The 56,655-nt window shown below is 67.1% G+C and carries 52 protein-coding genes; 21 read left to right on the top strand and 31 right to left on the bottom strand.

Annotation, left to right across the window (positions count from 1 at the left end; all coding sequences use genetic code 11):
* Window positions 1-100: 100 nt before the first annotated feature.
* The 6 genes from EO174_RS03830 to EO174_RS03805 all read right to left on the bottom strand — a co-directional run bounded on the left by EO174_RS03830 (window position 101) and on the right by EO174_RS03805 (window position 4,449).
* Window positions 101-1,285, bottom strand: coding sequence for an ATP-binding protein (locus EO174_RS03830; protein ID WP_126942375.1), 1,185 nt, complete (start codon window positions 1,283-1,285; stop codon window positions 101-103).
* Window positions 1,282-1,947, bottom strand: a complete 666-nt coding sequence (locus EO174_RS03825; protein ID WP_126942372.1) for a response regulator transcription factor — start codon at window positions 1,945-1,947, stop codon at window positions 1,282-1,284. Before EO174_RS03825 ends, EO174_RS03830 begins: the two co-directional genes overlap by 4 nt.
* Before the next feature lie 148 nt (window positions 1,948-2,095).
* Window positions 2,096-2,983: a TIGR01777 family oxidoreductase gene (locus EO174_RS03820; protein ID WP_126942369.1), complete on the bottom strand. Its 888-nt coding sequence runs from the start codon at window positions 2,981-2,983 to the stop codon at window positions 2,096-2,098.
* A gap of 201 nt (window positions 2,984-3,184) precedes the next feature.
* On the bottom strand, window positions 3,185-3,778 hold the full coding sequence (locus EO174_RS03815; protein WP_126942366.1) for a DUF4142 domain-containing protein: 594 nt from the start codon (window positions 3,776-3,778) through the stop codon (window positions 3,185-3,187).
* A gap of 94 nt (window positions 3,779-3,872) precedes the next feature.
* Window positions 3,873-4,139 carry a hypothetical protein gene (locus EO174_RS03810; RefSeq protein WP_164739212.1) on the bottom strand — a complete coding sequence of 89 codons (267 nt, stop codon included), beginning with the start codon at window positions 4,137-4,139 and terminating at the stop codon, window positions 3,873-3,875.
* 28 nt (window positions 4,140-4,167) lie between these two features.
* On the bottom strand, window positions 4,168-4,449 hold the full coding sequence (locus EO174_RS03805; protein WP_104584871.1) for a hypothetical protein: 282 nt from the start codon (window positions 4,447-4,449) through the stop codon (window positions 4,168-4,170).
* Between the two features lie 388 nt (window positions 4,450-4,837).
* On the opposite strand from EO174_RS03805, the gene EO174_RS22865 reads away from it, so the two are divergent.
* The 3 genes from EO174_RS22865 (at window position 4,838) to EO174_RS03795 (ending at window position 7,092) form a co-directional block, all read left to right on the top strand.
* Entirely contained in the window at window positions 4,838-5,014 is a 177-nt protein-coding gene (locus tag EO174_RS22865; protein WP_164739817.1) for a hypothetical protein, read from the top strand.
* A gap of 108 nt (window positions 5,015-5,122) precedes the next feature.
* Window positions 5,123-6,223 carry a DUF3182 family protein gene (locus EO174_RS03800; protein ID WP_126942489.1) on the top strand — a complete coding sequence of 367 codons (1,101 nt, stop codon included), beginning with the start codon at window positions 5,123-5,125 and terminating at the stop codon, window positions 6,221-6,223.
* The gene (locus tag EO174_RS03795; RefSeq protein WP_126942363.1) at window positions 6,223-7,092 is read left to right on the top strand and encodes an alpha/beta fold hydrolase; all 870 of its coding nucleotides are present in this window, start codon (window positions 6,223-6,225) and stop codon (window positions 7,090-7,092) included. Before EO174_RS03800 ends, EO174_RS03795 begins: the two co-directional genes overlap by 1 nt.
* A 115-nt stretch (window positions 7,093-7,207) precedes the next feature.
* Here EO174_RS03795 and EO174_RS03790 read toward each other — a convergent pair whose 3' ends face one another.
* Together EO174_RS03790 and fabR are read right to left on the bottom strand one after the other, a co-directional pair.
* On the bottom strand, window positions 7,208-8,020 hold the full coding sequence (locus EO174_RS03790) for a hypothetical protein (protein WP_104584879.1): 813 nt from the start codon (window positions 8,018-8,020) through the stop codon (window positions 7,208-7,210).
* 479 nt (window positions 8,021-8,499) lie between these two features.
* Complete coding sequence (fabR, locus tag EO174_RS03785; RefSeq protein WP_104584881.1) at window positions 8,500-9,147, bottom strand: HTH-type transcriptional repressor FabR; 648 nt, start codon at window positions 9,145-9,147, stop codon at window positions 8,500-8,502.
* Between the two features lie 93 nt (window positions 9,148-9,240).
* Between fabR and EO174_RS03780 the strand changes: the two genes are divergently transcribed.
* Complete coding sequence (locus EO174_RS03780) at window positions 9,241-10,317, top strand: ferredoxin reductase (RefSeq protein ID WP_104649968.1); 1,077 nt, start codon at window positions 9,241-9,243, stop codon at window positions 10,315-10,317.
* 9 nt (window positions 10,318-10,326) lie between these two features.
* On the top strand, window positions 10,327-11,451 hold the full coding sequence (locus EO174_RS03775) for an acyl-CoA desaturase (RefSeq protein WP_126942360.1): 1,125 nt from the start codon (window positions 10,327-10,329) through the stop codon (window positions 11,449-11,451).
* Between the two features lie 246 nt (window positions 11,452-11,697).
* On the opposite strand, the gene EO174_RS03770 is transcribed toward EO174_RS03775, so the two are convergent.
* Window positions 11,698-13,257: an EAL domain-containing protein gene (locus EO174_RS03770; RefSeq protein ID WP_104584887.1), complete on the bottom strand. Its 1,560-nt coding sequence runs from the start codon at window positions 13,255-13,257 to the stop codon at window positions 11,698-11,700.
* Window positions 13,258-13,639: 382 nt separating this feature from the next.
* Between EO174_RS03770 and EO174_RS03765 the strand changes: the two genes are divergently transcribed.
* Window positions 13,640-13,816 (top strand): hypothetical protein, encoded by a 177-nt coding sequence (locus EO174_RS03765; protein WP_010374782.1) that lies wholly within the window; start codon window positions 13,640-13,642, stop codon window positions 13,814-13,816.
* Window positions 13,817-13,987: 171 nt separating this feature from the next.
* On the opposite strand, the gene EO174_RS03760 is transcribed toward EO174_RS03765, so the two are convergent.
* From EO174_RS03760 to EO174_RS03750, 3 genes are all read right to left on the bottom strand, one after another.
* Complete coding sequence (locus EO174_RS03760; RefSeq protein ID WP_164740074.1) at window positions 13,988-14,497, bottom strand: lipocalin family protein; 510 nt, start codon at window positions 14,495-14,497, stop codon at window positions 13,988-13,990.
* A 273-nt stretch (window positions 14,498-14,770) separates the two neighbouring features.
* Window positions 14,771-16,291, bottom strand: a complete 1,521-nt coding sequence (locus EO174_RS03755; protein WP_126942354.1) for a YifB family Mg chelatase-like AAA ATPase — start codon at window positions 16,289-16,291, stop codon at window positions 14,771-14,773.
* A gap of 15 nt (window positions 16,292-16,306) precedes the next feature.
* Window positions 16,307-16,573: an accessory factor UbiK family protein gene (locus tag EO174_RS03750; protein ID WP_126942351.1), complete on the bottom strand. Its 267-nt coding sequence runs from the start codon at window positions 16,571-16,573 to the stop codon at window positions 16,307-16,309.
* Between the two features lie 191 nt (window positions 16,574-16,764).
* Between EO174_RS03750 and EO174_RS03745 the strand changes: the two genes are divergently transcribed.
* Window positions 16,765-17,103 (top strand): P-II family nitrogen regulator, encoded by a 339-nt coding sequence (locus EO174_RS03745; RefSeq protein WP_016904463.1) that lies wholly within the window; start codon window positions 16,765-16,767, stop codon window positions 17,101-17,103.
* A gap of 202 nt (window positions 17,104-17,305) precedes the next feature.
* Entirely contained in the window at window positions 17,306-19,285 is a 1,980-nt protein-coding gene (locus tag EO174_RS03740; RefSeq protein ID WP_126942348.1) for a beta-N-acetylglucosaminidase domain-containing protein, read from the top strand.
* A gap of 157 nt (window positions 19,286-19,442) precedes the next feature.
* On the opposite strand, the gene EO174_RS03735 is transcribed toward EO174_RS03740, so the two are convergent.
* Window positions 19,443-20,099, bottom strand: a complete 657-nt coding sequence (locus tag EO174_RS03735) for an RIO1 family regulatory kinase/ATPase (protein ID WP_164739214.1) — start codon at window positions 20,097-20,099, stop codon at window positions 19,443-19,445.
* Between the two features lie 616 nt (window positions 20,100-20,715).
* Between EO174_RS03735 and EO174_RS03725 the strand changes: the two genes are divergently transcribed.
* Entirely contained in the window at window positions 20,716-21,327 is a 612-nt protein-coding gene (locus EO174_RS03725; protein WP_104584958.1) for a PH domain-containing protein, read from the top strand.
* A gap of 168 nt (window positions 21,328-21,495) precedes the next feature.
* On the opposite strand, the gene speE is transcribed toward EO174_RS03725, so the two are convergent.
* Window positions 21,496-22,353 carry a polyamine aminopropyltransferase gene (gene speE / locus EO174_RS03720; RefSeq protein ID WP_024939717.1) on the bottom strand — a complete coding sequence of 286 codons (858 nt, stop codon included), beginning with the start codon at window positions 22,351-22,353 and terminating at the stop codon, window positions 21,496-21,498.
* 233 nt (window positions 22,354-22,586) lie between these two features.
* Here speE and speA point away from each other — a divergent pair, with 233 nt between their 5' ends.
* From speA to EO174_RS03695, 5 genes are all read left to right on the top strand, one after another.
* A complete protein-coding gene (gene speA / locus EO174_RS03715; protein WP_104649974.1) occupies window positions 22,587-24,473 on the top strand; it encodes an arginine decarboxylase in 1,887 nt (628 codons plus the stop codon).
* A gap of 301 nt (window positions 24,474-24,774) precedes the next feature.
* A complete protein-coding gene (locus EO174_RS03710) occupies window positions 24,775-25,113 on the top strand; it encodes a hypothetical protein (protein ID WP_126942342.1) in 339 nt (112 codons plus the stop codon).
* A gap of 250 nt (window positions 25,114-25,363) precedes the next feature.
* On the top strand, window positions 25,364-29,347 hold the full coding sequence (locus tag EO174_RS03705) for a non-ribosomal peptide synthetase (RefSeq protein WP_126942339.1): 3,984 nt from the start codon (window positions 25,364-25,366) through the stop codon (window positions 29,345-29,347).
* A complete protein-coding gene (locus EO174_RS03700) occupies window positions 29,340-30,674 on the top strand; it encodes a glycosyltransferase (protein ID WP_126942336.1) in 1,335 nt (444 codons plus the stop codon). Before EO174_RS03705 ends, EO174_RS03700 begins: the two co-directional genes overlap by 8 nt.
* A 278-nt stretch (window positions 30,675-30,952) precedes the next feature.
* Complete coding sequence (locus tag EO174_RS03695) at window positions 30,953-32,080, top strand: acyltransferase (RefSeq protein WP_126942333.1); 1,128 nt, start codon at window positions 30,953-30,955, stop codon at window positions 32,078-32,080.
* A 131-nt stretch (window positions 32,081-32,211) separates the two neighbouring features.
* On the opposite strand, the gene EO174_RS03690 is transcribed toward EO174_RS03695, so the two are convergent.
* The 5 genes from EO174_RS03690 to radC all read right to left on the bottom strand — a co-directional run bounded on the left by EO174_RS03690 (window position 32,212) and on the right by radC (window position 36,941).
* Window positions 32,212-32,967, bottom strand: a complete 756-nt coding sequence (locus EO174_RS03690) for an SDR family NAD(P)-dependent oxidoreductase (RefSeq protein ID WP_104584909.1) — start codon at window positions 32,965-32,967, stop codon at window positions 32,212-32,214.
* 40 nt (window positions 32,968-33,007) lie between these two features.
* Window positions 33,008-33,556, bottom strand: a complete 549-nt coding sequence (locus EO174_RS03685) for a hypothetical protein (RefSeq protein ID WP_126942330.1) — start codon at window positions 33,554-33,556, stop codon at window positions 33,008-33,010.
* A 5-nt stretch (window positions 33,557-33,561) separates the two neighbouring features.
* Complete coding sequence (locus tag EO174_RS03680) at window positions 33,562-34,443, bottom strand: SPOR domain-containing protein (RefSeq protein WP_126942327.1); 882 nt, start codon at window positions 34,441-34,443, stop codon at window positions 33,562-33,564.
* Window positions 34,444-34,488: 45 nt separating this feature from the next.
* Window positions 34,489-36,177: an arginine--tRNA ligase gene (gene argS, locus EO174_RS03675; RefSeq protein WP_104584916.1), complete on the bottom strand. Its 1,689-nt coding sequence runs from the start codon at window positions 36,175-36,177 to the stop codon at window positions 34,489-34,491.
* 86 nt (window positions 36,178-36,263) lie between these two features.
* On the bottom strand, window positions 36,264-36,941 hold the full coding sequence (gene radC / locus EO174_RS03670; RefSeq protein ID WP_104584918.1) for a DNA repair protein RadC: 678 nt from the start codon (window positions 36,939-36,941) through the stop codon (window positions 36,264-36,266).
* Window positions 36,942-37,037: 96 nt separating this feature from the next.
* On the opposite strand from radC, the gene coaBC reads away from it, so the two are divergent.
* Genes coaBC through EO174_RS22860 form a run of 3 tightly spaced genes read left to right on the top strand, consistent with a single transcriptional unit; the run spans window position 37,038 to window position 41,135 of the window.
* Window positions 37,038-38,312 (top strand): bifunctional phosphopantothenoylcysteine decarboxylase/phosphopantothenate--cysteine ligase CoaBC, encoded by a 1,275-nt coding sequence (gene coaBC / locus EO174_RS03665; RefSeq protein ID WP_126942324.1) that lies wholly within the window; start codon window positions 37,038-37,040, stop codon window positions 38,310-38,312.
* The gene (dut, locus tag EO174_RS03660; RefSeq protein ID WP_104535010.1) at window positions 38,309-38,776 is read left to right on the top strand and encodes a dUTP diphosphatase; all 468 of its coding nucleotides are present in this window, start codon (window positions 38,309-38,311) and stop codon (window positions 38,774-38,776) included. The genes coaBC and dut overlap by 4 nt, the downstream gene beginning before the upstream one ends.
* Before the next feature lie 13 nt (window positions 38,777-38,789).
* Window positions 38,790-41,135, top strand: a complete 2,346-nt coding sequence (locus EO174_RS22860; protein ID WP_164740073.1) for a phosphomannomutase/phosphoglucomutase — start codon at window positions 38,790-38,792, stop codon at window positions 41,133-41,135.
* Window positions 41,136-41,434: 299 nt separating this feature from the next.
* On the opposite strand, the gene EO174_RS03650 is transcribed toward EO174_RS22860, so the two are convergent.
* The 10 genes from EO174_RS03650 to pyrE form a co-directional block, all read right to left on the bottom strand.
* Window positions 41,435-41,968, bottom strand: a complete 534-nt coding sequence (locus EO174_RS03650; RefSeq protein WP_126942321.1) for a hypothetical protein — start codon at window positions 41,966-41,968, stop codon at window positions 41,435-41,437.
* Between the two features lie 282 nt (window positions 41,969-42,250).
* Complete coding sequence (locus tag EO174_RS03645) at window positions 42,251-42,592, bottom strand: lipid-A-disaccharide synthase N-terminal domain-containing protein (RefSeq protein ID WP_039816706.1); 342 nt, start codon at window positions 42,590-42,592, stop codon at window positions 42,251-42,253.
* Window positions 42,592-43,314, bottom strand: coding sequence for a glycosyltransferase family 2 protein (locus EO174_RS03640; RefSeq protein WP_104649984.1), 723 nt, complete (start codon window positions 43,312-43,314; stop codon window positions 42,592-42,594). Before EO174_RS03640 ends, EO174_RS03645 begins: the two co-directional genes overlap by 1 nt.
* Window positions 43,315-43,649: 335 nt before the next feature.
* Window positions 43,650-44,615, bottom strand: a complete 966-nt coding sequence (locus tag EO174_RS03635; protein ID WP_104584928.1) for an SDR family NAD(P)-dependent oxidoreductase — start codon at window positions 44,613-44,615, stop codon at window positions 43,650-43,652.
* Window positions 44,616-44,661: 46 nt separating this feature from the next.
* Window positions 44,662-45,387, bottom strand: coding sequence for a suppressor of fused domain protein (locus EO174_RS03630; RefSeq protein WP_126942318.1), 726 nt, complete (start codon window positions 45,385-45,387; stop codon window positions 44,662-44,664).
* 43 nt (window positions 45,388-45,430) lie between these two features.
* Window positions 45,431-45,739 (bottom strand): helix-hairpin-helix domain-containing protein, encoded by a 309-nt coding sequence (locus EO174_RS03625; protein ID WP_126942315.1) that lies wholly within the window; start codon window positions 45,737-45,739, stop codon window positions 45,431-45,433.
* A 34-nt stretch (window positions 45,740-45,773) separates the two neighbouring features.
* The gene (locus tag EO174_RS03620) at window positions 45,774-46,703 is read right to left on the bottom strand and encodes a ParB/RepB/Spo0J family partition protein (protein WP_126942312.1); all 930 of its coding nucleotides are present in this window, start codon (window positions 46,701-46,703) and stop codon (window positions 45,774-45,776) included.
* Window positions 46,703-47,500 (bottom strand): AAA family ATPase, encoded by a 798-nt coding sequence (locus EO174_RS03615; protein WP_104584936.1) that lies wholly within the window; start codon window positions 47,498-47,500, stop codon window positions 46,703-46,705. The genes EO174_RS03620 and EO174_RS03615 overlap by 1 nt, the downstream gene beginning before the upstream one ends.
* A 114-nt stretch (window positions 47,501-47,614) precedes the next feature.
* Window positions 47,615-48,259, bottom strand: coding sequence for a hypothetical protein (locus EO174_RS03610; RefSeq protein ID WP_164739216.1), 645 nt, complete (start codon window positions 48,257-48,259; stop codon window positions 47,615-47,617).
* Window positions 48,260-48,302: 43 nt separating this feature from the next.
* On the bottom strand, window positions 48,303-48,962 hold the full coding sequence (gene pyrE / locus EO174_RS03605; protein WP_104584940.1) for an orotate phosphoribosyltransferase: 660 nt from the start codon (window positions 48,960-48,962) through the stop codon (window positions 48,303-48,305).
* Window positions 48,963-49,089: 127 nt separating this feature from the next.
* On the opposite strand from pyrE, the gene EO174_RS03600 reads away from it, so the two are divergent.
* The 3 genes from EO174_RS03600 to EO174_RS03590 all read left to right on the top strand — a co-directional run bounded on the left by EO174_RS03600 (window position 49,090) and on the right by EO174_RS03590 (window position 51,713).
* Window positions 49,090-49,890: an exodeoxyribonuclease III gene (locus EO174_RS03600; RefSeq protein ID WP_119131662.1), complete on the top strand. Its 801-nt coding sequence runs from the start codon at window positions 49,090-49,092 to the stop codon at window positions 49,888-49,890.
* A 241-nt stretch (window positions 49,891-50,131) separates the two neighbouring features.
* Entirely contained in the window at window positions 50,132-51,427 is a 1,296-nt protein-coding gene (locus tag EO174_RS03595) for an MFS transporter (protein ID WP_164739889.1), read from the top strand.
* Between the two features lie 58 nt (window positions 51,428-51,485).
* Window positions 51,486-51,713 (top strand): hypothetical protein, encoded by a 228-nt coding sequence (locus EO174_RS03590; protein ID WP_126942306.1) that lies wholly within the window; start codon window positions 51,486-51,488, stop codon window positions 51,711-51,713.
* A gap of 332 nt (window positions 51,714-52,045) precedes the next feature.
* Here the strand turns inward: EO174_RS03590 and EO174_RS03585 are convergent, their stop codons facing one another.
* Window positions 52,046-53,188, bottom strand: a complete 1,143-nt coding sequence (locus EO174_RS03585) for an anhydro-N-acetylmuramic acid kinase (protein ID WP_119129763.1) — start codon at window positions 53,186-53,188, stop codon at window positions 52,046-52,048.
* A 278-nt stretch (window positions 53,189-53,466) separates the two neighbouring features.
* Window positions 53,467-54,885, bottom strand: a complete 1,419-nt coding sequence (locus EO174_RS03580) for a M23 family metallopeptidase (RefSeq protein WP_104649990.1) — start codon at window positions 54,883-54,885, stop codon at window positions 53,467-53,469.
* 171 nt (window positions 54,886-55,056) lie between these two features.
* Here EO174_RS03580 and tyrS point away from each other — a divergent pair, with 171 nt between their 5' ends.
* A complete protein-coding gene (gene tyrS, locus EO174_RS03575) occupies window positions 55,057-56,268 on the top strand; it encodes a tyrosine--tRNA ligase (protein ID WP_119129762.1) in 1,212 nt (403 codons plus the stop codon).
* The last annotated feature ends 387 nt before the right edge of the window (window positions 56,269-56,655 follow it).

Below are 56,655 nucleotides of genomic sequence, written 5' to 3'. Positions count from 1 at the left end.
GGATGCATGCGGTGAATGCACTGTAGGCAGCGGGTGTTGGAAACTTATTGGCTTGGGCGACAACGACAGACGATAGGCGAGCGCCGCGCGCCGCCTGCGTTCAGCCAGTGTGGCGCACGCCTTCGCCGGCGAACACCACGCGCACGCACAGGCCGCGGCCCTGGTGGCCTTCGCAGGTTTCGATGGTGGCCGCGTGAAGGCGCGCGATACCGGCCACCAGCGACAGCCCGATCCCGCTGCCTTGCACCTGGCTGCCGGCGACCCGGTAGAAGCGTTCGAAGATGGACGCGTGGGCGCTTTCCGGCACGCCCGGACCGTCATCGCTGACCTGCACGAACGGATGCAGCGCATCGGCGCGCAGGCAATAGCCGCAACTCACTTCCACCGTGCCATGGAGGCGCCCATAGCGGATGGCGTTGTCGACCAGATTGCGGATCAGGATGCCCACCGCATCCACGTCGCAACGCAGCAGGCACGGCGATGCCTCCACCTGCAGAGTGATGTGGCGGGCGTCGGCCTGCACGCTGAATTCGTCCAGCACATGCGAGATCAACTCGCCCATGTCCACCTGCCGGTACGCCGCCGAACTGATGCCTGCATCCAGCCGGGCCAGATCCAGCAATTGCGCAGCCAGCCGATTGCTGCGCCGTGCGGTTTCCAGCAGCTGCTGCAGCGCCGCGTCCTTGGCCGCCAGCGTGGGCGCACGCAGCGCGACCTCGGCATAGGCATGCAGCGCAGACAGCGGCGTGCGCAGTTCGTGCGCCGCATCGGCCACGAAATCGCGCTCGGCCTGCACGGTCTTTTCCACGCGGGCCAGCAGGGAGTTGAAGGAGCCGATCAGCGGGCGAATCTCCTCCGGCACCTGCGCCAGCGGCACCGGTTCGGTGTCCAGCCCGGTGCGCTGCGCAATGGCGCTGGAAATGGCGCGCAGCGGCGCGAGCGCGGTGCGTACCGCCCACCACACCAGCAGGCCCAGCACGCCCAGTTGCACGGTGTTGAGCACCATCGCAATCAGGGTCTGCTTGAAACTCATCCGCGAGGACACATTGCCGCTCGACGCGTGCGCGTCGAGCGCAGCCTGCGGCTCGGCTTGCGTATCGAAGCGGTGCTCCAGCGCGTCGGGCAGGGCGCCGATCAGCTGGTCGCCGAAGATGTTGAGTTCCTGCTCGAACACACTGTGATGGCCCTGGGTGACCAGGGCGACCAGGATCCACAGGGAGGTGCACCAGCTCAGCAACACGATTGCGGCCAGCGCCGCCAGCATGCGCGCCTGCAGCGATTTCATTCCGGTGCCTTGCCGACCATGTAGCCCTGGCCATACACCGTGGAGATCAGCGCATCACCCAGCTTGCGGCGCAGCTGGTGAACGTACACCGCAATCATGTTGCTGCCGCCTTCGCACGGGCCGCCATAGACGCCTTCTTCCAGCTGGTCCCTGGTGACCACGCGCCCGGCGCGTTCCATCAGCGCCAGCAGCAGCCGGTATTCGTGCGCGCTCAGCGCCACCCACTTGCCGTCGCGGGTGACCTTGCGGCTGCTCGGGTCCACGCAGACATCGCCCTGCGTGAGCAGCGGTACCACCCGGCCCTGGCTGCGCCGGGTGATTGCACGCATCCGCGCCATCAGCTCGTCGAACTGGAACGGCTTGACCAGGTAGTCGTCGGCGCCGGCATCCAGGCCGCGGATGCGGTCGGTGAGCTGCCCGCGCGCGGTCAGTGCGATCACCGGCGTGGCGTCGTAATGGCCGCGCATGAAGCGGATCACCGTCAGCCCGGATTCGCCCGGCAGGCCGATATCCAGCAGCACCGCGGTGTAGCGGTGGTCCACCAGCACGGTCTTGGCGGCGTTGGCGCTGCCGACGTGGTCGATGGTCCAGGACTGCTGGCGCACGCCATCGCAGATCGCGTTGGCCAGCATGGTGTCGTCTTCGACAAGGAGCAGGTGCATAGGTGTTCCGCCGGGCCCGGGGCCAGTCCGAGATCGGCAGCACTGTCGGGGATGGTCGTTAGGCAAATATTAGTGCATGGCCGCCGGCCGTCGCAGGGCGGCCGGCGGCCCGCCCTGTGTGCAAGGCCCCGCCCGGGCAACGCGCGGGTCAGTGCTGCAGGATGGCGCGCAACGCCTCGTCCAGGCGCACATAGCGGAAGCGGAAGCCGGCCTCCAGGGCGCGTTGTGGCAGCACGCGCTGGCTGATCAGCAGCAGCTCGGCCATCTCGCCAAAGCCCAGTCGCAGCAGGCCGGCCGGCAACGCCAGCAGCGCCGGGCGATGCAGCACGTGGGCCAGGGTGCGCGCGAATTCGGCATTGGTAACCGGGGTCGGTGCGGTGGCGTTGTAGGCACCGCCCTGGCCGTGCTCCAGCAACCACAGCAGCAAGGCCACCATGTCGGCGCGGTGGATCCAGCTCATCCAGTGCCTGCCATCGCCGAACGGGCCGCCGCCACCGAAACGGAACGCCGGCAGCATGCGGGCCAGGGCGCCGCCGTCGCGGTCGAGCACGATGCCGGTGCGCACCCAGCTCACGCGCGGGCCGAGTGCGGCGATGCTGGCCGCCTCGGCTTCCCAGTCGCGGCACAGCTGCGCGGAGAAATCGTCGCCGGCAGGGTCTGCCTCGGTCAGGACGCTGTCACCACGCTCGCCGTAATAGCCCACCGCCGAGCCGGAAATCAGTACCGACGGGCGCTGTTCGGCCGGCTGCTGCGCGATCCAGGCATGCAGCTGGCCGGTGATGCCCAGGCGCGATGCCCGGAAGCGCTGCTTGCGCGCGTCAGTCCAGCGACCGGCAGCCAGCGGTTCGCCCGCCAGGTTGATGACCGCATCGGCCCGCATCCCGTCCAGCGTGTCCACCGCGGTCATGCCGGGCAGGCTGCGCCCGGCGCGGCGCGGGTCGCGGGTCAGCACGCTGACCTGATGCCCGGCCTGCAGGAGTGCCGGACACAAGGCCTGGCCGATGAAGCCGGTGCCGCCGGTGATGAGCAACTGCATGGGGACACTCCTGCGCCGAATCGATGCGGCACGATAGGCCAGCGCTGCCTGCTGCAGGGTGAAGTCGCTGCCGCATGCGTGGCGGTCGCCGCGTGGCGCCAGGACGGCGGCCGGGTGGACAGCGCGCTCGATCGGCGAGGCCCAAACGCCAACGCGCCGGACAGGCCGGCGCGTTGGATACTTGCAGACGCTGCGCCAGGCTCAGCGCGAGGAGGACACCGCGTGGGCCCGCTCGAAGTGCGCCGACACCACGCGCCGGCTTTCTTCCAGGTGCTGCTTGACCGGCGCGCTTTCGGCGGCGGGCAGCAGTTCGGAGTCGATGATCTTGATGGTGTCGCCGTGGTCGCTGACCATCGTGCGCATGAAGGCATTGCGGTAGGCGTCCTTGCCATCGGGCAGGGTCGCGGTCTTTGCCAGTGCGTCCACTGCGGCCTTGCCCTTGGCGCGCATGGCATCGGCACGGGGGCTGTCGATGGCACCCAGCGCCTTGCTCTTTTCCAGGTTGGCTTCGTGGTCGTGCAGCAGCTGCTTGGCGAACGTATCGGTCGCACCGCCCAGATCCTGGGCAATGGCCTGCTTGGCCAGCGCGATCTCGTTTTCATCCAGCGCCACCAACACGCCGAGCACGGCGGCATCGCCCTTGGCCAGTTCGGTGGCGCCAGTCCCGGAGACCGGTGCAGCAGTCGGTTCGGGGGACACGGCCGGCGCAGTCCGCGACGCATCGCCGCCGGGGCGATCGCAGGCGGTAAGGGAAAGCATGGCGAGGAGCGATGTCGCGACAAGAAGGGATTTCATGGAGGTCCTGGAAAGAGGCGGCCAACACTGCCGACGGTGAAATGCAAAGGAGCCGCTACGCGGCTCCGGTGATGCGTGGATCGGTGCCTGCCGATCAGGCCAGCTGCGGTTGGGCGACTGCGCCAAGGCCCAGCGATCTGGCCGGCGTGCGCACCGTATCCTGTGCGGTGCGGCACACGCGCGCCATGCGTGCGGTGCGTTCGCGAATCAACGCGTGTTCGCTGGCCGGGGCACTGCCCAGCAAGCTGGCGACATGGAAGCCTAGGATGTCCTCCGCGCGGTCGCCCTGGTCGCTGACGATGTGCGGAACCAACCGCTCCAATCGCTCCAGCTCCTGCTGCACTTGATACGGGGTTTTCATGATGCTCTCCAATGAGGAACGGTCTTGCTCAACTATTGCGGTTGCCTAACCGCTGCCAGCAATCGGTCGCCAACTGCTCGTAATTGGACTGCGTGCTGGATGAAATGAAGTGATGCTCCAGGCGGTCGCGAAACAGGCGCAGACGTTCCTGATCGCTCGAACGCGGTGCCTGCAGATAGATATCGCAGGCCATTTTCACCACCGGGGACAATTCGCTGAACTTGCCTGCGCCCAGGTTGCCCTGCGCGTGACGCGCCTGCCAATGCGCGATTTCGGCCTGTACATCGATGACGGATGGGTCTCTGCTCATGACTTCGCGTGGTCCGGGTTAAACAAACTTGACACGCAGGGTAACCGTGGCTGTGTCAACGGATGATCATCGAACCCGACTATTGGCCCAATCGCAGCAGCGCGTGCTTAACTGGTCAGCTTCGTTTGCGCCGTGACATGCAGGTCATGCAGTCTGCAGCGTGCATCGGCGATTCAAGTCATAGCGCAGCGGTGAACACCCGTCAGCAATCGATTGCATTGTTTTGAAAGTCCACGTTCGGCAAGGTCCCATTGCCACCGTGCATCGGGCGATCGTTGCGATGATGTCGGGGCAAACATGCACGCAATGCCGCAATTTACGGAAGATTCTGAATCGTTCCACACTTGTGTAACGTCTGATGCTTAGGATGTGGGATGACATGATGGAGATGAGAGTACTCAGGATGCAGGACAGCGAAAGCAGTCGTAAGCCGCAAGCCGCCAGCGGCACCTCGGAAGCACGTGTGTGGTGGCATGCCTTGGTGGAGTTGCGTGGGGGACGTGTCGCCATCAGCTTGATCGTCGTCCTTGTGATCGTGTTTGCGTTCTATCTGACCTTGAAGTAAGCCGGGTTCTTCCGGCGCCGGCGTAGCGCTGCATCACCGACTGCGCGGGTCTCAACTGCTTGAAAAGCCAGCAACGGCACGCGGTTCGACGCTGCGAGGGGAGACATGATGGCGCACAAGCAGTACTGCCAGGTCCTGGGGCATGTCACTCGGCCGGTGCCCGAGGATGGTCATGAGCGTGCCACGCATGCGTGGGTCTGTCGCGAAATTGCACGGCTGCTGGACGTGCGCGGCGCAGGGCATCGTGCCGCCTCCGGACCCATGGTCGCCGAGACCGTGTTTCATGTGCCCGATGAAACCCTGACGTCGGAACAGGCGCATGGACTCGGCATCGATGACGCTGCGGACTTGCTGGGCGGCATCGTGCCGCATGCCTTCCTCGCAACCAAGGTGATCGGCCACCCGCTGATTGCCGAGCAGGCAGCCAGCGTCCCCGGATGGAACCAGGCACTGGCCACCGCGCTGATTCCGGCCACGTTGGCGGGCTATACGGTGTTTTCGCGCACCGATGCCCTGCGTGCGCTGCAGACCCTGCTGCCGGATGGCGGTGTGCGACTCAAGCTGCCGACCGGCGTGGGTGGCAACGGCCAGTGGCGTATTGCCGATGCAGCGCAATTGACGCAGGTGCTGGACAGCTTGCCGGAGGACTATCTGGGCACGCATGGCGCGGTCCTGGAGCGCAATATCCTGCAGCCGGTGACACATAGCGTGGGCGAGCTATGCGTTGCCGGCGTCCAGATCGCCTATTACGGCACCCAATGCAGCGTGCGCAATGCGCAGGACGAGGACGTCTATGGCGGCTCATCGCTGCATGTGTATCGCGGATCGCTCGAAGCGCTGGCCGTGACGGCGCTACCGCCGCTGCAACAGCGTGTGGTCGCGCAAGCCTGCAGATACGATCGATTCATCACCGCCGCCTATCCTGGGTTGCACATCTCGCGGCGCAACTACGATGTGGTCAGCGGCGACGATGGAAGGAACGGTGCGGTCTGCGGCGTGCTGGAGCAATCCTGGCGCGTCGGCGGCGCCACACCGGCCGAGCTCGCCGCAATTGGCAGCTTTCAGGACGATGCCAACCTGCGCTGGGTGCATGCATCCACGCACGAGATCTATCAGGGCGAACCGCCCGCAGATGCGCAGATCTACTACCGCGCCGAACGCTCTGGGCCGGGTCCGCGCTTCAAATACAGGAGGGTATCCACCACGTAATGGAAGCCAAACTTTCCAGCATCCAGATCCCGGTCGACCAGGACGAACTCAGTGGCACCTTGCTCACGCCCACCGGCATTCCCGCCGTGCTGTTCGTGCATGGCTGGGGCGGTAGCCAGCATCACAGCCTGGTGCGCGCGCGCGAAGCGGTCGGCCTTGGCTGCATCTGCATGACCTTCGACCTGCGTGGCCACGAAGGCTATGCGTCCATGCGCCAGAGCGTGACACGCGCGCAGAACCTGGACGACATCAAGGCGGCCTACGATCAGCTTGCCGGCCTGCCGTATGTCGACCCGCAATCGATCGCCGTGGTCGGGCTCAGCTACGGTGGCTACCTGTCCACCTTGCTGACGCGCGAACGCCCGGTGGAATGGCTGGCGTTACGCTCGCCTGCGCTGTACAAGGACGAGCATTGGGATCGCCCCAAGGTCAGCCTCAATGCCGATCCGGAATTGATGGAATACCGGCAGCGCGTGCTGACCCCGGACGACAATATCGCCTTGGCGGCCTGTGCCGACTACAAGGGCGATGTGCTGTTGGTGGAGGCGCAACACGACGTGATCGTGCCGCATCCGGTGTTGCGCAATTATGCCAATGCCTTCGTCAATGCGCGCTCGCTGAGCGCGCGGGTGATTGCCGGTGCCGATCACGCATTGAGCATCAAGGAACACCAGCAGGAATACACGCGGACCCTGATCGACTGGCTGACCGAAATGGTGGTCGGCCGGCGCATCGCCCTGGCCAAGGAAGTGGTGGCCGCACGCAAGCAGATGCTCAAGCAGCAACAGGGCGATGCAGTGTCATCGCCCGGGCAGGGCGCGCGCGAATTTCGTGGCGACATCCGTGCCGTGGAAAATAGCTCCAGCTGAGTCGTCCACGCAATGGGGTCGGCGTCCCCGTTGATGTTTTCGACAATGAAGAACGGGCCCATCGGGCCCGCTCTTTTTCACACATCAGCGTGGCCTGCTGCCAGGCCGCGACACCTCAGACGCGCGGGTCGGTCGGGTTGCGACGTGCAGCCTGATCGTGATTCTCCGAATCGAAGGCTTCGCGCACGGCATGCTTGGCCTTTTCCCAGCTCAGGCGCGAGTTGGACTTGAAACGGTCCCAGCCATCGCCCAGGTCGCGTTCCAGATGGTCGTCCCACTGGCGGCCGACATATTGCTGACGTGCCTGCATGCCGTAACGATAGGCAGGGCGATAATCGTCGTAGGAATATTCGGCGTCGCGATAGCTCGCGCTGTCGAAACGGCCTTGGTAATGCGTATCGCCCTCGCGATAGACGCTATGCGTGCGATCGGCACGCTCCCAGGCATCGCGCGCGGCAAGGCGTGCCTCTTCCCATTCCAGGCGCGATTCGCCGCGATTGCGCGGCCATTCGCCAGCCAGCGTGGCCTCGGTTTCTTCCCAGGTGCTGGTCGGACGTGTTTCGCGCGCCTGCAGGCCAAAGCCATAGACGGTGGCGTAATCGCGGTCGTAATCAGTGCCTTCCTTGTAGTAAGGACGGTTCTGGTGCTCCTGACGCCAGTATTCGGTTTCCACCGTCGGGTCCAGGCGCTCGGCTACGCCCTTGCCGGCTGCGGCACCGGCCACCACGCCAACCGCCGCGCCGATCAGCGTGCCCAGCGGACCGAACACGGTGCCGGCCAGCGCACCGGCGGCAGCGCCGCCTGCGATACCGCCCACACCCACACCGACGGGATGCGAACCGGGTGTACCGGAGATCGGATCACGGTTCAGATCCTGCGCTTCGGCCTTGCGTTCCTGCTTGTCGAGAGGGGTGTCGTGGTTGCTCATGTCGTCTCCGTGTGCCTGTAGGTGCGTCTGTCGAGCAGATCGCGAACGTGGCCCACCTTGGCCAGCCTGGAGTGAAACGCGTGTGCTTGGATGTGAGCACCACCGCGACAAGACTGAACTGTGCATTCGCCGCAATGGATGAGGCTGGTCGATAGGAGATAGACGTACGACCGTATCGCCTTGCAGGTGTTGGATGCCTTTATAGACAAACAGGCACTGCCGATGTTTCAGCGATCGCCATGTTCGCTTGTCTGCGCAAAACGCGGCATGTGCCGATCTCCATGCACAAGCGCTTGCACGCACTTGGCGTGGCTATGCACCCGGACTGCGCCACCTTATTGCGCGCAGGTCATTGACGCACCGACAGCGCATGCGTGCGACTTGATGCGTAGGCAACCAGCCAGGCGTATCGCTCGAAGCGAGCATGCGTCACCGGTCAACGCGAGACAGACCGGTGGCTTTCCAGCGTCAGGCTACGCTCACCCGCCGTGCGTGCCCAAGGTGCGTGCACCGGTGAGTATCATGCGCAGCATCTGCGAGATCTGCTCGATCAGTTCGGGGTCTTTTTCCGGCGGCGAGTCCATCGCCACCGCGCCCATCGCAAACACCAGCCGGGTGATCGCCTTGGACACCAGCGCCGGCGCATGCAGCTTGGCATTGTCGGCGGCGGCCAGGCGGATCAGGTCCACCCGCAACTCGTCTTCGAAATAGCTGAGCTCACGCTCCACCGCCTGCTTGAACGCATCCGAGCCCACCGCACCTTCGCGCAGCAGCACGTGCAGCAACTTGTCGTCGGCGCGCAGCTGTTCCATGAAGGCTTCGACCGATACCCGGATGACGCTGCGGTCGGTGGAGGTGGCGCGCTGACGGGCCTGGCCGATGATGGTGCGCAACGAACGCCCGGCCAGATCGATCAGGGCCACCGCCAGTTCGTCCATGTCGCGGAACTGGCGATAGAAGCTGTTGGGCGCGATGCCGGCTTCGCGGGCCACTTCGCGCAGGCTCAGCGTGGACAGGCTGCGGTGTGGTCCGATCAGCGACAGTGCCGCGGCGATCAGATCCTCACGTGAAATCGCCGGCTTGCGTGACGGCGGCGCGTCGTTGGAAGGCAGGGCGATGGAGGTCATGAGGCGGTAGCCGGGCGTGGGCCTGAATCATAGCTCCTCTGATCGATATACAACTGTATACACGGCTGTGCATGCATGCGTATAGTGCAATCCATGAACCTGGCATCCGACCCCAAGTCCAAGTCCCCGTTGCCGACGCGCCTGGCGCGTCGGCTGGTGTCGCCGCAGTTGTTCGATTTCTGGGCAACCCGGCTCAACCCCTTGTGGACCCTGGAACGGCCAATGGCCCGCCTGGTCGCGCGCACGCCGGCCAGCCGCGACGCGGTGACCCTGGTGCTGCGGCCCAACGGCCACTGGCAGGGGCTGCAGGCCGGCCAGCACGTGAGCCTGGGCGTGGAGATCGACGGCCGCCGCCTGCTGCGCAGCTACAGCCCGACCGTGCTAGCCGATGGCCGCCTGGCGATCACCGTCAAGGCGATCGAGGGCGGGCTGGTCAGCCGCTACCTGGCCGGCGATGCGCCGATCGGGACGGTGGTGTCGCTGGATCCGGCCTTCGGCGACATGCTGCTGCCGGCCGCCCCGACGCCGCTGTTGCTGCTGGCGGCCGGCTCGGGCATCACCCCGATGCGCGCGCTGCTGCAGGCCGCCGCGCAGGCCGGCATGCCGATGGACGTGGACCTGCTGTACTGGGTGCGCCAGCGCGACGAAGCCTGCTTCGTCGAGGAATTCGAGGCGATGGCCGCCGCACATCCGCGCCTGCGCGTGCGCCTGCTGACCACCCGCGAAGGCGCCACGCCGGCTGCGCGCATCGATGGCTACCCGCTGGAGCAGGTCGCCGATCTTTCCAGCCGCCACGTCATGGTCTGCGGCCCGGGCGGCTTCGTGCAGGCAGCGCGCGCGCGCCTGCAGGGCCGCGTGGCCGCGTTCCAGGCCGAAGCCTTCAGCGTGCCGGTGCTGGACGACGGCGAAGCCGGTGAGGTGCAGGTCCAGCTGTCACGCAGCGGCCGTACGCTGACCCTGCCGCGCGGCCAGTCGCTGCTGGAGGGGCTGGAAGCGCAAGGCCTGCGGCCGAAGCACGGTTGCCGCATGGGCATCTGCAACAGCTGCGCCTGCGCGCGCCAGGCCGGCACCACGCGTCACCTGTTGACCGGTGAGCGCAGCAACGAACCCACCGCACAGGTCCGCCTGTGCATCAGTGCCCCGAGCACTGACCTGATCCTGGATCTGTAAGGAATCCTCATGAGCCGAGTCCACAACCGCGCCCTGTCCGCTGCCGAACTGCAGTCCTTCGGCGACGAGCTCGATGCCATCCGCGCCCGCGTGCAGGCCCAGGTCGGTGCCGCCGATGCGCGTTACATCCGCCGCATCGTGGCCGCGGTGCGCTGGACCGGCGTGGCCGGACGCGCGCTGCTGTTCCTGGGTGCGTTCGTGCACAGCGTGCTGATCCCGGCGTGGATCGCCGGTGTGGTGCTGCTGACGCTGTCCAAGATCCTGGAGAACATGGAGCTGGGCCACAACGTCATGCACGGCCAGTACGACTGGATGGGTGACCCGCAGCTCAACGGCAACACCTACGAGTGGGACATCGTTGCCACCGGCGACAACTGGCGCAAGACGCACAACTTCAAGCACCACACCTACACCAATGTGCGCGGCATGGACGACGACATCGGCTACGGGCTGCTGCGCATCTTCCCCGAGCAGCGCTGGCGCCCGTTCTACCTGCTGCAGCCGTTCATTGCGGTGGTGTTCGCGTTGCTGTTCGAATGGGGCGTGGCGATCCAGGACCTGCGCCTGGGCCGCTGGTTCGCCGGCAAGATGAAGGCGGCCGAGTTGCGCGCCTCGTTCCTGCCCGTCGGCCGCAAGATCGGCCGCCAGATGCTCAAGGACTACATCGTGTTCCCGGCGCTGGCCGGCCCGTTCTTCCTGACCGTGCTGCTGGGCAACCTGGCCGCCAACGTGCTGCGCAGCATCTGGACCTTCGTGATCATCTTCTGCGGTCACTTCACCGCCGATGCGGAAGTGTTCCCGAAGGAGTCGATCCGTAACGAGTCGCGCGGTCACTGGTATCTGCGTCAGCTGCGGGGATCTTCGAACCTCACCGGCGGCAAGCTGATGAACGTGCTGTCGGGCAATCTGAGCCACCAGATCGAGCACCACTTCTACCCGGACCTGCCGGCCAACCGTTACGCGCAGATTGCGGTCGAGGTGAAGCAGATCTGTGCGCGCTACGGCCAGCACTACAACACCGGCTCGCTGCCGCGTCAGTTCGGCCAGGTGATGTGGCGGATCGTGCGGCATGCGTTCCCGAGCCGGCCCAGGCCGGTACGTCGCCAACGCGAAGACGCCCTGCAAGGCGCCTGATCGAAAGGGCCGCCATTGGCGGCCCTTTTTCTTGTCGGGCCAGTCAGTCCGGCCTGGCGGCCACACGAGCGTGCGCCTGGTCGGCGTGCGACCTCGTTGCTTTCGGCACAGGCGAACCGTCTTGGCCGCGAATCGAGCAGGCCGTGCGTGCCTCCCGCTGATTGCCGTGCCTTGATCGCCGTGCCCGGTTGGTCGACGACTCGCCGTCACCGCTCCACGTCGGTGTTGACGCCGTAGCGGCGCTGGTCAGTGCGCGCCGCCGCGCATCAGCGCGTGGTAGGCGATGAAGCCGGTGGCCGGCAGCGCGCGCGAGAACAGCCAGCCCTGCGCCAGGTCCACGCCGTGCGCACGCAGATAGTCCAGCTGCTCCTGCCGTTCCACGCCTTCGGCGATGGTGCGCAGCTGCAGCGTCTTGGCCATGTCGATGATGTGCGAGGTCACCGCGCTGGTGGCCGAGTGGGTGCCGATGGTGTCCACGAAGGACTTGTCGATCTTCAGCGCATCCAGCGGCAAGCCTTGCAGGTACTGCAGGCTCGAATAACCGGTGCCGAAGTCGTCGATCGACACCGTGTGGCCGGCACCGCGCAGGTGGGTGATGGTGGTGCGCGCCGCTTCGATGTCCATCAGGCTGCGTTCGGTCGCCTCCACCCACAACTGTCCGCTGTCCACGTTGGTGCCATGCAGCGCCCGGGCCAGCACGGTCTGCACACGGCCGCTCTTGATGTCGTCGGCGGAGACATTGATGGCCACGTGCAGGGAAGGGTCGGTCGCCAGGGTCGGGCCGAGGTCGCGGATGACTTCGGCCACCACCAGATCGGTGATCGGCAGGATCAGGCCGCTCTCTTCGGCCAGCGGGATGAAGGCATCGGGCGGGATCAACACGCCATCGGGTTGCTGCCAGCGCACCAGCGCCTCGGCACCGACGCAGGCGCCGGTGTCGAGCGCGATGATCGGCTGGTAGTGCACGACGAACTCGTTGCGCTGCACGGCGATTTCCAGCCGCGCCAGCGGCGACAACCGCCGCCGCGAGACCCAGATCACCAGGCTGACCAACAGCAGCGCCAGCGCGATGCCGACCGGTACCACCTGCAGCCGTGCGGCCGCCAGTGGCCCGCGCAGATACGCCACCGGCTCGGTGACGACCGCGGCCCAGTCGCCGCGGCGGTCGCGGCCGGACAATGCCTGGGCGTCCGGCCCGGTGCCGGATGCAGCGGTCGGCAGCGCGATCAGCAGCTGCTCGGCGGCGGTGCCGGTGCTGCTCAGTATCTGGCCGTCCGGCGTGCCAATCGCCAATTGCAGGCCGGGCGGCAGATTGATGTCGGTCAGCGTGGTCGGATTGATCAGCACGTTGTAGTCCCGCAACTGCAAGGCCATCAGCGGGTGGTGCGGATTGGCCAGCGGGCGCAACCGCGTGGTGACTGCGATGCCGCGCTTGACCACGAAGTCGGCAGCGGTGTGCGCCACGACCTCCGGCGATGGGCCCCACGAGGTGCATCGCAGCCGGCCCTGCTGGAGGTAGCCCAGTTCGACGATGTAATGACTGGCCAGCACCAGCGCGCGCATCTGCGCCAGATGCGGTTGGGAACACGGCTGCAGCGGCGATGCGCCCATGCTCAAGAGCGCACCATGTGCCTCGTCAAAGGCGGTTTCGGTGCGCCGGATCGACAATGCCGCGAGTTGCGCGAGCTTGCCTTCCTCGCGGTCCAGCGCCAGCCGCCATGCCAGGTAGTAGGACAGGCTGATCGGAAGCGTTGCGCACAGCAGCACCAGCAACACGGTCACACTGATGATGCGTTGACGCTTCACCTCACCACCCACATCTGCGGGGAGGCGTGCTCACGCACGACAGCCCGCGCAGGGCAGCGCTGACATGCATCGCCCCACGAACGGCGCGGCGTAGTTGCGCCGCACGCGGGCATGCCGCGGCAAGACGGTGGAGAGAGTGACGGTGGACTGATGAGGCTGCACGTCGCGAATGTACGACAGACGCGTGGGTTGCGCGCGTCCGCGGGGCGAAGCGGATGTGATTTTCTGCAAATGATGGTGCCGGGCGCTGTGGCAATCGGCCTCGTCAATGGATTCACGCGCCTGCACCAGACGGCGCGCTAGGGTCGGGTCGTCTGTGCTCCCGCGTGGGAGCCGCGGCGCCATCCGGCTCCGTGCAGGCACTCTCCCTGGAGGAATCACCATGACAACGCAGAAAGAACGCGTCGGCGGCACCGATGCAGTGCCGATCTTCAAGATGCAGGAAACCACCCGCGATGGCGAGCTGACCAAGTACGTGGTCGGCGACACCGGTGTTGCCTTCGACAGCCTGGAAGGCGCGCAGGCTGCGGCCAAGGATCTGGGCACGCTCAACGGTTGAGTCGGGCTGCAGTCCAGTCTGCGCAGTCGTTCAACGCCGGAGCGTCGGAGGCGGGCATAGGTCCGAGGGCGCGTGCCCTCACTGCTTGCAGGACAGGTCGTCCATCCTTAGGGGGCCTTGGCGGCACGTTCTGGCGACCGGGCAGACTGCGATGTCAGCTGTGCGCAGCACTCAGGGAAGTGGCTGCTCGGTCAGTCGCCCGGTATGCGGGGTGTGGATCAACGGGGCCAGGTCGAAGCCCTGCTCGCGCGCATGCGCCAGATAGGCCTGGGTGATGTTTTCGTCCAGCTGCGGCAGCCTTGCCAGCAGCCACAGGTACTTGCGGTCGGGACCGCCGACCAGCGCGGCGGTGTAGTCCGCATCGATGCGCATCACCCAGTAATCGCCTTTGGTGAACGGAATCCAGCGCAGGCCTTCGGGCAGGAAGGTGACTTCCAGCCGCGCGTTGCTGTCGTCGATGGCGCGCGCCTCGCCGACGGCCTCTTCCAGCTCGCCTTCGGCGGTCAGGCAGCGGTTCTGCACCCGCACCGTGCCATCGTCCTGCAGCGAGTAGTGCGCCGATACATCGGTGCAATCGGAATCCTCGAAGCGAATCGGTAGCCGTGCGATCTCGTACCAGGTGCCCAGATAGCGATTCAGATCCAGGGACGGGACGGTGACTAGGTCGGGATGTCGGCTCATGGCGGCCTCTGCGCAGTGGTGTGGCGGACGTTGTACGTGCATTGCCATGAAATGGATGTTGCGACGCCGGAGAGAGCGGGTGGACGTATGGGGCCAATGCCGTGCCGCCAGAGAAAGGCGCGTGCACGCTCATTGCAGGCGCACAGGCAGCAAGCGACGGCGCGATGAAGCGGTCGACCGTCCTGCCCTGCTGAAGTGCTTAGCGCCCTAACCAACGGCGTGGAATGGGGTGCGGTGGGCGGTCGGTCGCCTCGACGCACCCGGGTCGGCGCACTACGCCGCGCTCGCCGTCTCCACCGCACGATCCAGTTTGCGGTAGCCGATGGCCTCGGTCAGATGCCGGGTGGCAATGGCTGCACTGTCGTCGAGATCGGCGATGGTGCGAGCCACGCGCAGGATGCGATGCATCGAGCGCGCGGAGAGCTGCAGGTGTTCGATGGCGCGTTCCAGCAGCACCTGATCGTCGCCCTGCAGGCGGCAGTGATGATCGGTCTGTGCCTGATCCAGTTGTGCGTTGGGTGCGCCGGCACGGGCGAGTTGCCGTTCGCGTGCGACGACCACGCGTGTACGCACGCTGGCGCTGTCTTCGCCGGGATTGCCGCTGCGCAAGGCATGCGGTGGCAGTCGCGGCACGTCGACATGCAGATCGATCCGGTCCAGCAAGGGACCGGAGATGCGGCTGCGGTAGCGGCGGATGCTGTCGCTGCTGCAGCGGCACCGCCCGCTGCCGTCGCCGGCCCATCCGCACGGACACGGGTTCATGGCAGCAACCAGTTGGAACCGCGCCGGGAAATCCACGCTGCGCGCTGCGCGCGAAATCGTCACCAGCCCCGACTCCAGGGGCTCGCGCAACACTTCCAGCGTCTGCCGCTGCCACTCCGGGAGCTCGTCCAGAAACAGCACGCCGTGGTGGGCCAGCGAGATCTCGCCGGGACGCGGATGGGTGCCACCACCGACCAACGCGACCGCGCTGGCGGTGTGGTGCGGGGCCCGGTAAGGCCGCTGCCGCCAGCGCGCAAGATCCAGCCCGCGGCCGCTGACCGAGGTGATGGCAGCGGTTTCCAGTGCCTCGGCTTCGCTGGATTCGGGCAACAGGCTGGGCAGGCGCGAGGCGAGCAGGGTCTTGCCGCAGCCGGGGCTGCCGACCAGCAGCAGATGATGGCCGCCGGCGGCGGCGATCTCCAGCGCGCGACGCGCATGCGGCTGGCCGCGCACATCGGCCATGTCGGGCAGGGCACGCGCGCCGAGCGCCGGCACCGCCACCTCGGCGGCCGGTGCCCGTTGGCTGCCGTTGAGCGCGGCGCAGACTTCCAGCAGCGTGCGCGCGGTGAAGGCTTCGACGTGCCCGGCGATGGCCGCTTCGGCGCCGTTGGCCAGCGGCACGATCAGCCGTCTGCCGACCTGCGCGGCAGCCAGGGCGGCCGGCAGTACGCCATCGACGCCACGTAATTCGCCGGTCAGCGCGAGCTCGCCGAGAAATTCGTAATCGGCCAGGGTTTGGCGATCGATCTGGCCGCTGGCGGCCAGGATGCCGAGGGCGATCGGCAGGTCGAAGCGGCCGCCTTCCTTCGGCAAGTCGGCCGGGGCCAGGTTGATGGTGATGCGCCGGGCGGGAAATTCGAATTGTGCGCACAGCAGCGCCGCACGCACGCGTTCGCGCGATTCGCGTACCGCAGCCTCGGGCAGGCCCACGATCTGGGTGGAGGGAAGCCCGCCGGACAGATGCACTTCCACCCGAACCTCAGGTGCATGCACCCCCACGCGGGCGCGGCTGTGCACCAGCGCCAGACTCATGGTGGAAGGCCCTGGTCAGGGAGCGCTGGGTGGCGTTGCGGGCGCGCGGGCTTCCAGCGCGGCCACGGCCTGTTCCAGCGCGTCGAGTTTCTCGCGCGTGCGCAGCAGCACCGCGCGCTGCACGTCGAACTCTTCGCGGGTGACCAGGTCCAGCTTGCCCAGGCCGGCCTGCAGTGCGCCCTTGAAGGTGCCTTGCAGTTCTTCGCGCGATTGGCGCAGACCCGGCGGCACCAGGTCGCTGAGGCGGCGGGCGAGCTCGTCGAGCTGGTTGAAATCGATCATGGGTGTTCTCCGCAGGTCCGTAGGAAGCCTAGTGCAGGCCGGGACACGCGGAACATCGGCAAGGCAGTCGGCAGGCGGTAAGGATAGTCCCATTCGGCTGTCGGCCGCGGTGACGGCGGTACGCCATGGGGTGAGTGTTATGGCCGTCCACGGTATGCTGCGCGCCCCGTCATGCCCTTGGTACTGCACCGATGAAAATGATCATGGCCATCGTCAAACCGTTCAAGCTCGACGATGTGCGCGAAGCGCTCGCCGGCTGCGGGGTGGCGGGCATCACGGTGACCGAGGTCAAGGGGTTCGGGCGCCAGAAGGGGCACACCGAGCTGTATCGCGGCGCCGAGTACGTGGTCGATTTCCTGCCCAAGGTGAAGATCGAAGTGGCGGTGACCGACGACCAGGCCGAGCGCGTGGTTGAGGCCATCGTGACCGCGGCCGGGACCGGCAAGATCGGCGACGGCAAGGTGTTCGTCTACGACCTGGGCAGCGTGGTGCGGATCCGCACCGGCGAGCTGGATAGCGACGCGCTGTAAGCGCGTCGGCAGGCATTCATACCATTTCAATACCGAAGGCCGGGCCAGGCACCCGAGGCCGGCATCGGCAGCAGGCGCATGCGTGTGACCTGGCGTCAGGCTCGTTGAAGGTGACGACCGTCCCGAGATCGGCCCCGCTTGTCGCCACGCGAGGACTTGCCTACTCTAGGGCCTAATACCATTTCAATACCGGAGTTCGGGGATGAAGCGACGCGCTGGAACGTCGGGCTTGCGCCCGCTCTCGCTGTGGCTGGCAGCAGGCCTGGCAGCGGCGGCAGTCCCCGCACTGGCGCAGCCGGTCACCCAGCCGGCGATCTTCCCCACGCCGGTCGCGATCACGCTGGACGGCGGCACGGTCACGCTGGGTCGGTCGGTGGTGCTGGTGGTGGCACCGGGCGCAGATCCGGAGGCGGTCGCGTTGGTGCGCCGCATCCTCGGCACGGCCGGCGTCACCAAGATCGCCACTGCGGCGCGTCTGCCGGCCACGCTCGACCGCCCGCATATCGTGCTCGGCACCGGTGAGGCGGCAGTGGTGCGCGATGCGCTGACGCGCAGCAAGGCGGTGCAGGACACCCACACGGAGGGCTATACGCTGGCCAGTGTCACGCTCGGCACCGGCAGCCTGATCACGCTGGCCGGCCACGACAACGATGGCCTGTTCCATGCGGCGCAGACGCTGCGCCAGCTGGTCGAGCGCCCGGCCATTGCGGCCCTGGCGATCCAGGATCATCCTGCGATGCCGATCCGCGGCACCATCGAAGGCTTCTACGGCGCGCCATGGTCGATGGCCGACCGCAGCAAGCACATCGAATTTCTCGCCCGCAGCAAGGCCAATACCTTCATCTACAGCCCCAAGGACGACCCGTATGCGCGCGACCGCTGGCGCGAGGCGTATCCGGCCGCGACGCTAAAGGCGCTCGGCAAGCTGGCGGCCACCGCCAAGCGCAATCACGTCGACTTCGTCTATGCGATCTCGCCGGGGCCGACGGTGTGCTTCTCCGATCCGGCCGATGCCAAGGCACTGCTGCGCAAGTTCGATGCCTTCCGCGCGCTGGGCGTGCGTAGCTTCTACGTGGCGCTGGACGATATCGAATACACCAAGTGGAACTGCGAGCGCGACAAGACCACCTTCGGCGCGTCTGGCGCGCAGGCGGCCGGCATCGCGCAGTCGTACCTGCTCAATCTGGTGCAGGCCGACCTGGTGGCCCGCCACGATGCGTCTTCGGAACTGATCATGGTGCCGACCGAGTATTACGACGCCAAGGAAAGCCCGTACAAGGAAGCGCTGCGCAAGCACCTGGACCCGAAGATCGTGGTGCAGTGGACCGGCACCGACGTGGTGCCGCCGGCCATTTCCATTCCCGATGCACGCGCGGCCACCAAGGCATTCGGCCGCAAGACGCTGCTGTGGGACAACTACCCGGTAAACGATTTCGAAACCTCGGCCGGGCGCCTGCTGATGGCCCCGTATGCGCGGCGCGAAGCCGGCCTGTCGGCGGAGTTGTCCGGCATCGTCTCCAACCCGATGAATCAGGAAGTGCCCAGCCGGGTCGCGGTGATGGGGCTGACCGCGTTCGCATGGAACGACACCGGCTACGACGCCCAGCGCACCTGGCACGCGGCCGCGCGCGACCTGGCCGGTGGCGACGCGCACGTGACCGCCGCGCTGCTGACCTTCTTCGATACCCAGCATCTGGCGCCAACCTTCGGCAGCCAGCCGTGGCAGGAACAGGCACCGCGCCTGAAGGCCGTGCTCGACCATGTACGCGAGACGATTGCGCTCGGCGATGCGGCGGCGCGCAGCCAGGCCATCGCCGAACTGGCGCGCACGGCGGACGCGTTCGCGGCTGCGCCGCAGATCATCCGTGCGGGCGTGGCCGACAAGGGCTTTGCGGAACAGTCGCGTCCCTGGCTGGAGGCGATGGACGGCTGGGGCCGCGCGCTGCAGCAGACCGCGGCCGGGCTGGATGCCGCCAATCGTGGTGACGCGCAGGCGTCCGTTGCGTTTGCCGATGCCAAGCGGATCGCGGCCGAAGCCGCAGCAATCGTCTCGATTCCCGGCGCCACGCGCTTCGGGGGCCCGGTCAAGATTGCCGATGGCGTGCTGGACCGCTTCATCGCCGACGCGCCGCGCTTGATCGCCTACAAGGCACCCGCCGGGTCGGCGGCAGTGGAGCACTGACGGTGCTGTTGGTGGCTGAGAGCCGCTGACACAGCGACTGTGCTCACCGGCAGGCGGTGCAGCCGCTGCCAGGTGCGGCGTGGACCACTCCTACACGCCGGTTCCCCGCGCGGTCCGCACCTCTCTGACGGATGCTCGTCAGGCGGCTCCGAGCTGTTTAAGCGCCGCGCTTGAGGCGGCGATAGAGCCGCTTCCAGCCGCCGCGAAGGGTGCCCACCCAGCGCGGTTCGGCGCTGCGTGCGGCCTCGTCGGCGGTCGGTGCGATCCCGGCCAGGCGCTGGCGCATCTTCTGGAAATTGGCCACGTCGCTGCGCTGCAGCTGGCGTGCCAGCGTGCCGCGCCGCAACCAGCGCGGGAAGCGCCAGGCCGAGGTGAAATCGATCAACACCGGCACCCCGGCACTGACCACCACGTTGGTGCCGTGCAGATCGTTATGGGTGATGCCGAACGCATGCAGGCGACGCAGTGCCTGCTGCAATTGTTGAAAGACTTCCTGGCCGACCACCGCACTGGCACTGAGAGTGTCGCCGGGGATGAACTCCATGCCCAGCGCCAGACCACCCAACGTGCCGAGCAGGGCCGGCGCATGCCGCCAACCGTGCAGGCGGGCCAGCATCTTCGCCTCGTGGCGCACCATCAGCCGCGCGACCGGCGCCAGCAGCGTGCGGCGGTAGCGGCTGTAGTCCTTGACCACCGCCAGCTGTCCATCCAGATGCGTGCGATAGACGTTGGGCTCGAGCAGCCGGGTGCCCTGCTTGAGCAACACCGGCGTGACGATTTGCAGGCTGGAGGTGTCCAGCGGCTGGTAATGCATGGCAAGTCTCCGGACCTTGTCGGCGCGGAGGAATCACGCGTCTGGCAGGTTCACGATGATCGCAAGGGATCGGTCCGGTGAATTTTAGAACTTGGAAGTATGGTAATTACATTTGTTTAACAAATGAAATGTTCCGGGAGTGGAACGGTCTGAAGAATCAACAGCTTGCCGCGTCATCTATGACTCATCCTGTCGCTATCCGGGCGCGCGCTGCATGCAGCAGGTGACTTGGCCCGCAGGGCGTGCCGTGGCCATCGGCATGGCGGGCTCCAACGTCGGTGACAGCTCTGGGTGCGGGCTGCGGTGTGGTTATCGGCCAGCGGGTCAGTGTGAGCGCTCCCAACACGAACGACCCGCATGCCGACGACATCACGATCAATCGTGCCGAAGTGCTGAGCTTCGGCGCCGGAGTCCGTTTTCGCGCCGGCGATAAAACCAGCGTGGTGCCCACAGCAAGGCGATGGCGACATCCGCCTTGTTGCCGTTGGGGCTGTCTGAAGCACTCAGCGATCCGGCGCCGTGCATTGCTGGCCGGATTTCTGATCGGCACCACGAAGGCACGGATGTGGTGTCATAAAGGACACGCTGCGGCGCAGGCGATCATGACGAGGAAGGTATGGAGGTCTTTACGCAATTCCTGGCCGACGAGCAGGACCCGGTGGCCGTGGGCAAGATCCTGCCCAAGGTAAACGAGTTGCTGACGCGGGACGAGCAGGTCGAGTACATCGCGGTGCAGAAGAAGATGGTGGTGAACCTGTCGCCGGCCGCGGTGGTGCTGACCACTCGCAGATTCATCGTGGTGCACCCCACGCTGTTCGGGATGACGTTTCGCGATGTCCCCTGGCGCGAGGTGCTCGACGTGCACATGAGCGAGCAGATGCTGGGAGCGACGATCATGTGCCGCACCACGCAGGGCGGCTACCTGTCCATCGACAGCCTGCCCAAGAAACAGGCCCGGCGGGTCTACGCCTATGCGCAGCAGGTGGAAGAATCGGCCTACGAAAAGCGCCAGCAGCTGGAGTTCGACAAGTTGCGCGCCTCGGCCGGTGGCGTGGTGGTGCATGCACCCGGCGCGCAGGGCGGCATGCCGTCTGCATCGCCGAGCACGGCAGCTGCCGCGGACGATCCGATACAGGTGCTGAGCAAGCTCAGGCAATTGCTGGATGCGGGGCTGGTTACCCAGGAGGAGTTCGACGCCAAGAAAACCGAGGTGCTGGCGCGGTTGTAGGCGCTCGGCACGGTACCTGGCCGCGGCCACGGCCAGGACCCACAAAAACGCCTGCGTCGATCGCCAGGCGGGCGCGGCCGTTGCCCGGAACCGGCAGGAACCACGCCTACCGTGGTTCCTGCTGCGCCGCGCGTACCTGCCGGCAGCGCGACGGGCTGACAGTTACGCTTACTCGCCCAGCGCCTTGGCCACGAACGGCGGTGCGACCAGCACGCCGGTATGCAGGTGCGCGGTGTAGTACAGCGTCTCGAAGCCCTTGGCCTGTGCGGCGTCCTGGCGGAAGGCGAAATCGGCGTTGGCCTGCTTGCTGGCCATGGTCACGCTCCACCAGCCGGTGGGGTAGCACGGCTGCGGGAACGGCAGCGTCTTGAACGACTGGAAGCCGGCCTTGCCCATTTCGGTGCGCATTTCCTTGATCAGCTCCAGCAGCGCCAGCGGCGATTCGGACTGCTGCACCAGGATGCCGTCGTCCTTCAGTGCCTTGAAGCAGCTCTCGTAGAAGGCCTTGTTGAACAGGCCTTCGGCCGGGCCGACCGGATCGGTGGAGTCGACGATCACGATGTCCACGCTGCCGGCCGGGCAGTTGGCCATGTAGGCCACGCCGTCGTCGAACAACAGCTCGGCGCGCGCGTCGTGGTTGGAGTCGCACAGCTCGGGGAAATACTTCTCCGACATGCGGGTGACCTGCTCGTCGATATCGCACTGGGTGGCGCTTTCCACGCCCGGGTGCTTGAGCACCTCGCGCAGTGTGCCGCAGTCGCCGCCGCCGATGATCACCACGCGCTTGGGCGCGGCGTGGGTGAACAGCGCCGGGTGGCTGATCATCTCGTGGTAGAAGAAATTATCGCGGCTGGTCAGCATCACCGCGCCGTCGATCAGCATCAGCTTGCCCCAGTCGGTGGTCTGGTAGATCTCGATCTTCTGGAACGGGGACTGCACCTCGTCCAGCTTGCCGCTGATGCGGAAGCCGATGGCCGAGCCGGTCGGCTGGAAGTGTTCGATGTACCAGTTGTCGTTGGCGCTCATGCAAAGTCCTAAAGATGGGGGCTGTTGCTTCTCCCGCCGGGAGAAGGTGGCGCGAAGCGCCGGATGAGGGGCGGGCGCCGCCGCGTGCAAGCAAGCTGCTGGCGGCCGTCCCGACCCCCTGCCAACCCCGCTCCGACCAGGAGCAGGGCGTGAAGTCGGCGCGGATTGTAACGGACCCTGCGCGTGCCAGGCGTTACACTTCACGCCCTTTTTGCCCCAGCCGAGTCAGCGAAATGAGCGATTGGTCCCTCGACCAAGCCCGCAAGACCTATTCGATCCCGCATTGGGCCGACGGGTATTTCGACGTGAACGATGCCGGACATGTAGTGGTCACGCCGACCAGCGACGGTCCGTCGGTGTCGTTGCCCGAGGTGGTGGACGCCGCGCGCGCGGCCGGCGCCAAGCTGCCGCTGCTGGTGCGTTTCCCCGACATCCTGGGCCAGCGCCTGGGCAAGCTGCAGGCGGCGTTCGCGCAGGCGCAGTCCGAATGGGATTACGCCGGCGGCTACACCGCGGTGTACCCGATCAAGGTCAACCAGCATCGCGGCGTGGCCGGCACCCTGGCCAGCCACCATGGTGACGGCTTCGGCCTGGAAGCGGGCAGCAAGCCGGAGCTGATGGCGGTGCTGGCGCTGTCGCGTCCGGGCGGGCTGATCGTCTGCAACGGCTACAAGGACCGCGAATACATCCGCCTGGCGCTGATCGGCCGCAAGCTCGGCCTGCAGACCTTCATCGTCATCGAAAAGCCCTCCGAGCTGAAGCTGGTGCTGGAAGAGGCGCGCGCGCTGGACGTCAAGCCGGGCCTGGGCGTGCGCATGCGCCTGGCCTCGCTGGGCGCGGGCAAGTGGCAGAACAGCGGCGGCGACAAGGCCAAGTTCGGGCTGTCGCCGCGTCAGGTGCTGGACCTGTGGAAGACGCTGCGCGACACCGAGTACGCCGACAGCCTGAACCTGCTGCATTTCCACATGGGCTCGCAGATCTCCAACGTGCGCGACATCGCCAACGGCATGCGCGAGGCCACGCGCTACTTCGTGGAGCTGTCGCGCCTGGGCGCCAGGATCAGCCACGTGGACGTCGGCGGTGGTCTGGGTATCGACTACGAAGGCACGCGCTCGCGCAGCTATTGCTCGATCAACTACGGCCTGCATTCCTACGCCAGCAACATCGTGCAGCCGTTGGCCAGCGCCTGCGAAGAGCACGGCCTGGCCCCGCCGCGCATCGTCACCGAATGCGGCCGCGCCATGACCGCCCACCACGCGGTGCTGATCGCCAACGTGTCCGAAGTGGAGCAGGCGCCGGAAGGCCGCGTGCCCGACGCGCACGACGACGAACCGGCGGCGATCCGCCACCTGCGCGAGATCCACGACGAGCTCGATGTGCGCCCGGCGGTGGAACTGTTCCAGGAGGCGCAGCATTTCCACGCCGAAGGCTTGAGTGCGTATGCACTGGGCCAGATCGACCTGACCCACCGCGCGCGCATCGACGACCTGTTCTATGCGATCGCGCACGGCGTGCGTGCACGCCTGAGCTTCGACGAAAAGAGCCATCGCCCGGTGCTGGACGAACTCAACGAGCGGCTGGTGGACAAGTACTTCGTCAACTTCAGCGTGTTCGAGTCGATCCCGGATGTGTGGGCGATCGATCAGGTGTTTCCGATCGTGCCGATCGAGCGCCTGAACGAAGCACCGCAGCGGCGCGGCATCATTGCCGACATGACCTGCGATTCCGACGGGATGGTCAAGACCTATGTCGAGAACGAAAGCCTGGACAGCTCGATGCCGCTGCACACGTTGAATGCAGGCGAGAGCTATCGCATCGGCTTTTTCCTGGTGGGCGCCTACCAGGAAATCCTCGGCGACATCCATAACCTGTTCGGCGATACCGATGCGGTGGAAGTGGCCGTGGATGGCGACGGCTATCGCATCGCGCAGCAGCGCCGTGGCGATACCACCGATGTGATGCTGGACTACGTGGGGTATCAGCTGGACACGCTGCGTGCGACCTATGCCGAGCGCATCGCCGCCGCGCAGCTATCGCCCGAGCGCGCGCAGGAACTGAGCGATGCACTGGAAGCAGGGTTGACCGGTTACACCTATCTGTCCGACGAACCGTTGGGCTGATGCACTGCGCGCTGCGGCCGATGCCGTGGCGCGCCGTTTTGTTGTCACTCCGCGCGCAATGCATGGGAGAGGTGGTCCGCAGCGCAGCGATGCGGCCGGCATGTGACGTGCCTCAGATGTTGACCTGCGCCATCGCCGGACGCCGTGGTTTCTGCGCGCCTTGGCGATGCCGGTGACGTGCCGTCCATCGACGGCCTGCGAGACCCCATGCCATCTGCTCTAGCCAGGAGCTGGCCACGCATCCCACGGCTGTGCATGCGTGGCCGACGCGGCGTGGCAATGACAGTCAGATAACCCTCGCGTGACGCTGCGGTTGCAATCGGCATTCAAAAAAGTGCGGTGCCTTGCGCAGTGGTTGTGCCCGCAGTGCACTGATGTCAATGCCGTTGCATGCAGTGGTCTTGGTGCGCGCGGTTCCGGGCATGTTGCGAAACAGGCCAAATTCCCGGCAAAGAACGCCTTGGCCACCTTGCCGGGTGATGCATGGCAGTCTGGTCCGCAGCGCGCGGCGTGTGGGAAACGCCATCTGTGGACGTACGCATCTGGAACACTAATTGAAATCACACTTCAGCACATGATTTTTGCAGGCGACGCGGATTTCGTGATTTTTGCACGGTTTATCGCGTTGGCTAATTGTTAGTGTTTGTTTAACTTGTCGGGAAACAAGTGCTTTAAAGAAAGCCGGTGCACGTCGTTGTCTCGACGCTGCACGTCGCTTCGTGGTGCGTTCCCATTGTGCGTTTCCATCGTGTATCGCCGGCCTGCGCCGGCGGTCGTCGGTGTCTCTTACCTCACGTTTTCAAGGCCATGTGCTGATCCGGCGTCCCAGTGACCGCGTTGCGGGCATGGCGCACCGGGCGACTGCGCGCCATACAAGAAGGATGCACGCCATGCACGCTGACGCCTCTCCCGTGTTTCCCCTGACCAAAGCGCAACGCGGCCTGTGGGTCGCCAACAAGTTGCACACCGACAACACCTTGATGTTGTCCGAAGCCCTGGAAATGGTCGGTCCGCTCGATCCGCAGCTGCTGATCCGCGCCAGCATGCAGCTGACGCGCGAATTCGACACGCTGCGGCTCTGCATCGTCGAGCACGACGGCGTGCCGCATCAGGTGGTCCTGCCCGACTACACCGCCGCGATTCCGTACTTCGACGTCAGCGAAGATCCGTCCCCGCGCACTGCGGCCGAGCACTGGGTCGATGAAGAAATCCGCAAGCCGGAAGACCTGCAGAACGGGCCGTTATGGCATTGCGCAGTATTCCGCCTGGGCGAGGATCACCACATGTGGGTGCAATGCGTCAGTCATCTGGTGATGGATGGCTATTGCGCCTCGATCATGATGCAGCGCATGGCGGTGCTGTATAACGCCTACGCAGAAGGCATCGAGCCGGCGCCTGCGCAATACGGCAGCGCGCTGTCGCTGATCGAACTCGAGCAGCAGTATCGCGACTCCGATCGCTTTCAGCGCGACCGCAGCTACTGGATGCAGCAGCTGGCCGATCTGCCGCCGCCGGCAACCCTGGCACGTCCGGGCAGCCAGCTGTCGACCGGGCTGTTGCGTGGCACCGGGCAGTTCTCGCCGCAGCAGGTGGCGCGGCTGCGTGCGCTGGGCAAGGACTATGGCGCCAGCCTGCCGCAGATGCTGATTTCGCTGATCGCCGCCTATTACTACCGCTGCACCGGCACCGAGGATCTGGTGCTGGCCATGCCGGTGACCGGCCGCATCAATGCGCGTTACCGGCAGACCGCAGGCCTGGTAGCCAATGTGATTTCGCTGCGCCTGAAAATGGATCCGCAGCAGCCGGTGCATGCCCTGTTCGCGCAGGTGTCCTCGGTGGTCAGGCATGCGCTGCGCCACCAGCAATACCGCTTCGAGGATGTGCGCCGCGATCTGGGCATGTTCGGGATCGACCAGAAGTTCGCACGCCTGGCGGTGAACATCGAAGCCTTCGACTACGCACTGCGCTTTGGCCAGGCCCATGCGATGCCGCATAACCTCTCCAACGGCCCGGCCGATGATCTGACCATCTTCTGCTACGAGCGCGGCGACGGTGCCGCGTTGCGCTTCGATCTGGATGCCAATCCGGCGTTGTACGACAGCGACGAACTGGCCGACCATTGCCGCCGCCTGACCCATCTGGCCGATGCGGTATTGGCCGACCCGGAGTGCGCGCTGGGCCAGATCGATGTGCTGGGCGATGCGGAACGCCACCGCCTGTTGCACACCTGGAACGCCACCGCCGCGGCGTTGCCGGAACCTGCCACGTTGCTGCACGGCATGCTGCAGCGCGCCGAGCTGATGCCGGCAGCGGTGGTGGTGGAATACGACAACCGCACCCTGGATTACGCCACGCTGTGCGAACTGGCCTCGCGCATCGCCGCGCAATGGGTGGCCGATGGCGTCCGCCCCGGCGATGTGGTCGCCATCGCGTTGCCGCGCAGCGAGCACTTGCTGGTGGCCCTGCTGGCGGTGATGTGGAGCGGGGCGGCGTATCTGCCGCTGGACCCGGAAAGCCCGGCCGCGCGCAACCGGCAGATGCTCAACGATTCCGGCGCCATCGCGCTGGTCTGCGAGCCGGCGTTGTGCGAGCGCTATCTGCTCGGTGGCATGGTCTGGCTGGATCCGCGCCCGGCGGTGTTGCCGGCGGCGATCGCGCCGCTGGCCACGCCGGACGGGACTGCCTACCTGCTGTACACCTCCGGCTCGACCGGCGCGCCCAAGGGTGTGGAAATCAGCCATCGCAATCTGTTCAATTTCCTGCACGCGATGGAGCATGAGCTGGCATTGCGCCCACGCGACCGCGTGCTGGCAGTCACCACCATCACCTTCGATATCGCCGGGCTGGAGCTGTATCTGCCGTTGCTGGTGGGCGCGCGCGTGGTCATCGCACCGGCCGGCATCACCCATGATCCGCGCAGCCTGTCGCGGCTGATCGCGCACGCGCAGATCAGCGTGGTGCAGGCGACCCCATCGCTGTGGCGCATCCTGCTGGCCAACCAGGATCTGGCGCTGGACCGTATCCACGCTCTGGTCGGTGGTGAAGCCCTGGTGCCGGAACTGGCGACCCAGCTGCTGAGCCGGGTCGGGCGCCTGACCCAGCTGTACGGGCCGACCGAAACCACGATCTGGTCGACCATCATGCCGTTGCAGCTGACCGACGCCGCCGCTCCGCCGATCGGCCGGCCGCTGCTCAATACGCGTGTCTATGTGCTCGATGCGCAGCGGCAACCGCTGCCGACCGGTGCGATTGGCGAGTTGTACATCGGCGGTGCGGGCGTGGCCAAGGGCTATCGCGGCAAGCGCCAGCTGACCAGCGAGCGGTTCGTGCGCGACCCGTTCGCCAACGACGGCAGCAACATGTACCGCACCGGCGACCGCGTGCGTCAGCGCCGCGACGGCATGCTGGAATTCATCGGCCGCGCCGACGCGCAACTGAAGATCCGCGGCCATCGCGTGGAGCCGGCCGAGATCGAAAACGCCTTGCTGCTGCATTCGCAGGTGGCGCAGGCGGTGGTGGTCGGTCATCGCGATGGCGACCACGATGCGCTGCAGTTGCTGGCGTATGTGGTGGGCAAGCAGGGCGCAACGCCATCGCCCGAGCTGCTGCGTGCGCATCTGCAGCAGCGCCTGCCGGCGTCGATGATTCCCACCTTGTGGATGCCGTTGCAGACATTGCCGCTGACACCCAATGGCAAGCTGGATCGCCGCGCCTTGCCGTCGCCGGGTGCGCTGCCGCAGCGCGCGCATGTGGCGCCGCGCGATGCGCTCGAACACCAGCTGGCGGCGATGCTGCAGGACGTGCTGGGGATCGAGGCGGTGGGTGTGGAAGACAACTTCTTCGAGCTCGGCGGCGACTCGCTGCGCGCGGCGGAAATGGCCGCACGCTTCCCGCAGGCGTTCGGTGTCGAACTGCCGTTGGGCAGCCTGTTCCATGCACCGACCATCGCCGGCCTGGCCGAGGTGATCAAGCGCAACGTGCAGACCCCGAACGACCCGCTCGGCGTGCTGTTGCCGCTGCGTGCCGGCACCCCGGGCACGACGCCGCTGTTCTGCATTCATCCGGTGGTCGGCCTGGGCTGGTCGTATCTCACCTTGCTCGGCCAGCTCGATCCGCAGTGGCCGGTATATGCCCTGCAGTCGCCGGGCTTGAGCGACCCGCAGCATCGCCCGGAAAGCATCGAGGCGATTGCACGCGACTATCTGGCGCGGCTGCGCACGGTGCAGCCGCAGGGGCCGTACCGGTTGATTGGCTGGTCGCTGGGCGGCTTGATCGCCCATGCCATCACCGCCGAACTGCATGCGCTGGGCGAAGAAGTCGAACTGCTGGCGATGCTCGACAGCTACCCGCACCTGGAGCAGGCCGCGTCGCTGCCGGAATCGGAAAACGTGCGTGCATCGGTGCATGCGCTGGGCCTGCATCTGGCCCATGGTCAGCCGATGCCGACCACGGTGGCCGAACTGGCCAGCCTGCTGTGCGATCACTACGGGTTGAACGACCTGCCCGCGGTGCGCCAGCTGCTCGAACAACGTCCCACATTGCTGGACGACATGGGCGGCATGACCCAGCACCACCTGCAGCTGGCGCGGCGCCATCGCCCCAAGCCGCTGGACCAGGATGTGGTGTTCGTCGAAGCCAGCGTGCGCATGAGCTCCGGCGGCGACGATACGGTGTGGGTGGATTACCGGCCGCAGGCCTGGCGCCCGTACGTACGCAACCTGCACCTGCATGCGCTCGACAGCGACCACCATTCGATGCTGTCGCCCACGCATTCGGCCACGCTCAGTGCATTGCTGCACGCGGCCACTGCGAAAGCCGTACAACGCGATGGCCGCATCGCCACCGCCAGCGACGGGGTGGCCGAATATGCCTGAGTCTTCCTTCAACGCGGGACGCCGCCCGGTGCTGATCGCCACCCTGGGCACGCATGGCGATGTGCGCCCGATCATCGCGCTGGGGCGTGGCTTGCAGGAGCGCGGTTACCCGGTGCGGGTGCTGACCAGCGCCAACTTTGAATCGCTGATCCGTGCCAACGGGCTGGAGTTCTTCCCGCTCAGCGGCGACCACCAGAAGCTGTTGCAGGGCCATCCGGATGTCGCCGAGATGCGCGGTGGCTGGCGCGGCATCTGGGGCACCTTGCGCGCCCAGCTGCTGGAGTGGGCACGCGACTGGGCCGCGCAGGGCCGCGCGGCCTGTGCCGATGCCGGCCTGATTCTCGGCGTCGGCAGCGCGAGCCTGCTGGCGCACAGCCTGGGCCAGGCCTACGGGCTGCCGGTGGTGCTCACGCAATTGCAGCCGCTGACCGCCTCGCGCCACGTGCCGTTGATGGTGATGCCCACCGTGCGTCTGCCCGGGCTGGTGAGTGTGGCGCTGCATCATGCGGTGCGCTTTGCCGGCTGGCAGCTGATGCGCCCGGCGCTCAACGGCATCGTGCGCCCGGCATTGGGGTTGCCGGCGTATCCGTGGAGCGGTCCCGATCGCAGTGCGCAGCGCGTGGTGTATGGCTACAGCGAGCATCTGTGCCCACGTCCGCCGGACTGGCCGGATCGGGCCCAGGTCAGCGGTTTCTGGCAGTTGCCGCAGCCGCAGTGGCAGCCGCCGGCCGCGCTGGAGGCATTTTTGCAGGCGGGCCCGCCGCCGCTGTACATCGGTTTCGGCAGCATGATCAGCAGCGATGCGGCGCAGCTCACCGCCACCGTCAAGGCGGCGGTGCGTCTGACCGGTCAGCGCGCGCTGCTGGCCAGCGGCTGGGGCGGGCTGGCGGCCGGGGAAGATGCGTCCGACGATGCCGGGCGCTTCTTCCAGCTGGAACAGGCCCCGCACGATTGGCTGTTTCCACGGGTGTCGGTGGCGGTGCATCACGGCGGTGCCGGCACCACCGGTGCGGCGCTGGCTGCGGGGATTCCGTCGGTGGTGCTGCCGTTCGGCTACGACCAGCCGTTCTGGGCGCATTGCCTGGCCCAGCGCGGCGTCGCGCCGCCGGCGCTTGCACGGGCCGGATTGCAGCCGGAGACCCTGGCCGATGCCATCGGCCAGGCCAGCGCGCCGGGCATGCGCGCGGCGGCACGCGCGCTGGGGCAGCGCATCCGCGAGGAGGACGGAATCGGCCGGGCAGTGGACCAGCTGGAAGCATGGGGATTGCTGGAACCGACGGTGACGCTGGCGCAGGGAGCGCGCGTGGAGCAGCAGGCTGTCGCGTGATGGATGACGCCGTGGGGAAGCCACAGCATCGACAGCGGTTTGGCGGCAGCAATGCGGCTGGCGGTACCGAAGGTCTCCGGGTGCGGCACCGTTGGGGTGCTGGGCGTGTTGCTGTCGCCGCTAGCTGGTCGACGGCAGCAGGCCTGCACTGCTGACAGACGTCGGGAACGCGTCTGCGTTGCCGGCACGAGCTGGCGAGCGCGGCCAACGCCGGTGCCGGCATCGCCGCAGCGGCGGGATGCGGCACAATCGGGCTCCCTCGGCCCTGCATCGCCCGCATGCGCTATCCCGCTCTCGATCTGCTGCGTGGCATCGCCATCGTCTGGGTGATGCTGTTCCATTCCTTCGTGGTCGGCGGTCTGGGGCCGGACTGGGCGTGGTTGTCGCGCTACGGCTGGATGGGCGTGGACCTGTTCTTCGTGTTGAGCGGTTTTTTGATCGGCACGCAGGTGCTGAGGCCGCTGGCACGCGGGCAGCGCCTGGACTTCAGGGATTTCTACCTGCGCCGCGCGTTCCGCATCCTGCCGGCGTTCTTGGTGGTGCTGGCGATCTACTTGGCGTGGCCGCAGTTCCGCGAGGCGCCCGGGTTGGCGCCGTGGTGGATGTTCGTCAGCTTCACCCTGAACCTGTTGGTCGACTATGGCCGTGATGCCGCGTTCTCGCACGCCTGGTCGCTCTGCGTGGAAGAACATTTCTATCTGGTGTTTCCGTTGCTGGCGACGCTGTTGATGCGGCGGCCCTCGGCCGCGCGGTTCGTCGTGCTCTGCGTGCTGGTGGTGGTGGCAGGCATCGCGTTGCGCGCCGGCATCTGGTGGCACAACACCGCCCTGGACAGCGCCGGCGCCGGCCTGCAGCGCAACTGGTTCATCGAAGACCTCTATTACCCGACCTGGAACCGTCTGGACGGTCTGCTGGCCGGTGTCGTGCTGTCGGTGCTCAAGGTCGTTCGCCCCGCGCTGTGGCAACGGCTGCAGCAACACGGCAATGCATTTTTGCTTGCAGGCGTGGCGATCCTGGCGCTGGCGATGTGGCTGTTTCGCGAGCGCACCGGCCTGGTCGGCAATGCGCTGGGTTGGCCGGTGCTGTCGCTGGGACTGGCCTTGCTGGTGCTCGCCGGCACCGCCACCCGCGGTGTGCTTGGCGGCGTGCGCGTGCCTGGTGCGGCGTGGCTGGCGGCCATTTCCTACAGCCTGTATCTGACCCACAAGGCCGTGTTCCATCTCACCCAGGGCTGGTTCGGCCCGGCGCTGGAGGGGCGTGGCGTGCTGGCGTTTGCGGTGTATGGCCTGGTGGCAGTGCTGGGCGGTGCGCTGTTGCACTACGTGGTGGAGCGCCCGTTCCTGCAGCTGCGTGACAGGGTGCTGCGGCCAGGCGTGCGGCCGCTGGTTGCTGCTGATCGCGGCTGACCGCGCAGCGCAAAACGCCGCGCAATGCGCGGCGTTGTCGTGCTGCTTCGATGCGGCGCGCAGTGCTCACGCGCCGGCCGACACAGCATCGGATCGCGACCCGGCAGATGCATCGGCGTTGCAGGCCATCGTCACTGCGCGTCGCGCGCCACCTGGAAACCGGCGAACGACTGCGTGACCGGCATGATTTCCAGCCGATTGATGTTCAGGTGCGCCGGCAGGCTGGCGACGTAGAAGATCTGCTCGGCGATGTCCTCGGCAGTCATCGGCGTGGCGCCGCGGTACAGCGTGTCCGAGGCGGCCTGGTTGCCGCCGGTGCGCACCAGAGTGAATTCGGTTTCGGCCATGCCCGGTTCGATCGAGGTCACGCGCACGCCAGTGCCGTGCAGGTCCGCGCGCAGGCCCAGCGAAAACTGCTGCACGAACGCCTTGGTACCGCCGTAGACGTTGCCGCCGGTATAGGGGTAGGTCGCCGCGACCGAGGCGATGTTGATGATGGCGCCACGGCGTGCGATCAACGCCGGCAGCAGGCGGTGGGTGAGGGTGACCAGCGCGGTGACATTGGTGTCGATCATCTGCTGCCACTGCGTCAGGTCGGCCTGCTGCGCGGGCGCGGTGCCCAGCGCCAGCCCGGCGTTGTTGACCAGCACATCGATGTCGGCAAACTCAGCCGGCACTGCATCGATCGCTGCCGACAAGGCCTGCGCATCGCGCATGTCGAACGCGGCGGTATGCACCTGGCCGGCGGGCAGGTCGGCCGCCAGGGCATCCAGGCGCTCGGCGCGGCGGCCGGTGGCGATGATCTTCCAGCCGTCGGCGGCAAACCGGCGCACGGCGGCGCTGCCGAATCCGGAGGTGGCACCGGTGATCAGGACAGTCTTGGACATGGGGGATAACTCCTGCAAACGAGGGGGATCAGGCAAGGGATCAGGGGGCAGTGGCAGGGCCGGGCACGCTGGCCTGGGCGCGCCGCGCGCGCAGGCTGGCCTCACTGAGCGGTTCGCGCGCCAGGACACGGCCGTGTTGCACCTGCAGGAGCAGGTACGGCGCCTCTGCGGCGGTTGGCGCGGTGTCGGCGGCGCTCGCAGCGGTTGGCAAAGCAATCACCAGCTCGCCATCGATCCAGTCCGCGGCGACCGGGGCGGTTCGTCCGGGAAACAGCACATCCAGGGGCAATGCCGGCGGAGCGGTGGCACAGGCGCCGATGACGACGCGATCCAGCAGCAGCTGCGCGTTTTCCACGCGCCAATCGGCCCGGTAACCGCGCCAGTTCGCACTGCAACTGCCCAGCGCCTGTCGCGCATGCGGCACGAAACGTTGCCAGGTGGCCTGGTCGTCCAGCACCGGCGACAGGGGTTCGGCCAGCAGCGCCGCGTCCTGCCCGTCGATCCGGACACGGTCTGGAATCTGCTCGGTGGCGTGCGCCGCGCCGATCAGTCCCCACCACAACCACAGGCCGGCGGCGCGCTGCAGCACTGCGGCTACTGCGCCTTGATCGCAATGGCGGGCAAGCCGCTGCCGGTCAGCTTCTGCTTGGCTTCGGCCAGTTCGCCGGCGCTGCCATACGGCCCCATGCGCACGCGGTAGACGGTTTTGCCGCTGATATCGGCCGATTCCACGCGTGCGGCCAGGCCCATCATCGCCAGCTTGGCCTTGGTCGATTCGGCGTCGCCGGAGGCGCCGAACGAGCCGGCCTGCAGGATGTAGCGGGTGTTGTCTGTCACTGCAGCGGGGGTTGCCGCGGTGGCAGCTGCCGCTGCCGGCTTCGGCGCAGCCGTCGCAGCCGTCGCAGCCGGCGTGGCGAGCGCGGCTGTGCTGGCCGGCGCCGGCGTGGCGGCCGGACGTGCCGGGGCGGTCTCCGCCAACGGCTTCGGCGCGCTGGCCGCCGTTTCGTTCAACGGCACCGGCACGCTGGTGGCCGGCGTGGCGGCGGCCACGCTCGCACCCGGTGCAGGTGCAACCGGCTTGCCTTCCAGGGCCGCACGCGCACGTGCGGCCTCCTCGGCGCGCGCACTGGCCGCCAGTTCGGCATCGGACATCTGCACTTCCTTGCCGGGCAGCAAGGTGTAGAAGTCGTACTGGGTTTGCGCATCGCCCGGCTTGGCTTGCGGTTTGGGCGGTTGCGCGGGCTTGGGGAGCTCGGCCGGCGTATCCACGTCGGCATCGGCCACCGGCTCGGGCTGCGCATCGGGGTTCGCCCGCGGGCCCACGCGCAGGAAGCCGTCGCCATCCTTCTTGAACAGGTTGGGCGCGGCCAGAAAGATCACTGCCGCAATCGCAGCGCCTGCCACCAACCACACCCAACCTGGGGTGCCATTGCTGGTGTTGCGTCGCGCCTGACTCTTACCGCGTCGTGCTGCCATCTACCACTTCTCCGAATCACGTCGTTACGGGCCATGCGGCCCGACTTACATCTTTTCTGGGGCGCTGACGCCAAGCAGTTCCAGGCCGTTGGCGAGCACCTGTTGCGTGGCGACGGCGAGGGTGAGTTTGGCGTCGCGCTCTGCGGCATCGTCCACCAGCAGTTTGGTGTTGTGATACCACGTGTGGAAGGCGTGCGCCAATTCACGCAGGTATTGCGCGATCTGGTACGGCTCCAGCGCCTGGCCGGCGATTTCCACCACCTCCGCATAGCGCGACAGCTCGACCATGACGTTGAGCGAGTGCTCGTCGTCCAGGCGCGCCAGCTCGGCCAGTCCATGCGCCTGCTCGTACTTGTAGCCTTTTTCCTGCGCCTGCCGCAGCACGCTGCACACGCGCGCATGCGCGTACTGCACGTAGAACACCGGGTTGTCGTTGCTCTGCTGGCGGGCCAGGTCGATGTCGAAGGTGAGCTGCGAGTCGGGCTTGCGCGCGATCAGGAACCAGCGCACCGCATCGGCGCTGGTTTCCTCGATCAGGTCGCGCAGGGTGACGTAGCTGCCGGCACGCTTGGACAGTTTCACTTCCTCGCCGCCGCGCATCACCGTGACCATCTGGTGCAGCACGTACTCCGGCCAGCCCTGCGGGATGCCCAGTTCCAGCGCCTGCAGTCCGGCGCGCACGCGCGTCAGCGAGCCGTGGTGGTCCGCGCCCAGTTCGGTGATCGCGCGCTCGTAGCCGCGCTGCCACTTGGTCAGGTGGTAGGCCACGTCCGGCACGAAGTAGGTGTAGGTGCCGTCGGACTTGCGCATCACCCGGTCCTTGTCGTCGCCGAAGTCGGTGGACTTCAACCACAACGCGCCGCCTTCCTCGTAGGTATGGCCGGAGGCGATCAGCTTCTGCACGGCCTCTTCGACCTTGCCGTCCTTGTACAGCGAGCTTTCGAGGAAATAGATATCGAAATCGACGCGGAACGCGGCCAGGTCGTGGTTCTGCTCGTTGCGCAGGTAGGCCACGGCGAAACGGCGGATCGCGTCGAAGTCGGCAGGATCCTTGCCGCCGGTGACCAGATGGCCTTCCAGGTCGACGGTGTCGCCGGCCAAGTAGGCATTGGCCACATCGGCGATGTAGTCGCCGCGGTAGCCATTCTCCGGCCAGCCGTCGCTGTCGGGGGTGAGCCCTTGCGCGCGCGCCTGCACCGACAAGGCCAGGTTCTCGATCTGCACGCCGGCATCGTTGTAGTAGAACTCGCGCTTGACGTTCCAGCCGTTGGCATCGAGCACGCGCGCCAGGCTGTCGCCGATCGCCGCCGCGCGGCCATGGCCGACATGCAGCGGGCCGGTCGGGTTGGCCGAGACGTATTCCACGCCCACCGAGCGGCCGTTGCCGGCCAGCCCACGCCCGTAGTCGTGGCCCTGCTTGAGCACATGCGCCACTTCGCGCTGGTAGGCGGTGGGGGCGAGATGGAAATTGATGAAGCCCGGCCCGGCGATCTCGACCTTGGCCACGTCGTCGCTGGCCGGCAATGCGGCGACCAGCGCCTGGGCCAGCGCGCGCGGATTGCTGCGCGCCGGCTTGGCCAGCAGCATCGCAGCATTGGTGGCGAAGTCGCCGTGCTCGCGCGTCTTGGGTCGCTCGACCACAAAATCCGGCGGCAGGGTGTCGGCAGGCAGGGTGCCGTTGGCGCGCAAGGCTTCGATGCCTTGGCCGATCAGTGCGCGGAGTTGGGCTTTCACGTGGGATCTGCTTGGAACGAAACCAGCGATTTTACCCGACCGCGCGTCCCGGGGTCGGGCCGATGGTTCAGGTCAGCGTCGCGCTGTCATCCCAGCCAGCCGCGCTCGGCCAGCGATACGGGCCGGCCGTCGCCGATCACGAAGTGGTCCAGCAGGCGGATATCCACCAGCTCCAATGCGCCCAGCAGACGCCGGGTGACCGCGCGGTCGGCCTCGGACGGTTCCGGATTGCCGGACGGGTGGTTGTGCCCGACGATCACTGCCGCGGCGTTGTGCAGTAGCGCCCGCCGCACCACCTCGCGCGGATGGATGTCGGCCCCGTCGATGGTGCCGGTGAACACTTCCTCGAAGGCGATGGCGTGATGGCGGGTGTCCAGGTACAGCACCGCGAACACCTCATAGGGGCGCGGACGCAGCCGTTGCGAAAAGTAGCGGCCGGCGCTGGGCGGGTCGCTGAGCGCATCGCCGCGTTCCAGCGCGCTCAGCAGGTGGCGGTGTGCCAGTTCCAGCCCCGCGCTGAGTTTGCAGGCCGAAGCCGGACCCAGGCCGGGCAGGCGCGCCAGCGCGGGCGCCGTGTGGTCCAGCAGCACGCGCAGCGGGCCGTGGCGCAGCAGCAGGTTGCGCCCGGTCTGGACGGCGTCCTGGCCGCGCAGGCCGGAGCCGACAAAGATCGCCAGCAGCTCGGCATCGGACAGGGCAGTCGCCCCGCGCGCCAGAAGTTTCTCGCGCGGGCGTTCGTGGGTGGGCCAGTCGTGAATGTGCATATGGCGAGATTGCCGGTGCTCATCGCTCACGCCTATCAGGCCGGACGGGGGCATCGGCTAATCTAGTTGTCCTTGTAACCGTAGGACGACTCCGACGTGATCGGCTCCACTCAGGCCCGCCCCCTGGACGGACAGCGCTTGCTGCTGTGCGTCGGCGGAGGCATTGCCGCTTACAAATCGCTCGAACTGGTCCGTCGCCTGCGCGACGCCGGCGCACTTGTACAGGTCGCCATGACCAGCGGCGCGCAACAATTCGTCACTCCGCTCAGCTTCCAGGCGCTGTCCGGGCAGCCAACCCGTACCACGTTGTGGGACAGCGCTGCCGAGCAGGCGATGGGACATATCGAACTGGCGCGCTGGGCCGATCAGGTGATCGTCGCCCCGGCCACCGCCGACCTGCTGGCGCGGCTGGCGCATGGCCTGGCCGATGATCTGGTCACCACGCTGTGCCTGGCCACCACCGCGCCGCTGACCGTGGCCCCGGCGATGAACCACCGCATGTGGCTGCACGCGGCCACGCAGGCGAATGTGGCGACCCTGTCCGCACGCGGCGTGCGCGTGGTCGGTCCCGATGACGGCCCGCTGGCCGAAGGCGAATCCGGACCCGGACGGCTGGCCGAGCCGGCGGCGATCATTGCCGCCCTGGCCGGCGGTGCCGGTGCCGACAGCGCCGTGCCGGTGGCCTCCAGCAGTGCGGCTGCGCCGGCATTCGTGCCCAGCAGCGCGCAGCTGGACGGCCTGCGCATCGTGATCAGCGCCGGCCCCACCTTCGAGGACCTGGATCCGGTGCGTTACGTGGGCAACCGCAGCAGCGGCAAGATGGGCTATGCCCTGGCCGCCGCCGCCGCCGGCCAGGGGGCCGAGGTGGTGCTGGTCAGCGGCCCGGTGCACCAGGCCACCCCGGCCGGCGTGCGGCGGATCGACGTGCGCTCGGCTGCGCAGATGCGCGATGCGGTGCTGGGCGCGTTCCCGGCCGACATCTACATCGGCGCCGCCGCGGTGGCCGACTACACCCCCAAGCGGGTGGTCGCGCAGAAGATCAAGAAGACCGGCGAGACGCTGACCCTGGAACTGGTGCGCACCCCGGACATCCTGGCCGAGGTCGCCGCGCAGACCGGCGCGCTGAAGCTGGTGGTGGGTTTTGCCGCCGAGACGCACGACGTGGAGCATTACGCGCGTGGCAAGCTGGCCGCCAAGCGGCTGGACCTGATCATCGCCAACCAGGTGGGGATCGAGGGCGGCGGCTTCGAAAGCGACAACAACGCCGCCACCGCCTACTGGCAGGGCGGCGAGCGCGCCTTCCCCAGCAGCAGCAAGACCGAACTGGCCGACCAGCTGTTGGCCCTGATCGCGGAGAGATTGCAGGCATGAGCACCCCGACCCAGTCCTTGCAGGTGAAGCTGCTCGACCCGCGCTTCGGCGACCTGTGGCCGCTGCCGGCCTATGCCACCGACGCCAGCGCAGGCATGGACCTGCGCGCCGCGCTGGAAGCGCCGATGACGCTGGAGCCCGGCGATGCGGCGCTGATTCCCAGCGGCATCGCGATCCATCTGGCCGACCCGCAGCTGTGTGCGGTGATCCTGCCGCGCTCGGGCCTGGGCCATCGCCACGGCATCGTGCTCGGCAACGGCACCGGGCTGATCGATGCCGATTACCAGGGGCCGTTGCTGATCAGCACCTGGAATCGCGGTCGCGCCGCCTTCACAATCGAGCCGGGTGACCGCATCGCACAGCTGGTGATCCTGCCGATCGTGCGCGTGGGCTTGCAAGTGGTGGATACTTTCGTCGACAGCGCACGGGGAGCGGGTGGATTCGGCCACACCGGCGTGCGCTGACGGGGGACGTCACATGAGCAAGACGAGCGAGCGCAGGCAGTCGATGTCCAGCGTGCGTACGCGTGGTCAGGTGTTGGGGGGAGTGTTGTTGCTGCTGGCTGCCTGGTTCGGCTGGAGCAGCTACACGCAATGGCGCAAGGATGCGGTTGCGCAGGACCTGGAACAGGCGCGCGACCGCGCCGTGCAGGACGTCAGCCAGGCCATGGCGCAGCAGGCCAGCCAGCTCGACGCCCTGCTCAAGCAGCCGCAGGTCATCGCCGCGTTGGCCAACGGTGACGCGCTGGCGGCGGCCTCGACCATCCGCGAGCGATTCAAGGGCGCCGAGGACGTGCAGGTCCTGCCCGGCGACCTGACCGCCGCCTACGACAATCCCAAGGACTTCGGTTACGCGCGGCTGAGCCTGCTCGAGTCGGCGCTGGTGGCCGAACGTGCCCAGGTGCACGTGGTGCGCGACGCCAAGCAGGTCCGTCTGGGTGTGGCAGCGGCGGTCACACTGGGCACGCAGCCGGCGGTGGCGTACGCGCGCCTGCCGTTGTTGCGTCTGACCGGCCCGCTGGATGCGATCGCAGTGCCCGGCAGCGCCTATCTGGCCTTGCGCCAGGGCAGCTACAACGTCGCCCAGCAAGGCGATGTGGCGCTGGCCGATGCCGCCGAGACCCTGGCCAGGCCATTGGGTGACAGCGGCCTGCGCGTGGCCGCCGCGGTGCCGCAACGCGATGAGGGCCCGCTGGGTCTGGGCACCGTCGGCTGCGCGATCGTGGCCGTGCTGCTGCTCGCCATCGCCGTGCTGTTGGTGCTGGCCAGCCGTGGCCGCGTCGCCTTGCCGCGTCGCCGCGTGGCCAGCGAGCCGAGCGCCGACGAACCTACCTTCAGCCAGAGCCTGCAGCATGACGCCAGCCTCGCCAGCGAGGCGCGCGCGCTGGACGCAGATGCGCCGCCCGCACCGCCGGCGCTGGTGCCGGCCGTGCAGGTCGCCACCGAGATGTTCCGCGCCTACGACATCCGCGGCGTGGTCGGCAAGGACCTCAATCCGGGCGTCGCCGCGTTGATCGGCCAGGCCATCGGCAGCGTGATGCAGGCGCAGGGCCTGCGCGAGGTGGTGGTCGGCCGCGATGGGCGGCTGTCGGGCCCGGAGCTTGCCAATGGCCTGATCGACGGCCTGCGTCGCGCCGGCTGCAAGGTGATCGATGTCGGTCTGGCGCCCACCCCGGTGGTGTATTTCGGCGCCTATGAACTGCGCGCCGGCAGCTGCGTGGCGGTCACCGGCAGCCACAATCCGCCCGACTACAACGGCTTCAAGATCGTCATCGGTGGCGAGACCCTGTCCGGGGCGGCGATCGCCGACCTGCACCAGCGCATCAACGAAGGCCGCCTGCACACCGCGGCAACGCCTGGCGAGCTGGAACAGCGCGACATCAGTGACGCCTACATCCAGCGCATCGCCGACGACGTGCAGCTGGACCGCCCGATCAAGGTCGTGGTGGATGCCGGCAACGGCGTGGCCGGCGAGATCGCGCCGCGCCTGCTGGAAGCCATCGGTGCCGAGGTCATCCCGTTGTACTGCGAGATCGACGGCACCTTCCCCAACCATCACCCCGACCCGAGCGAGCCGCATAACCTCGACGATCTGGTGAAGATGGTGCAGCGCTTCGATGCCGATATCGGCGTGGCCTTCGATGGCGATGCCGATCGTCTGGGCGTGGTCACCAAGCAAGGCACCATGGTGTTCCCGGACCGTCTGCTGATGCTGTTCGCCGCCGACGTGCTGCAGCGCAACCCCGGCGCGTTGGTGATCTACGACGTCAAGTGCACCGGAAAGCTGTCCGACCATGTGCTGCGCAATGGCGGCAGCCCGCTGATGTGGAAGACCGGGCACTCGCTGATCAAGGCCAAGATGCGCGAGACCGACGCCGAACTGGCCGGCGAGATGAGCGGGCACTTCTTCTTCAAGGAGCGCTGGTACGGCTTCGACGACGGCATCTATGCGGCCGCACGCCTGCTGGAAATCCTGGCCCAGCGTGAGCAGACCCCGTCGGAGGTGCTGGAGGCCTTGCCCGAAAGCGTGTCCACGCCGGAAATCAAGGTGCCGGTGGACGGTGATGCGCATGCACTGGTCGCGCGTTTCGTCGAGCGTGCCCAGGCTGGCGAGGAATCGCCGTTCGAATCGGCGCGGCTGTCGACGATCGACGGACTGCGCGCGGACTTCGCCGACGGCTGGGGCCTGGTGCGTGCCTCCAACACCACGCCGATCCTGGTGCTGCGGTTCGAAGCCGACACCGAGGCCGCATTGGAGCGGATTCGCGGGCTGTTCCGCAGCCAGTTGCAGGCCTTGCTGCCGGAGCATCCACTGGAGTTTTGAGCGACCGGTGCGTCACGGACGACTGCCCTGCCGGTATACCGGCAGGGCGAGTCGCGGCGCCGCAACCCGCCGCAGTGGCCGATCACACCGTGCTCGGCGCTGGCAGATGTCGGCGATCACCGCAGCGTGCAGCCCGCCTTGACCGACGTGGCGACCGACGTCAGACGTCGCCCGAACAGACGGCGCTCGACGTCAATGTTGATCGGGCGGACGTCGCTCGCACAGATCCCGCCATGCTGACCGGCGAAGACGCGCAACAGTCTGTCTGGGTTGCGCCGGACGGACGCGCGCGATCACGGTCACCTGTCTCCCGGACCCGGCATGCGTGGACCATCAACCGGCACTGCAATCCCGGCGCCGTGCGCAGCGTGGTCGTGCAGCAGCCAGACCGCATCCCAGTACGGATACCCACCGATCTGCGCGGCCAGCCCTGCGCGCAACGGCAACGCCACCAGCGCGCGCGCGAACTGTCGATGGTCGTCATGCGGGGCAAGCGCCGACGCCTGCATCTGCGGCTGCCACACCGTCCCACCGCGGCCACGTGCGCGATTGACCGCCCCGGCGGCGACCTGCCGCGCAACGGCAGCCATGTGCAGCAGCGCAGCCTTGCCCGGTGCCTGCAGCAGCGCACACCAGCAATCGGGCAGCAGCACCCAGCACAGCAACTGCGCGCCCTGCCAGTGACCGGCCGCCGCCAGGCTCGCCGCCGCGGCCCGCGCGCAGCGCCAGTCGGCAAACAACGGCACCTGCTGATGCGTGTGCAGCCGCAAATGCCAGTGCGCCGCAATCGGCGCCGACCCGGACAAGGAACGATGGAGAAGCGCACTGGACATGCGCACAGCATGCCGATGAGCAAACAGCCGCGGCATCGGCGGCGCGCCTCATCTCCGGTCGGTCACCAGCGCATCGCGGTGTACGAAGAAACCCATTGACTGTCGGATATCGCACGCCTGGCGTTATCCACCACAAGGCAGAGCCGATGCAGCCTGCTGCACCAGCTCAGTTGCGCCACCGGCACCACCTCAAAAGCCTGGAGACCTGGCGCACCAATCACCAGCAACCGGTCACAGCACCCGCGAACCGCGATTCCCCAATCCCGATTCCCGATTCCCCGCTCAATGCACCGCCCGGTCGCGCTTCCACCCGCGATGCTTCACATCCAGATACAGGCTGTAGAACGCGGTGAACGCCGGGAACAGGTTCTGCAGCACGCCCACCGAATCCTGCTTGGCCGAGAACACGAAGTAGCTCAGCGTCATCAGGCTGCCGACCACGCTCATGTACCAGAACATGCGCGGGATCACCGGCTTGCCGGCGCGCTTGGAAGCGACAAACTGCACCAGCCAACGGCCGCCGAACATCAGTGCGCCCACATAGCCGATCAGCTTCCAGCCGGTGACATGCAGCCCGGTCCAGTACAGCCAGGTCAGTGGCTGGTCCAGCCAATGCAGTTCCATCAGCGCTCCTGCACCACGGTGCGCCTGCTGCGGGTGATCAGCCAGGCCACGCCGCGCAGGTCGCGGATGCCGACCAGCGCGCGATTGAGATTGTTGTACTTGGACACGCCGGCGGTGCGATGGCGGTGGTGCACCGGCACGCTCACCGTGCGCCAGCCGGCGCGCTGCATCAATGCCGGCAGATAGCGGTGCATATGATCGAAGTAGGGCAGGTCCAGGAACGCCTCGCGCTCGAACAGCTTGATGCCGCAGCCGGTATCGGGCGTGTTGTCGTGCAGCATGCGCGAGCGGATCGCGTTGGCCCACTTGCTGGCCCAGCGCTTGGACCCCGAATCCTGGCGGTTGACCCGCCAGCCGGCGAACAGCTTCACCTGCGCATCGGCGCTGGCGCGCGCGGTCAGCAGCTTGGGAATGTCGGCTGGATCGTTCTGGCCGTCGCCATCGAGCGTGGCGATCCAGCTCGCACGGGCGGCCTTGACGCCATTGCGCACCGCCGTGCTCTGGCCGCTCTGGGTCACGTGATGCAGCACGCGCAGCTCCGGCGTGGTGGTCTTCAGGCCTTGCAGCACCGCCAGCGTGTCATCGCGCGAGTGGTCGTCGACATAGACGATCTCGAACGCCACCAACCCGCGCAAGGCGGCGACGATCTCACCGACCAGCGCGGCGACGTTATCGCGCTCGTTGAACACCGGGACGACAACGGAAAGCTGAGGGTGGCTCATGGATTCGTGGTGGCCAGATGAAGGCTGAGCGAAAAGATCGCGCATTGTGCCCTGACTGTCTGAGTCAGGCATGAAGCACGCGCGCGTTATGTGCGGTGGAGCGCGCGCAAAGCGGACTGTAGCGTGTATGCATGCCCTAAAGCGCCGGCTGCGTGGCCGGCAAGGCGCCGCGCGCCGCGCCCGGATGGTGCAGGGTGGGCGCGAAAGCTCAACGTCCGGCGCGCCGTCCTGCAGATGCGCGCCTCGCTACGGGCGGACTCGCGGCGATGTGCTATCGCCTGGCCGCCTGACCGCTACCACCAGTACCGCGGCTGCGCCGCGGTGGCAGGTGCCGGCTAGGCGCGCTCGCCGAAATAATGGCGGCACCACTCCACCACCTGTGGCAAGCCGCGCTCGACCGGAGTGGCCGGCTCGAAGCCGAAGGCGGCCTGCGCGCGCTGCGTATCGGCCATGGTGCGGATCATGTCGCCCGGCTGCATCGGCCGGTAGACCTTCTCGGCCGGCCGGCCGGCGGCCTGGGCGATCACGTCGATGAAGTATTCCAGTTCCACCGGGGTGTGGTTGCCCAGGTTGAACACCCGGTGCGGGACCGGCTCGCTGCTGGGCGTGTCCAGCGCGCCCAGCACGCCGGCCACGATGTCGTCGACGAAGGTGAAATCGCGCTGCATCCTGCCGTGGTTGAACACCTCGATCGGCCGCCCCGCCAGCACCGCGCGGCTGAAGATCAGCGGCGCCATGTCCGGCCGTCCCCATGGCCCGTACACGGTGAAAAACCGCAGCCCGGTCGCGCGCAGGCCGTACAGCTGCGCATAGGTATAGCCCATCAGCTCGTTGGCGGCCTTGGTCGCCGCATACAGCGAGCGCGGCTGGTCCACGCGCTGGTCCTCGGAAAACGGCGGGGTGGCCGAATCGCCGTAGACCGAACTGCTCGACGCATACACCAGGTGCTGCACGCCGCGGTGCCGGCACAGCTCGAGCATGTTGACGAAGCCGACCAGGTTGCTGTCGACGTAGGCGGACGGGTTTTCCAGCGAGTAACGCACCCCGGCCTGCGCGGCCAGGTGCACCACGCGCGTGGGCCGGACCTGCTCGAACAACGCGGCCAGGCCATCGCGGTCGGTCAGGTCCAGCGTGCGGATGTCCATGCCCGGGCACAACGCCGCCACCCGGTCGCGCTTGAGCTGCGGGTCGTAATAGCTGTTGTAGTTGTCCAGGCCCACCACCGACTCACCGCGCGCAGCCAGCGCGCGGCAGGTGTAGGCCCCGATGAAACCGGCGGCGCCGGTGACGAGAATGGTCATTGCAATGGTCCTGGAGATGTCGAAAGCGGGCGAGCGGCAAGCGGGCTCAGAACAGCCCGAAGCGCTTCTTGGCGACGTTGACGCGATCAAGCGCAATGATGTCCCCAATCCCCCTGGCATCGAAGCGGTCCAGCAACGCGTCGCTGCCGTCCTTCAGTTTCAGTGCCATCTCCTCCGGGTACAGCGGCACCACCGTCATGAACACGATGGTCTTGTCGGCATCGATGACCAGGCGCGCAAATTCCTCGGGCGTGCTCACCGGCGGCAGCACGATGGCGCCATCGAAGCGCACGCCGGGTGCGTAGGGTTCGGCCGGATGGCCATTGGGGATGGTGTGGCCGAAGCCCAGCCAGGTCTCGAACGTGTGCGGCAGCCGGGCCAGGGTCTTGAGCAGGCGGATCGGCCAGTAGTGGCGCGGGTCTTCGAAGTCGCGCTGGTCCAGCGGCCAATCGGCGGGCAGGCTCAGCATCAGCTCCATGTACTGCGGCGCTTCCACCCCTTCGGGCAGCGTCATCGGCAGGTCGCTCATGCCCGAGGTCACCAGCCGCAGGTAGGGGACGTCCTCGGTGGCGGGCACCACATGCACGTCCAGATGCACGGCATCGGAGATGATCTCGTGCAGAACGCCCGAGATCGGTCCCAGATGCCGCTCGATATGTGCGCTGATCCGCTCGATGCAGTCACCGCCGTGTGCCGGCGCGAACCGCTTTTCCTGCGCGTGCAGCATCATCGTGCTGCCGCCCGGGCTGATCTGGTCGTGTTCAGTGCTCATGGGTTGCTCCTGTTGATGGCAGCGCCTGACCGCGTGCGCGCACTCACCCCAGCCGGAGCGGTGCCTGGCTGGCCAGCGTTGCCTTGCGTTCGGCGCTGAACGCCCACCACGGCTGCGGCGCCTCGCCCTGCATGAAGCGCGTGATCGACAGGAACACGTCGATCACGCAGGGGGCGTGCAGCACGCCGGTACACAGGCACAGCTGCGCATACATGTCGTAGGCATCGCGACCGCGCAATTGCGCGGCAACGCGGATGCCGATCCGCTGCAGATCCTTTTCGCAGGCCGGCCCCACGTTCGGCAGGTCGGTCAGATGCAACAGGTGCTTGCGATCGACCTTGACGGGATTCATTGCCGGGACTGCTCCTGGTGGGTCCGCAGAGAACTCAGCCGCGCTGCACGCGCAGGCGTTCGAGCACGCCGTCCAGCGTGTCCAGGTCGGTGTAGTGGATCACCAGCTTGCCCTTGCCGCCGCGGCCGTGGTTGAACACCACCTTGGTGCCCAGCGATTCGGACAGTTCGGTCTCCAGCGAGGCGATATCGGCCTGCGGCGCGGCAGCGGCCGGCTTGCCCTTGCGCAACGCGCCGGGCACCTTGCCGGCGGCGAACTGCTGCGCACGGTGTTCGACCTCACGCACCGACCAACCCTGGTCGGCCGCTTCCTGCGCCAGCTTGCTGGCCAGCTCCGGCGCCAGGGTGAGCAGCGCACGCGCATGGCCCATTTCCAGACGGCGGGTTTCCAGCAGCACGCGGATGGCCACCGGCAATTCCAGCAGCCGCAGCAGGTTGGACACCGACGCACGCGAGCGGCCCACCGCGCCGGCGGCCTCGGCGTGGGTCAGCGAAAATTCGTCGATCAAACGCTGCAGCGCCTGCGCTTCTTCCAGCGGGTTGAGGTCTTCGCGCTGGATGTTCTCGATCAGCGCCATCGCGATGACGGTGCGGTCGTCCAGCTCGCGCACCACCACCGGGACCTCGCTCAGGCCGGCCAGCTGCGAGGCGCGCCAGCGGCGTTCGCCGGCCACGATCTCGTACTGCCCCGGCGCCAGCTCGCGCGCCACGATCGGCTGGATCACCCCCTGCGCCTTGATCGACTCCGCCAGCTCGGCCAGCTTGACCTCGTCCATCTCCTTGCGCGGCTGGTACTTGCCCGGCTGCAGCTGGCTGACCGGCAACTGGCGCAGGCTGTCGCCCGGCTGCAGCGCTTCCTCGCTGGCCGCGCTCGGCGCCGCCGCGGCGGCCGCGCCCTTCGGTCCCAACAGCGCTTCCAGGCCACGGCCCAGGCCACGCTTCTTTGCGGGGATCGGCTTGTTCATCAGACGGTCTCCACGGGCCGGTAGGCCTTGTTGCGGTCGTTCTGGCGGCGCAGGATTTCGCTGGCCAGCCCCAGGTAGGCCACGCCACCGCGCGAGGTGCGGTCGTAACCGACGATGCTCTGGCCATGGCTGGGCGCCTCGGCCAGGCGCACGTTGCGCGGCACGATGGTGCGGAACACCTTGTCGCCGAAATGCTCGGTCAGCTCGGCCGACACCGCGTTGGCCAGGTTGTTGCGGATGTCGAACATCGTGCGCAGCACGCCTTCGATTTCCAGTGCCGGATTGAGGTTGGCGCGCAAGGCCTCGATGGTTTCCAGCAGCGCGGTCAGTCCTTCCAGTGCGTAGTACTCGCACTGCATCGGCACGATGATCGAGTCGGCCGCGGTCAAGGCATTGAGCGTCAGCAGCGACAACGCCGGCGGGCAGTCGATCAGGATGAAGTCGTACTCGTCGCGGATCGGTGCCAGTGCGCGCTTGAGCCGCTGTTCGCGCTCGCCCTGATCCATCAGCTGGATCTCGGCAGCGGTTAGGTCGATGTTGCCCGGCAGCAGGTCGAAGCCTTCCGGCGCGGTGACCCGGATCTCGGCGGCGGTGTTTTCGCCCAGCAACAGGTCGCACGTCGAGGCAGCCACATCGCGCTTGTCGATGCCGCTGCCCATGGTGGCGTTGCCCTGCGAGTCCAGATCCACCAGCAACACACGCTTGGGCGCGCGCGCCAGGCCGGCCGCCAGATTGACCGCGGTCGTGGTCTTGCCGACGCCGCCTTTCTGGTTGGCAATGGCGATGATCCGGGCCATGCGGGAGAGCCTCGTGGGCAGGGAGTAAGACCGGCCATTATGCGGGCAGGGCGTCGGATCGGGAAATGCCGCCTGCCGCAGTGCGCCGCACGGGTGGCAATGACGGCGGGCCGGTCAGCCGGCAGGCGCAGTGGCGGCCGGCGGTTCCTTCATCGCCCGGTAGCGCTGCAGGATGTCGGCGATCTCGCCGTCCAGCGCCACCCGTTGCTGCTCGAAGCTGGTCTGCAGACGCAGCTGCGCCAGCAGCTCGCGATGGCGTTGCTGGATGTCGGCGGCCAGCTTGTCGGCCACCGCCTGGCCGGCCAGTTCGCGGTCGCCGGCGCTGCGCAGCATGCTGGCCAGCCCTTCGCGCAGGCTGGTCACATTGAAGCGCGCGGTGTGGATGTTGTTGTCGACGATGGCGATGCGCTCGTTGAACACCCGGCGCAGGTCGTCCTCGCTCTGGTAGGACATCAGCATCGCCTGGTCGGTGCGCTGGCGCATCTGCTCGGCGGCCAGATCGGCCTGGCGTTGCTGCTCGCTGGCGGCGGCGGCGGCCCGCTCGTCGCTGCTCATGGCGCGCTGCACCTCGGCGCTGCGCAGGCCGCTCCTGGCGTTGAACTCGTCGCGCGCCTGGTTCACCGCCTCCGGCGGCAGCGTATCGCTGCACACCCGGGCGCCGTTCTGGTTCCAGCAATACAACGTCTTCGCGGCCGGCTTGTCCTGCGCGATGGCAGGTGCGGCGGCCACGGCCGCCGCAACGGCGGCGAATAACGCCAAACGGGTGTGTCTTGGCATCATCGCAGCCCCCTGTCGCCTGCCGTCAGCCTGTGGTGTCGGTGCCGTAACGGCCACGATAGGCCAGCAGCGGTTCCCGGAAGCCCACAAGGTCGGCGTTTCCTGCCGCAAAAGCAAGCAGGTCGCCCAGGTTGGCCACCGCGATCACCGGGATGCCGGCCTCGGCCGCCACCGCCTGCGCGGCCGAGCGGCGATCCTGCTCGGAGGCGATCTCCTGCCGGTCCAGCGCCACCACGATCCCGGACGGAACGCCGCCGGCGCCACGGATGATGCCCAGCGCCTCGCGGATCGCGGTGCCGGCGGTGATCACGTCGTCGACGATCAATACCTTGCGCCCCTGAAGCGGCGCACCGATCAGGCTGCCGCCCTCGCCATGGTCCTTGGCTTCCTTGCGGTTGAACGCCAGCGGCAGGTCGCGCCCGCGCCCGGCGTAGGCGCAGGCCAGCGCGGTCGCCAGCGGGATGCCCTTGTAGGCCGGCCCGAACAGCAGATCGAACTCCACCCCGGCCGCATCGATCGCATCGGCATAGCACTGCGCCAGCTGCGCAGTCTTGGCGCCCGAATCGAAGCGCCCGGCATTGAAGAAATACGGACTGAGCCGCCCGGACTTGAGCGTGAACTCGCCAAAGCGCAGGGCATCGGCGCCCAGGGCCAGCTGCAGGAAACGGGTGCGGTGGTCGGTCATGGTGACGAGATTGGGGAGTAGGGATTCGGGATTGGAAAGCATAGCCGGTCGCGCCTTGCGGCATCCGCTGATGCGGTACGCTTTCACGAATCTCCAATCCCCATTCCCGACTCCCGGCTCTTCATTCATGCGCATCATCAGTTTCAACGCCAACGGCCTGCGCTCGGCCGTCACCAAGGGTTTCTTCGAATGGTTCGCCGAGCAGGACGCCGACGTGCTGTGCGTGCAGGAGACCAAGGCCCAGGAGCATCAGCTGGCCGGTGCCAAATTCCTGCCCACCGGCTACAAGGCCTGGTTCCGCGACGCCAGCACCAAGAAGGGCTACAGCGGCGTGGCCATCTACAGCAGGCACGAACCCGATGAAGTGCGCACCGCGCTGGGCTGGCCCGAGTTCGACGAAGAGGGCCGCTACATCGAGGCGCGCTTTGGCAACCTCAGCGTGGTGTCCTTCTATATCCCCTCCGGCTCCTCGGGCGAGTTGCGCCAGGGCTACAAGTTCCAGGTGATGGAATGGCTGCGGCCGATCCTGGATGAATGGCTGGCCAGCGGCCGGCAGTACGTGCTGTGCGGCGACTGGAACATCGTGCGCTCGGCGCTGGACATCAAGAACTGGAAGTCCAACCAGAAGAATTCCGGCTGCCTGCCGCCCGAGCGCGACTGGCTCAACGGCCTGTGCGCCGATGCGCTGGAAGACGCCAATGCCGCCGGCGGCCGCGGCTGGGTCGATACCTACCGCGTGCTGCATCCCCAGGGCCAGGACTACACCTGGTGGAGCAACCGCGGTGCGGCGCGCAGCAACAACGTCGGTTGGCGCATCGACTACCAACTGGTCACTCCCGGCCTGCGCGACAAGGTCAAGGCCTGCTCCATCTACCGCGAGCAGCGCTTTTCCGACCACGCGCCGTATGTCGTGGATTACGCGGAGTGAGGAAGGGTGCGCAGCCGGCGGTGACGCGCACCGGGACGGTTGGCCAAGCCTCACCGTGTTGTGTTTCCGGACGCGTCGTGGAGATGCACGTCGAGGGCGTGCAGGCCGTGCCTGGCCGCAGCCTGATGGTCGTGGATCCTTCCGGGAGCCAATCATGCGTTTCCGGCAGGTCGCTCCGCGCAGTGGCCAGTGATACTGCCCGCCCGGCATCGATCAGCCCCCATTCCCAGCGGCCATACGCATGACCACGCCTGCACCCAACTACAAAGGACTGCGCGGCATCCGGCAGGCCTTCGCCACCCCATCGGCGGCGACCATGGCCCTGCTGGGTTTCGGCAGTGGCCTGCCGTTCCTGCTGATCGCCTCGCAGACCCTGTCCACCCGGCTGCGCGATGTCGGGCTGGATCTGGGCAGCATCGGCCTGATCAGCCTGGCCAGCTTCTTCTACCTGCTCAAGTTCCTGTGGGCGCCGCTGCTCGACCGCTATGCGTTTCCGCTCACCGCGTGGTTGGGGCGTCGGCGTTCCTGGCTGCTGGTCTCGCAACTCGGCGTCACCGCCGGCCTGTTCGCACTGGCGTTTTCGCGCCCGGACATGAGTGTCACCGGCCTGGTCGCCTGGGTGCTGTTCGCCTCGTTCTGGGGCGCCACGCAGGATTCGGTGGTGGATGCCTATCGCATCGAAATCGCCCCGGACACGGCGCAGGCCGCCCTGGCGGCGACCTACACCCTGGGCTACCGGATCGGCCTGATCCTCGGTGGCGCCGGCGCGCTGTACCTGGCCGAATACCTCAACTGGACCTCGGCGTACCTGGCCATGTCGGCGCTGATGCTGCTGCCGATCATCACCACCCTGGTATGCCGCGAGCCGGACCGGCCGCAGCTCACGGTGGTGCGCCGCATCGACGTGGCCGGCGCATTCTGGCAGCCCATTTCCAGTTTCTTTTCCGGCAACGGGCTGGCGCTGGGCATCGTCCTGTTGGCTTTTGTCGGCCTGTTCAAGTTCCCGGACCAGGTGATCGGCGTGATGGCCGGGCCGTTCTATCTGGATTCGGGCTACACCAAGGCCGACATCGCCACGGTGTCCAAGCTGTTCGGCGTGTGGATGGGCATCGTCGGCGCGTTTGCCGGCGGTGCGGCGGTGGCTGCGTTCGGCTTCCGGCGCATGCTGCTGGTCGCCGCCCTGGGCGTGGCGCTGTCCAACCTGGCATTTTTGCTGATGGCGCAGAACCCCGGCAAATTGTGGGCGTTCTATGCCGCACTCAGTGCCGACAATCTGTTCCAGGGGTTCGCCGGTACCGTGCTGGTGGCCTTCATGTCATCGCTGACCAATCGCAACTTCACCGCCACCCAGTACGCCTTGCTGGTGTCGCTGGCCAATTTGCCGGGCAAGTTCGCCGGCGGTGTATCCGGGTTCCTGGTCGAGGCCACCTCCTACAGCACCTTCTTCATCCTCAGCGCCCTCACCGTGGTTCCCACGCTGGCCCTGCTGGCCTGGCTGTGGCCGCGGCTGGATGCCCGCGACGGGCGCCCGGATTGAAACGTCCGCCAAGGTTGCCGATGATGCCGACGCGGCACTGCATCGCACGAGGAAGGGCATGACCGATCTGGTACTGCGTGACATCGATCCATTGCTGGTGGACAGGATCCGTCGCATCTCCGTCGCACGCGGCTGGAGCCAGCACCAGACGGTGATGCATCTGCTCGAACAGGGCCTGTTCGCCAGCGAATACGAAGTCGCCGGCGGCCTGCAGCATCCGGAAGTCGATGCCCTGGCCGAGGCGATCGCCGCGCTCAAGGCGCTGCCGGCGGGGAATACTCCGTAGCACTGCAAACGGCCAGGCAGTGCTGCCTCGCGTGCCATCCACTCGGCGCGAGGATTGTGCCGAGGCGGATGGCTTGGTCGGAAACCCTTGCATGCTGCCGAGAAGAGCCGAGATTGCTGTGCATTCGCCGGCTCAACTGCGCACGTCCCCGCCAGCCTCTCAATTGAGTGCTAGTCGGTTGCAGACGAGGCGGGCATCATCAGCAAGCTAGCTTCACCGAACACGTCACCGCTACCCCTCATCAATTGAGCGCTGGTCGCGTCGCAGAATTCGGGGCGGGGCACCAGCAGGAAGCGCGGTAGTGGCATCCAACGCGCGCCGATCCAGGCCACTCATGCCGGATAGATCGCCCCCAGCAACCGCGGCCCCGCCGCCCCGGTCACCGACGGCAGATTGGCCGTGCGGCCCGCGAGCAGCTCCGCGGCCAACCACGCAAATCCCATTGCCTCCAGATAGTCAGGATCCAGCCCATGCCGCGCGCTGGATTCCACCACCACGCCCGGCAGTCGCGCCGCCAGGCGCGCCATCAACACCGGATTGCGCACCCCACCACCGCACACCAGCACCCGGCGGGTATCGGGCTGCAGCCGCAGCAACGCGTCGGCGACGCTGGCGGCGGTGAGTTCGAGCAGGGTCGCCTGTATATCGGCCGCGGACGGCGCCGCGTTGCCCGGCGACCGCATCGCCTGCATCGCCCAGTCCAGGTGGAACTGCTCGCGTCCGGTGCTCTTGGGCGGTGCCAGTGCGAACCACGGGTCGGCCAAGAGCGCCTGCAGCAGCGCCGTATCGACGCGCCCGCTGGCGGCAAACGCACCGTCGGCATCGAACGCCGTGCCGCGGTGCTGCTGGCACCAGCTGTCCAGCAATGCATTGGCCGGGCCGGTATCGAAGCCCAGCACCGCGCCACTGCGCGGGATCAAGGTCAGGTTACCGATGCCGCCCAGGTTCAGCACCGCACGGTCCTCGTCGGCGGCACCCAGCATGGCCAGATGGAAGGCCGGCATCAGCGGTGCGCCCTGGCCGCCGGCAGCCACATCGCGCCGGCGGAAATCGGCCACCGTGGTGATGCCGGTGTGCTCGGCAATCCGGCTCGCATCGCCGATCTGCCAGGTGAAGGCCGGATCGGCCTTGGGGCGATGTCGAATGGTCTGCCCGTGCGAGCCGATCGCGCGAATGCGCCCACGCGCAATGCCGCTGTCGCGGATCAGCTGATTGGCCGCGGCCGCAAACGCCAGCCCCACCTGCGCATCCAGGTGTCCAAGCGCATCGATGGCGATGACCTCGGCGCCCTGGCCCAACGTCACCAGCGTTTCGCGCAGCTGTGGCTCCCAGGCCACTGTGGTGCCTGCGACCAGTTCGCAGCGGCGATGGCCCTCGTCGGTGAAGCGCACCAGCGCCGCATCGATGCCGTCGGCGCTGGTGCCCGACATCAGGCCCAGATAGAGCGGGGATTCAAGATGTTCCGGAGCAGACATGCCAGGGCCAGTTGCACGGTGGTCGTGCAGCTTGTGCAGCCGGGATGGGAGAGTCAACCGGCCTTGCGCGCATCGCGGTGGAAGCAGGGGCGATGCGCTCGCCAGCCAAGCACCCTAAATGTAGTGCCGACTGTCGCGTCGGCACCATGGTGTCCACTTGGTGCTGGCAGCAACCCGATGCCGGCTGCGGCGTCGCGTGAGCCAGAGCCCCCGAACGGAGGCGCAGTCGTGCGATCGGCGGTTGCCAGCGCGGCGGCTGGGAAACCAGCCGCGCCCACTCAACCGCGCGGCTTGCCCTTGGCGGGCTTGCCGGCGTCGGCGTAGATCAACTTCTCCATGCCTTCGATACGCGCCAGCGCTGGCGCCGTCTGCGCGCGGAAGGCGGCCAGCTCGGCGCCCTGCAACGGCTCCGGCGGCGGCATCGTCACCGACATCGGGTTGCGCTGCTGCCCGGCGACGCGGAATTCGTAATGCAGATGCGGGCCGGTCGCCAGGCCGGTCATGCCGACGTAGCCGATCACCGTGCCCTGGTTGATGCGCTGGCCGGCCTTGATCTTGCCGAAGCGCGACATGTGCCCGTACAGCGTGCTGAAGTTCCTGCCGTGGTCCAGGATCACCACATTGCCGTAGCCGCGCTGGGTGCCGACGAACACCACCCGTGCATCGCCAGCGGCCATGATTGGCGTCCCCGATGCTGCCGCGTAGTCCACGCCCTTGTGCATGCGCATCGTGCCCAGCACCGGATGCTTGCGCGCGCCAAAGGTCGAGCTGATGCGGCTATAGGCCACCGGCATGCGGATGAAGCTCTTCTTCAATGGCCGGCCGTTGATGTCGAAATACTCGGCCGGCTTGCCGGCACGCTCGAAGCGGAAACCGGTGTAGGTCTTGCCGCCGGTGGTGAAGGTCGCCGCCAGGATGTCGCCGGTGTTGATGCGCTCGCCCTCGCGCCAGGTCTCGTCCATCACCACGCTGAAGCGATCGCCCGGCTGCAGATCCTTGTCGAAGTCGATGTCGTACTTGAAGATCTCGTCGGTCATGATCGCCACCGCCGCCGGCGACAGCCCCGACTTGCCGGCCGAGGCGTACAGCGAGCTGCTGATTTCGCCGCTTGCCACCACCGTGCGCGTGGTCGTGGCGCGCTCGGTGACGTTCTCGCGCACGCTGTCGCCCAGCAGGCGCAGCTCCACGCGGTGGCTGTCGTCGCGATCGAAGCGCAATGCGCGCAGCTCGCCCGGCGTCGGCATGTCGAAGGCGATCTCGGCGCCCGGACGCAGCTTGGTCAGCGCCTCCTTGGTGCCCGGATGCGCCAGTACCTGGTACATCACCGCCGTCGGGATTCCCAATTCGCCGAACAAGGTGCTCAGCGTCTGCCCCGATTTGACCTGCAGGATTTCCCAGTCGGTGCTCGGTGCCAGCTGCTTGCGGGCCGGCACCAACGGCGGCAACGGCAGGGCCAGCGTGGAATGGCTGGACAGCGGCGCATCGATGGCATTGGAAAAGCCCGGCACGATCGTGGCCACCAGCGCACCGATGGTCGCGAACAGGCTGGCGTGGATCCAGTGCCGGCGCGTCCATTGGTCGTTGAATGCCGCCGGAAGATGCGCCTTGAGCTTGCGATGCAGGGCAGTGTCGTGGAGGACGTGGAGGCGTTCGTGAAAGCGCCGCTTGCGTGCACGGCCCTGCTCTGAGTTCTGCATCGTTCAAATTCCTCGCTGGCTCGAAGTGCGAGCCCAATCGCCGGTACCATAGACAGCCTGTAACAGCGCGTCAAACCATTGAGCCTGTTCAACATTTTCATTTGGCGTGGAATTAACCCGCGTTTAACATCGTTCACGTTTTTTGACGGCAAACGCCGCTGGAGTCTGTGGTTGGCCACTATCGAAGAATCCCTCGCACTCATCGGCCGCGGCGCCGAGGAGATCCTCAAGCTCGATCAGCTCGAAGCGCGCCTGAAATCCGGCGTGCCGTTGCGGGTCAAGGCCGGGTTCGATCCCACCGCGCCGGATCTGCATCTGGGCCACACCGTGCTGCTCAACAAGATGCGGCAGTTCCAGCAGCTCGGGCATCAGGTGATTTTCCTGATCGGCGACTTCACCGGAATGATCGGTGACCCGAGCGGCAAGAACGTCACCCGCAAGCCGCTGAGCCGCGACGATGTGCTGGCCAACGCGCGCACCTATGAGGAGCAGGTCTTCAAGATCCTGGACCGCGAACGCACCGAGGTGCGCTTCAACTCCGAGTGGTTCGGCCAGATGAGCGCGGCGGACATGATCAAGCTGTCCGCGCAGCACACCGTGGCACGCATGCTCGAGCGCGACGATTTCGCCAAGCGCTTCAACGGCCAGCAACCGATCGCCATCCACGAGTTCCTGTATCCGCTGGTCCAGGGCTACGACTCGGTCGCCTTGAAGGCGGACGTCGAACTGGGCGGGACCGACCAGAAGTTCAACCTGCTGATGGGGCGCGGCCTGCAGGAGCACTACGGCCAGGCCCCGCAGGTCGTGCTGACCATGCCGCTGCTGGAAGGCCTGGACGGGGTGGCCAAGATGTCCAAGTCGCTGGGCAACTACATCGGCATCAACGAGCCGGCCATCGACATCGTCACCAAGACCATGAAGATCGGCGACGAACTGACCTGGCGCTGGATCGATCTGCTGTCTTTCGACATCGGTGTTGCCGAGGCCGCGCGCCTGAAAGAACAGGTCGCCTCCGGTGACCTGCACCCGCGCGAGGTCAAGTTGCGTCTGGCGCGCGAACTCACCGCGCGCTTCCACGATGCCGCCACTGCAGAGCAGGCCATCGCCGGCTGGCACGCCGTGGTGACAGGGCAGGGCGACACCAGCCTGTTGCCGCTGCAGGAGGTGGCCGTGCCGGCCGAAGGTCTGCGGATCGCAAGTCTGCTCACCGCCGCCGGCCTGACGCCCAGCAATTCGGAGGCCACGCGTAAGCTCAAGGAACGTGCGGTCAAGATCGATGGTGAAGTGGTCGAAGATCCGGCACGTCAGTTTGGGCCGGGCTTCGAGGGTGTCATCCAGGTGGGGAAGCGTAATTTCGCCCGCGTTGCGCTGGTCAGCGCCTGAGCTGGCGGAAGGTTGCTGCATGGCAGCGATGTCGGCGCCGGGATGACATCTATATAGAGGCATCGGACGGCTGACGCAGGATCAGCGGCTTGCTGCGGCAACAACGAAGGGCGTGCGGCTATAGATGGCAGCGGGATCGTGAAAAATTTTTCACAAACCCCTTCCCAAACGTCCCGGTTGGGCCTATAGTTCGCCTCCCCCGACGCAACGGCCCCGCAAATGCGGAACCAGAGCGGAAGGGTTCGAAAATGCCTTGATTTAAGGTGTTGACGAAACGAAAAAGCCGGCTATGATGGGCGGCTCGCTACACGGAAAGATGCTTCGGCAGATTGAGGTGCAGCGGCGGCAACTTCCTCTTCACGAGGGGTTGACGAAGATGAAAAGCCT

It is taken from the genome of Xanthomonas sp. BRIP62418, from assembly GCF_003993495.1.
GTDB lineage: Bacteria > Pseudomonadota > Gammaproteobacteria > Xanthomonadales > Xanthomonadaceae > Xanthomonas > Xanthomonas euroxanthea.
Note: the sequence above shows the minus strand (reverse complement) of the source record. Positions and strands in the feature narration are given on the sequence as shown.

Coding starts and splice junctions, on each gene's coding strand:
- EO174_RS03830 (WP_126942375.1), bottom strand. CDS start 1,285: ATGAAATCGCTGCAGGCGCGCATGCTGGCGGCGCTGGCCGCAATCGTG.
- EO174_RS03825 (WP_126942372.1), bottom strand. CDS start 1,947: ATGCACCTGCTCCTTGTCGAAGACGACACCATGCTGGCCAACGCGATC.
- EO174_RS03820 (WP_126942369.1), bottom strand. CDS start 2,983: ATGCAGTTGCTCATCACCGGCGGCACCGGCTTCATCGGCCAGGCCTTG.
- EO174_RS03815 (WP_126942366.1), bottom strand. CDS start 3,778: ATGAAATCCCTTCTTGTCGCGACATCGCTCCTCGCCATGCTTTCCCTT.
- EO174_RS03810 (WP_164739212.1), bottom strand. CDS start 4,139: ATGAAAACCCCGTATCAAGTGCAGCAGGAGCTGGAGCGATTGGAGCGG.
- EO174_RS03805 (WP_104584871.1), bottom strand. CDS start 4,449: ATGAGCAGAGACCCATCCGTCATCGATGTACAGGCCGAAATCGCGCAT.
- EO174_RS22865 (WP_164739817.1), top strand. CDS start 4,838: ATGAGAGTACTCAGGATGCAGGACAGCGAAAGCAGTCGTAAGCCGCAA.
- EO174_RS03800 (WP_126942489.1), top strand. CDS start 5,123: ATGGCGCACAAGCAGTACTGCCAGGTCCTGGGGCATGTCACTCGGCCG.
- EO174_RS03795 (WP_126942363.1), top strand. CDS start 6,223: ATGGAAGCCAAACTTTCCAGCATCCAGATCCCGGTCGACCAGGACGAA.
- EO174_RS03790 (WP_104584879.1), bottom strand. CDS start 8,020: ATGAGCAACCACGACACCCCTCTCGACAAGCAGGAACGCAAGGCCGAA.
- fabR (WP_104584881.1), bottom strand. CDS start 9,147: ATGACCTCCATCGCCCTGCCTTCCAACGACGCGCCGCCGTCACGCAAG.
- EO174_RS03780 (WP_104649968.1), top strand. CDS start 9,241: ATGAACCTGGCATCCGACCCCAAGTCCAAGTCCCCGTTGCCGACGCGC.
- EO174_RS03775 (WP_126942360.1), top strand. CDS start 10,327: ATGAGCCGAGTCCACAACCGCGCCCTGTCCGCTGCCGAACTGCAGTCC.
- EO174_RS03765 (WP_010374782.1), top strand. CDS start 13,640: ATGACAACGCAGAAAGAACGCGTCGGCGGCACCGATGCAGTGCCGATC.
- EO174_RS03760 (WP_164740074.1), bottom strand. CDS start 14,497: ATGAGCCGACATCCCGACCTAGTCACCGTCCCGTCCCTGGATCTGAAT.
- EO174_RS03755 (WP_126942354.1), bottom strand. CDS start 16,291: ATGAGTCTGGCGCTGGTGCACAGCCGCGCCCGCGTGGGGGTGCATGCA.
- EO174_RS03750 (WP_126942351.1), bottom strand. CDS start 16,573: ATGATCGATTTCAACCAGCTCGACGAGCTCGCCCGCCGCCTCAGCGAC.
- EO174_RS03745 (WP_016904463.1), top strand. CDS start 16,765: ATGAAAATGATCATGGCCATCGTCAAACCGTTCAAGCTCGACGATGTG.
- EO174_RS03740 (WP_126942348.1), top strand. CDS start 17,306: ATGAAGCGACGCGCTGGAACGTCGGGCTTGCGCCCGCTCTCGCTGTGG.
- EO174_RS03735 (WP_164739214.1), bottom strand. CDS start 20,099: ATGCATTACCAGCCGCTGGACACCTCCAGCCTGCAAATCGTCACGCCG.
- EO174_RS03725 (WP_104584958.1), top strand. CDS start 20,716: ATGGAGGTCTTTACGCAATTCCTGGCCGACGAGCAGGACCCGGTGGCC.
- speE (WP_024939717.1), bottom strand. CDS start 22,353: ATGAGCGCCAACGACAACTGGTACATCGAACACTTCCAGCCGACCGGC.
- speA (WP_104649974.1), top strand. CDS start 22,587: ATGAGCGATTGGTCCCTCGACCAAGCCCGCAAGACCTATTCGATCCCG.
- EO174_RS03705 (WP_126942339.1), top strand. CDS start 25,364: ATGCACGCTGACGCCTCTCCCGTGTTTCCCCTGACCAAAGCGCAACGC.
- EO174_RS03700 (WP_126942336.1), top strand. CDS start 29,340: ATGCCTGAGTCTTCCTTCAACGCGGGACGCCGCCCGGTGCTGATCGCC.
- EO174_RS03695 (WP_126942333.1), top strand. CDS start 30,953: ATGCGCTATCCCGCTCTCGATCTGCTGCGTGGCATCGCCATCGTCTGG.
- EO174_RS03690 (WP_104584909.1), bottom strand. CDS start 32,967: ATGTCCAAGACTGTCCTGATCACCGGTGCCACCTCCGGATTCGGCAGC.
- EO174_RS03680 (WP_126942327.1), bottom strand. CDS start 34,443: ATGGCAGCACGACGCGGTAAGAGTCAGGCGCGACGCAACACCAGCAAT.
- radC (WP_104584918.1), bottom strand. CDS start 36,941: ATGCACATTCACGACTGGCCCACCCACGAACGCCCGCGCGAGAAACTT.
- dut (WP_104535010.1), top strand. CDS start 38,309: ATGAGCACCCCGACCCAGTCCTTGCAGGTGAAGCTGCTCGACCCGCGC.
- EO174_RS22860 (WP_164740073.1), top strand. CDS start 38,790: ATGAGCAAGACGAGCGAGCGCAGGCAGTCGATGTCCAGCGTGCGTACG.
- EO174_RS03650 (WP_126942321.1), bottom strand. CDS start 41,968: ATGTCCAGTGCGCTTCTCCATCGTTCCTTGTCCGGGTCGGCGCCGATT.
- EO174_RS03645 (WP_039816706.1), bottom strand. CDS start 42,592: ATGGAACTGCATTGGCTGGACCAGCCACTGACCTGGCTGTACTGGACC.
- EO174_RS03640 (WP_104649984.1), bottom strand. CDS start 43,314: ATGAGCCACCCTCAGCTTTCCGTTGTCGTCCCGGTGTTCAACGAGCGC.
- EO174_RS03635 (WP_104584928.1), bottom strand. CDS start 44,615: ATGACCATTCTCGTCACCGGCGCCGCCGGTTTCATCGGGGCCTACACC.
- EO174_RS03630 (WP_126942318.1), bottom strand. CDS start 45,387: ATGAGCACTGAACACGACCAGATCAGCCCGGGCGGCAGCACGATGATG.
- EO174_RS03625 (WP_126942315.1), bottom strand. CDS start 45,739: ATGAATCCCGTCAAGGTCGATCGCAAGCACCTGTTGCATCTGACCGAC.
- EO174_RS03620 (WP_126942312.1), bottom strand. CDS start 46,703: ATGAACAAGCCGATCCCCGCAAAGAAGCGTGGCCTGGGCCGTGGCCTG.
- EO174_RS03615 (WP_104584936.1), bottom strand. CDS start 47,500: ATGGCCCGGATCATCGCCATTGCCAACCAGAAAGGCGGCGTCGGCAAG.
- pyrE (WP_104584940.1), bottom strand. CDS start 48,962: ATGACCGACCACCGCACCCGTTTCCTGCAGCTGGCCCTGGGCGCCGAT.
- EO174_RS03600 (WP_119131662.1), top strand. CDS start 49,090: ATGCGCATCATCAGTTTCAACGCCAACGGCCTGCGCTCGGCCGTCACC.
- EO174_RS03595 (WP_164739889.1), top strand. CDS start 50,132: ATGACCACGCCTGCACCCAACTACAAAGGACTGCGCGGCATCCGGCAG.
- EO174_RS03590 (WP_126942306.1), top strand. CDS start 51,486: ATGACCGATCTGGTACTGCGTGACATCGATCCATTGCTGGTGGACAGG.
- EO174_RS03585 (WP_119129763.1), bottom strand. CDS start 53,188: ATGTCTGCTCCGGAACATCTTGAATCCCCGCTCTATCTGGGCCTGATG.
- EO174_RS03580 (WP_104649990.1), bottom strand. CDS start 54,885: ATGCAGAACTCAGAGCAGGGCCGTGCACGCAAGCGGCGCTTTCACGAA.